This window comes from Staphylococcus sp. 510, assembly GCF_057219715.1.
Genome location: NZ_JBXVVK010000010.1, coordinates 57,672 through 109,667, shown reverse-complemented (window position 1 = coordinate 109,667; position 51,996 = coordinate 57,672). Strand labels below are relative to the sequence as shown.

Genomic DNA, 51,996 nt, shown 5'->3' with positions numbered 1-51,996 from the left:
CTTAGACGATGAATTGAAGAATGAGCGCAACGAGCTTAGTCGAGCTAAGTGAGTAAGGGAGAGATGAAAATGAAGAAGTATAAGCGCATTTCTCTCAAGTTGAAAAAGCTCCTTAGCACCGAAGGTAGCAGACTAACGTTCTAAAGCAAAACAGTGATTGAAAATCACATGTTTTACTTACTTAATAGCATGAGCTATTAAGAACAATAGCCCATGCCAGGCAAATATAATTGAGACCGCAAGGTCTCTTTTTTTATGCCCAAAAATAAAAAGAGTCAGTTTATCCATTTCTCTTTAATTATATCCCTCAAGTTAATTATGAATACAATAGACTAACGTCAATTGCATAAGTAACACTAACTTTTTCAAAAGAAAAAGAAGTGTTACTTTATAATTAACGTATTGATGAGTGCTTCTGTATGGGAAGTTAATTGGTTTTTAGGAATACCACCGAAACCTATAATGAATTTTGGAGTTGAACTTGTATTTTCTTCAAATTCATAGGGGTGTAATTTCAGTGAATGCTTTTTAGCGCGTTGTAAACATTCTTCCATATTTAATCCGTTTAAAACAGTTAGAGTAAAATGCATACCTGTAAGTGCACCGTCAACTTTCAACTGATTTTCGTATGGTGACAAAGCATTTAAAATAAATTGCAACTTTTCTTTATAAATTTTTCTCATTTTATTTAAATGACGTTCAAAACTACCACTACTCATAAATTGTGCAATCATTCTTTGGATATGAACTGGAGCTGTATTGGCTTCTTTATAATGATAATGATGATATTGTTCTAACAATTTCGGTGGTAATACAATATATGCAATTCTGCAACTTGGATAAATAGATTTAGAAAAGGTACTAAGATAAATGACTTTATCCTGTGAATCAAGACTCTGTAATGCAGGGATAGGTTTACCAAAATATCTAAATTCTGAATCATAATCATCTTCGATAATGTATCTATTATCTTGTTGTTGAGCCCAGTTGATGAGTTGGGTTCTTTTCTTTAGATTCATAACATGGCCAGTAGGAAACTGGTGTGAAGGTGTGATATAAATTATGTTATGATCCGATGATAAAATAGGATGAGTTTGTATACCATTTTTCTCGACTGGGACTTGTAAATAGTTGAATTTCTTTTTATCTAATACTTGTTTAATCGGAGGATAACTAGGTTTTTCTATAGCAAATGACGCATCTTCGAGTATATCAGTTAACATATTTAATAATTGTTCTGTTGAAGATCCTATTATGATTTGATCTGGATGAGATGTTACTCCTCTACTGCTGAATAAATAATGCGCAATTTGTTGTCTTAATTCAAATTCACCTTGATTATTTCCTCTTTGTAATAGTTCAAACTGATTATCTTCAAATACATCTTTTGCATATTTTCTAAATAAATGTGAGGGAAAATATTCTGCGTCGATTTCTGATAAGTTAAAAGAATAAGCATAATGTTCTTTATCTTCATCCAAATTTTCATTATTGTTGTATGTAGTTGTGGGCACAACATATTGTTTGGGTAGTACAGGTAATGATTCGATATCGGAGACGTAATAACCTGATCGTGGTTTAGAGTATATAAACCCTTCATCCAATAACAATTGATAGGCGTGTTCAATAGTTGTTTGGCTTAAAGATAAATGCTCACTTAATTGACGTTTTGAAGGGAATCTGTCATTTGACTGATATTGACCTTCTATAATTTGCTTTTTCAACTTTTCGTATAAATCAATATACAGTGATTGTTTCTCTTTCACTCATCTGACCTCCTTTATAATAAATAAATTGAACCTTTTTAAATATCAGTTTATCCTTTACAATTAATTTAATCAAGAAGTAAAGGGGTAGAATTTATGTCTAAAATAGTTGGATCTGAAAGAGTTAAACGAGGAATGGCTGAAATGCAAAAAGGCGGCGTTATTATGGATGTTGTCAATGCGGAACAAGCTAAAATTGCAGAAGAAGCTGGTGCTGTTGCAGTTATGGCATTAGAACGAGTACCTTCTGATATTAGAGCAGCTGGTGGTGTTGCACGTAGTGCTAACCCTAAAATTGTTGAAGAAGTTATGAATGCTGTATCTATTCCAGTTATGGCTAAAGCACGAATTGGTCATATTACAGAAGCTCGTGTATTAGAAGCAATGGGTGTGGATTATATTGATGAATCAGAAGTACTAACACCTGCTGATGAAGAATATCATTTGCGTAAAGATCAATTCACAGTACCTTTTGTATGTGGTTGTCGTAATTTAGGTGAAGCTGCTCGTCGTATCGGCGAAGGGGCTGCTATGTTAAGAACTAAAGGAGAACCGGGTACGGGTAATATTGTCGAAGCAGTAAGACATATGAGAAGAGTTAATGCTGAAGTGAGTCGATTGACTGTTATGAATGATGATGAAATTATGACATTTGCTAAAGATATCGGAGCACCATATGAAGTTTTAAAACAAATCAAAGATAATGGTAGATTACCAGTTGTTAACTTTGCTGCAGGTGGCGTTGCAACACCTCAAGATGCTGCTTTAATGATGGAACTAGGTGCAGATGGTGTATTTGTTGGATCAGGTATTTTCAAATCTGAGGATCCAGAAAAATTCGCTAAAGCGATTGTTCAAGCTACGACACACTATCAAGATTATGAGCTAATTGGTAAATTAGCTGCCGAATTAGGGACTGCTATGAAAGGCTTAGACATTAACCAAATTTCATTAGAAGAACGTATGCAAGAGCGTGGTTGGTAATATATGAAAATAGGTGTATTAGCGCTTCAAGGTGCAGTTCGTGAACATATTCGTCATATAGAATTGAGTGGTCATGAAGGTATCGCTATTAAAAAAGTAGAACAATTAGATGATATCGATGGTTTAATCTTACCTGGTGGTGAATCAACAACATTAAGAAGGTTAATGGATTTATATGGTTTTAAAGAAAAGCTTCAGCAATCAGATTTACCTATGTTTGGTACTTGTGCTGGTTTAATCGTACTAGCTAGTGATGTTGAAGGTGAGGAAGGCTATTTAAATAAATTGGATATTACAGTTCAACGTAATTCATTTGGTAGACAAGTAGATAGCTTCGAATCAGAATTAGACATTAAAGGTATTGCTACGGATATAGAAGGTGTTTTTATTAGAGCACCTCATATTGCGAAAGTAGCTGACCATGTTGAAATATTAAGTGAAATTGGCGATAAAATCGTTGCTGTTAAGCAAGATAAATATTTAGGGGTATCATTCCATCCTGAATTAACAGATGATTATCGTGTAACGGACTATTTTATTAACCATATGATTCAAAAATAAAAATAAGGCAATGTATGATTGAGTTTAAATACCCAATCATACATTGCCTTTGTTCATTAAATGAAGAATCCAGCAATTGCTGCTGAAATAAATGATACTAATGTCGCACCGAATAATAATTTTAATCCGAATCTTGCAACAACGTCACCTTTTTTATCATTTAATGATTTAATAGCACCAGAAATAATACCAATAGAGCTAAAGTTAGCAAATGATACTAAGAATACTGAAGTAACACCTTTAGCATGTTCTGAAATGCCATTTAACTTACCTAATGCCTGCATTGCAACGAATTCATTTGATAGTAATTTAGTTGCCATAACAGAACCTGATTGAACCGCATCGTTCCATGGTACACCTGCTAAGAATGCAAATGGAGCAAAAACAAATCCAATTAAAGTTTGGAAATCCCATTTGATTGCACCACCTGAAAGTAAACTGAAAGCACCGCTTACTAAACCATTAAGTAACGCGATGATTGCGATGTATCCAATTAACATCGCGCCTACGATGACTGCCACTTTAAATCCATCTAAAATATACTCCCCAAGCATTTCAAAGAAAGATTGATTTTTAGTTTCACTTTCGGCAACTAATAATTTATCATCTTCTTCATTAACTTTATAAGGATTAATAATTGAAGCGATAATGAAACCACCAAATAAGTTTAATACAACGGCTGTTACGACGTATTTCGGTTCAATTAATGTGAAATAAGCACCAATAATTGAAGCAGATACAGTAGACATTGCAGATGCAGTTAATGTATACAAACGTTGTTTAGGTATATAAGGAAGTTGTTGTTTTAAAGAAATAAATACTTCAGATTGACCTAAAATTGCTGCTGCTACTGCATTGTATGATTCCAAACGTCCCATACCATTGATTTTTGAAATCAGGAAACCTAACACATTAATTATAAATGGTAAAATTTTAGTGTATTGTAAGATACCGATTAATGCTGAAATAAATACAATTGGTAATAAAACGTTAAAGAAAAATGGTGGATTTTTAGGATCTACATATTTAAAACCACCGAAAACGAAGTTAACGCCTTCTGCTGCTTTAGATAGTAAATAACCAAAACCATTAGCAATACCACCAATGACTGTAATACCAATATTTGTTTTTAATAAAATGAAGGCGAAAATTAATTGAATTACTAATAATAATCCAACATATTGCCAACGAATATTCTTTCTATCTGAACTAAATAAGTACGCGAGTGCTAAAAAGAAAATAATTCCAATAATCCCTATGAGAATGTGCATGTTTTTTCATTCCTTTAATTTATTCTATTGTCTATCATACAATAAAAAATAAGCGCTAACATCATAAAATTTAAAAATTTAAAATCAAATTAATTGAAAATGGTCAAAGTTGGTCATATAATATAGTCAAAGAAGGTCAAAAAGAGGTGATAATCATGCATAATATGTCCGACATCATAGAACAGTACATTAAACATTTATTTGAAGAAACCAATGAAGATGTGGTGGAAATTCAAAGAGCAAATATTGCTCAACGTTTTGACTGCGTCCCTTCTCAATTAAACTATGTGATTAAAACGAGATTTACAAATGAGCATGGTTACGAAATAGAAAGTAAACGTGGTGGTGGTGGTTACATCCGAATCACGAAAATTGAAAACAAAGATGAAACAGGTTATATTAATCATTTACTTCAATTAATAGGTCCTTCAATATCCCAACAACAAGCACTTTATTTAATAGATGGCTTGTTAGATAAAGGACTTGTAAATGAAAGAGAAGCAAAAATGATTATTGCTGCTATTGATCGAGAAACGTTAAAAATGGATATTGTATCTCGAGATATTATTAGAGCAAATATTCTTAAAAGAATTTTACCTGTCATAAATTACTACTAGAAGAATTGAGGTGTTGCTTTTTGCTTTGTGAAAATTGCCATTTAAATGAAGCTGAAGTTAAATTAACAGTTAAAAGTAAAGAAGGTGTGCAAGAAAAATGGGTATGTAGTACTTGTGCGCAAGGTGATAACCCATGGACGCACCAAGAGCAATCATCCTATCATCATCAAGATGATATAGAAGAAGCATTTGTTGTAAAGCAAATATTACAACATTTAGCGACTAAACATGGTATTAATTTTCAAGAAATGGCATTTCAGGAAGAAAAAAGATGTCCAACTTGTCATATGACGTTAAAAGACATCGCACATGTAGGCAAATTTGGTTGTTCCAATTGCTATGCAACATTCAAGGATGACATCTTAGACATAGTAAGACGTGTGCAAGGCGGTCAGTATGAACATGTTGGAAAAGTGCCTCAATCTTCTTATCATAAGCTTGCGCTTAAAAAGAAAATCGAAGAGAAGAAACAATTTTTACAACAATTAATAGATGAACAAGATTTTGAACAGGCAGCCATTGTTCGAGACGAAATTAAATCGCTACGTGATGAGAGCGAGGTGCAACAGGATGAGTGACTTAGAACCTAACATTAGTGAGTGGATGAAAACGACTAAAGAAGCACCAGTGGTCATTTCTTCAAGAATTCGCTTAGCAAGAAATCTTGAAAATCATGTTCATCCACTCATGTTTCCGACAGAACAAGATGGATTTAGAGTAATAAATGAAGTACAAGATGCATTACCCAACATGACTTTGAAAAGACTAGACATGATGGACCAACAAAATAAAATGAAATTAGTAGCTAAACATTTAGTGAGTCCAGAGTTGATTAAACAACCAGCATCGGCCGTTCTATTAAATGATGATGAATCAATCAGTGTCATGATTAATGAAGAAGATCATATTAGAATTCAAGCGCTAGGTACAGATTTATCTCTAGAAAGATTGTATAAAGAAGCGTCGACGTTAGATGATGAAATCGATCAACAACTCGATATCAGTTATGATGAACATCTAGGTTATTTAACAACATGTCCTACTAATATAGGAACTGGTATGAGAGCAAGTGTGATGTTGCATTTGCCAGGTCTTTCTATCATGAAAAGAATGTCAGGTATAGCACAAACAATCAATCGATTTGGTTTTACCATTCGAGGAATATACGGTGAAGGGTCACAAGTTTATGGCCACATTTACCAGGTTTCAAACCAATTAACATTGGGGAAAACAGAAGAAGAAATCATAGAGAATTTAACAGAAGTAATCAATCAAATTATAAATGAAGAACTTCAAATTCGATCAAGATTAGATAAACATAAACATTTAGAAACGTTAGATAGAGTTTATCGTTCATTAGGAATACTGCAAAATAGCAGGCTTATCACTATGGAAGAAGCATCTTATCGATTGAGTGAAGTTAAATTAGGCATAGATTTAAATTATATCAAACTAGATAATTTTAAATTCAATGAACTGATGGTAGGAATTCAAACACCATTTTTATTTGATGAAGAGGATGAAACACCAGTCAATGAAAAGAGAGCGAATGTTTTAAGAGAACATATAAAATAGGAGGTAACAAATCATATGCTATTTGGTAGATTAACTGAACGTGCACAAAGAGTATTGGCTCATGCACAAGAAGAAGCAATTCGATTGAACCATTCAAATATTGGAACAGAACATCTTTTATTAGGTCTAATGAAAGAACCTGAAGGTATCGCAGCAAAAGTATTAGAAAGTTTTAATATTACAGAGGATAAAGTTATTGAAGAAGTTGAGAAACTAATTGGTCATGGTCAAGCACCTATGGCAACATTACACTATACACCTAGAGCTAAAAAAGTGATTGAATTATCAATGGATGAAGCACGTAAGCTACATCATAACTTTGTTGGAACAGAACATATTTTACTTGGCTTAATCCGTGAAAATGAAGGTGTAGCAGCACGTGTATTTGCTAACCTTGATTTAAATATCACAAAGGCACGTGCACAAGTGGTTAAAGCATTAGGAAGTCCAGAAATGAGTAATAAAAACGCTCAAGCAAATAAATCTAATAACACACCTACATTAGATGGTTTAGCACGTGATTTAACAATTATTGCTAAAGATGGCACATTAGATCCAGTTGTGGGTCGAGACAAAGAAATTACTCGAGTTATAGAAGTACTTAGTCGTCGTACTAAAAATAATCCTGTATTAATTGGTGAGCCAGGTGTAGGTAAAACAGCAATTGCGGAAGGATTAGCTCAAGCAATAGTGAACAATGAAGTGCCCGAAACACTAAAAAACAAACGTGTCATGTCACTAGATATGGGTACGGTTGTAGCTGGTACAAAATACCGTGGTGAATTTGAAGAACGATTGAAAAAAGTAATGGAAGAAATTCATCAGGCTGGTAATGTGATTCTATTTATTGACGAATTGCATACATTAGTAGGTGCAGGTGGCGCTGAAGGTGCTATAGATGCTTCAAATATCCTCAAACCGGCATTAGCTCGTGGCGAATTACAATGTATTGGTGCCACAACGTTAGACGAATATCGTAAAAACATTGAAAAAGATACCGCTTTAGAGCGTCGTTTCCAACCTATTCAAGTTGATGAGCCTACAGTTGAAGACACTGTATCAATCTTAAAAGGACTTCGTGATCGTTATGAAGCACATCACCGTATCAATATTTCAGATGAAGCTTTAGAAGCGGCTGCTAAATTAAGTCATCGTTATGTATCAGATCGTTTCTTACCAGACAAAGCGATTGATCTAATTGACGAAGCAAGTTCAAAAGTAAGATTGAAGAGTCATACAACACCTAATAATTTAAAAGAAATTGAACAACAAATTGAAAAAGTAAAAAATGAAAAAGATGCAGCTGTCCATGCACAAGAATTTGAAAATGCAGCTAACCTAAGAGATAAACAAACAAAATTAGAAAAACAATACGAAGAAGCTAAAAATGAATGGAAAAACTCACAAGATGGGGTGAGTACATCATTATCAGAAGAAGATATTGCTGAAGTTATTGCGGGTTGGACAGGTATCCCATTAACTAGAATTAATGAGACAGAATCAGACCGTTTACTAAATCTAGAAGATACACTACATCATAGAGTTATTGGTCAAAAAGATGCCGTTACATCCATCAGTAAAGCTGTTAGACGAGCAAGAGCAGGCTTGAAAGACCCTAAACGTCCAATTGGTAGCTTTATATTCTTAGGGCCTACAGGTGTAGGTAAAACTGAATTAGCCCGTGCTTTAGCAGAGTCAATGTTTGGTGAAGATGATGCTATGATTAGGGTTGATATGAGTGAGTTTATGGAAAAACATGCTGTCAGTCGTTTAGTCGGAGCCCCTCCAGGCTATGTTGGACATGATGATGGCGGTCAATTAACTGAAAAAGTAAGACGTAAACCATATTCAGTTATCCTATTTGATGAAATTGAAAAAGCACATCCAGATGTATTTAATATACTTTTACAAGTTTTAGATGATGGTCATTTAACTGATACTAAAGGACGTCAAGTTGATTTCCGAAATACAGTTATCATTATGACATCCAATGTTGGTGCACAAGAATTACAAGACCAACGTTTTGCTGGTTTTGGTGGTGCAGATGATGGTCAAGACTATGAATCTATACGTAAAACAATGATGAAAGAGCTTAAAAATGCTTTCCGTCCTGAGTTCTTAAACCGTGTGGATGATATTATTGTCTTCCATAAATTATCTAAAGATGAACTTAAAGAAATCGTCACTATGATGGTGAATAAATTAACATTGCGTTTATCAGAACAAAATATTAATATCAAAGTTACTGAAAAAGCCAAAGAAAAAATTGCTGAAGAAGGTTATGACCCAGAATATGGCGCAAGACCATTGATTCGTGCAATTCAAAAAACAGTTGAAGATAATCTAAGTGAATTAATCTTAGATGGAAATCAATTGGAAGGTAAAGAAGTAACAGTGGACCATGATGGTGAAGCATTTAAATATGATATTCAAGATAGAAAAGAAGATAAGGCTTCTACTGAAGCGTAAACAATTATAGACTCTATTATGCTATAAGAGGTGGGAACTGAAGTATTCCCACCTCTTTATTTATATTCCGATAACACTATTATTCTAATATTTCCAATGATTACTAAATTGAGTTGTGACATAATAGAAATCAATGCTAGTGATATATAATTGTCTTTATTGATAATAGTAGAAAAGCATTAATTAATAAAAATTAAAATTTACATATTATTACGAAAAAATGACTTTATCGAATTGAATTATGAATACTTTTAAAAAATTAATTAAAGCATTAACATTTAATTTGTCATTATGAAAGTGTCAGTTTAAAATAGATTTGTTCTTAAATATAATGGAGGTGCGAAATTGGCCAAGAAAAAGATAATATTCGAATGTATGGCATGTGGCTATCAATCTCCAAAATGGATGGGAAAGTGTCCTAATTGTGGTGCATGGAACCAGATGGAAGAAATAGTAGAAAAAGCAGCCAACCCTAAACATGGTGTTAAATCTAAAGAAGCAGCAGGAAAAGTACAAACATTAGATAGTATCAAAAATGAATCAACACCACGTATTCTTACAGAATCTAAAGAATTTAACCGTGTACTTGGTGGAGGGATTGTCAATGGATCATTAGTGTTAATAGGCGGAGATCCAGGAATTGGGAAATCCACGTTACTTCTACAAATTTGTGCCTCACTCTCACAATCTAAAAATGTTTTATATATAACAGGTGAGGAATCAATTAACCAAACCAAATTACGTGCAGATCGTTTAGAAGAAGATTCAAGTCAATTACAAGTATTAGCTGAAACAGATTTAGAAGTCATCTATCAAACAGTTAAAGACATTAATCCGGACTTACTAGTCGTCGACTCTATCCAAACGATATACCATCCAGAAATCAGTTCTGCACCAGGGTCTGTGTCACAAGTTAGAGAAAGTACGCAAAGTTTAATGAATATAGCTAAACAAATGAATATAGCTACATTTATTGTTGGACATGTTACAAAAGAAGGTCAAATTGCTGGACCAAGATTACTTGAACATATGGTGGATACTGTATTGTACTTCGAAGGTGATGAACATCATGCTTATCGAATACTAAGAGCAGTTAAAAACCGTTTTGGTTCGACAAATGAGATGGGAATATTTGAAATGAAACAGAGTGGTCTTAAGGGTGTTCTGAACCCTTCAGAGATGTTTTTAGAAGAACGTTCAACTAACGTGCCAGGTTCAACAATTGTTTCAACTATGGAAGGTACAAGACCACTACTTATTGAAGTACAGGCGCTTGTAACACCGACTACATTTAATAATCCACGTCGTATGGCTACTGGTATCGATCACAATCGTTTAAGCCTATTAATGGCAGTTTTAGAGAAAAAAGAAAATTATCTACTACAACAACAAGATGCTTATATTAAGGTTGCTGGTGGCGTAAAATTAACTGAACCTGCAGTTGATTTAAGTATCATCGTCGCTACAGCTTCAAGCTTTAAAGATAAAACTGTAGACGGCTTAGACTGCTTTATTGGTGAGGTAGGTCTAACAGGAGAAGTAAGGCGGGTTGCTAGAATAGAACAACGTGTGCAAGAAGCGGCTAAGTTAGGGTTTAAGAGAGTTATTATTCCACAAACTAATATTGGTGGTTGGACTTTCCCTGAAGGTATTAAAGTAGTAGGCGTTTCATCAGTACACGAAGCATTAAAATACGCATTTAATTCATAAATGATTTGAAAGAGAGGGGGTAAAAAATGAATCCATTAAGATTAATGGTTGTAGCTATTTATATGATTATTGGTGCGACTTTAGGAATTATTATTATTCCAGAAGTTGTGAATGATTTAGGATTTAACCAATTTCCAATTTTGACGAATCATTATATAGACGGACTCATTGGGATTATTGTATTTTTTATTATTTTTGGTTTCTTTATCAAACAAATTACATTTGCTTTTAAAGAGTTAGAACATACAATCATGAAGCGTAGTGCTGTAGAAATATTATTTGCTACAATTGGCTTAATTATTGGACTACTAATCTCTGTAATGATTTCATTTATTTTAGAATTAATAGGGAATTCAGTTTTAAATCATTTTATTCCAATTATTATTACAATGATTTTATGTTATTTTGGCTTTCAATTTGGCTTAAAAAAGAGAGACGAAATGCTTATGTTTTTGCCAGAAAACATCTCACGTTCAATGTCTCAACATTCATTTAAAGCAATCCCTAAAATCATCGACACAAGTGCCATTATTGACGGGAGAGTTATAGATATTATGAAATGTGGATTTATGGACGGAGAGGTACTTATTCCACAAGGTGTGATTAATGAACTACAAGTCATCGCTGATGCTAATGATAGTGTTAAACGAGAAAAAGGACAAAGAGGTTTAGATAAACTGAATCAAATATATGATTTAGAATATCCCACACGTGTAATACACCCAACAAAATCACATAGTGATATAGATACTTTGTTGATTAAATTAGCAAAACAGTATCATGCACATATTATTACAACAGATTTCAATCTTAATAAAGTTTGTCACGTACATGGAATAAGTGCGTTAAATGTTAATGATTTATCTGAAGCGATTAAACCCAATGTACACCAAGGAGACCATTTAAATATCTTACTTACTAAGATGGGGAAAGAGCCAGGTCAAGGAGTTGGTTATTTAGACGATGGTACTATGGTTGTTGTTGATAATGCTAAGAAATTGATAGGACAACATGTTGATTTAGAAGTTATTAGTTTATTACAAACATCATCAGGACGTATTGTCTTTGCTAAAAACTTAAATGAAATAACGGAAGAATGATTATTGTATATGGAAAATCAGTTTCATGTGAAACGAGTTAAAAACCTAGTAGTATGAATACACGAAAAATGAAGGCTAGTAACTTATCAAAGTAGCGTAGAAGTGCTACAATTGTTTCTGACACAATTTGTATTATCAATGATTCATGTTTGACAGATAGACATTATATTTATCATAAAAACTAAATCATAGATAAACATTCGTTACATATTCAATAAGGAAAGTTGAATGAATATTGTTACAATATATAAATATCGATAATTAAAAACTACAGGAGTGGATAAAATGAGTGAACGCGTAAGAGTAAGATACGCACCAAGTCCAACAGGATACTTGCATATCGGTAATGCACGTACTGCCTTATTTAACTATTTATTTGCTAAGCACTATGGTGGCGATTTTGTAGTGCGTATTGAAGATACTGATAGTAAACGTAATTTAGAGGATGGCGAATCTTCACAATTCGATAACTTAAAATGGTTAGGATTAGAATGGGACGAATCAGTTGATAAAGATAAAGGTTATGGACCATATCGTCAATCTGAACGTGCAGATATCTATAACCCACTTATTAAGCAATTATTAGATGAAGATAAAGCTTATAAATGTTATATGACTGAAGAAGAATTGGAAGCAGAACGTGAAGCGCAAATTGCACGTGGAGAAATGCCAAGATACGGTGGTCAACATGCTCACTTAACAGAAGAGCAACGTCAACAATTCGAAGCGGAAGGTCGTCAACCATCAATTAGATTCCGTGTACCTAAAGATAAAACATATACTTTTAATGATATGGTTAAAGGTGAAATTTCATTTGATTCAAATAATATGGGTGACTGGGTTATCGTGAAAAAAGATGGTGTGCCAACATATAACTTTGCCGTAGCCATTGATGATCATTACATGGAAATCAGTGATGTTATACGTGGTGATGACCATGTTTCAAATACGCCTAAACAATTAATGATTTATGAAGCATTTGGATGGAAAGCACCTAGATTTGCTCATATGTCACTTATTGTTAATGAAGAACGTAAGAAACTAAGTAAACGTGATGGACAAATTTTACAATTCATCGAGCAATATCGTGATTTAGGTTATTTACCAAAAGCGTTATTTAACTTTATTACATTATTAGGTTGGTCACCTGAAGGTGAAGAAGAAATTTATTCTAAAGAAGAATTCATTAAAATCTTTGACGAAAAACGATTATCTAAATCACCTGCATTCTTTGATAAACAAAAATTAGCATGGGTTAATAACCAATATATGAAACAAAAAGATACTGAAACAGTATTTGAATTAGCACTACCACATTTAATTAAAGCTAACTTAATCCCAGAAAACCCTTCTGAAGAAGATTTAGATTGGGGACGTAAACTTGTTGCTTTATATCAAAAAGAAATGAGTTATGCTGGTGAAATCGTTCCACTTTCAGAAATGTTCTTCAATGACATGCCTGAATTTGGTGAAGAGGAAAAAGAAGTAATCAATGGCGAACAAGTGCCAGAACTAATGACACACTTATATGGCAAATTAGAAGCACTTGAACCATTCGAAGCAGCGGAAATTAAAAAAACGATTAAAGAAGTACAAAAAGAAACTGGTATTAAAGGTAAACAATTGTTTATGCCAATTCGTGTTGCGGTTACAGGACAAATGCATGGTCCTGAATTACCAAATACAATTGAAGTGCTTGGTAAAGATAAAGTATTATCACGTTTGAAAGAATATATCTAAGCATATTGATAAAATCAAAAAAGTTGAAATTCACACTTGAAAAATTATAATTTAACACATAATATTGAATGTAATAAGTGAATTAAAACAAAGGATTAGTAATTAAATAGTACATGATGCAGAGAGTGTGCGGTGGCTGCGAGCACAACATGGAAATTAATGAATGCACCTTTGATAGTTAAATTATATATGGATTAAATGAGAGTAAATTTATGTGATATAATACATTGAATTGATGTATATACAAAGATTTACTGAACGAAGAGTGGAACCGTGCTTATGCGCCTCTAACCCAAAAGTTAGAGGTGCATTTTTTATTTTATTCAAATATACAAATTAAAGAACTAATATTAGTTGTAAAGCTAAGGGGGAGAATGTTTTGTTAAGAAGAATGAGAGACGATATAAAAATGGTGTTTGAACAGGATCCAGCGGCACGCTCAACTATTGAAGTTGTTACAACATATGCAGGATTACATGCGGTATGGAGTCATTTGATTGCGCATAAATTATATAATAATCAGCGTTATGTAGCTGCCAGAGCTATTTCACAAATATCAAGATTTTTTACAGGTATTGAAATTCATCCTGGAGCTAAAATTGGTAAACGTTTATTTATCGACCATGGTATGGGCGTAGTGATTGGTGAAACGTGCACGATTGGGGATAATGTAACGATATATCAAGGTGTAACTTTAGGTGGGACTGGTAAAGAAAAAGGTAAAAGACATCCAGATATCGGGGATAATGTCCTTATCGCAGCTGGGTCAAAGGTTTTAGGCAATATTCAAATTAGTTCTAACGTAAATATAGGTGCGAATTCAGTAGTGTTACAATCAGTACCAAGTTATTCTACAGTTGTAGGTATACCTGGCCATATTGTAAAACAAGATGGTAAACGTATTGGTAAAACATTCGATCATCGTAATTTACCTGATCCATTATTTGAACAAATTAAACACTTAGAAAGACAACTTGAAAAAACAAGAAACGGAGAGATTCAAGATGATTACATTATATAATACGTTAACACGTCAAAAAGAAACATTTGAACCAATAGAACCAGGTAAAGTTAAAATGTATGTTTGTGGTCCAACCGTGTATAACTATATTCATATTGGGAATGCTAGACCGGCGATAAATTATGACGTTGTGCGTAGATATTTTGAATATAAAGGTTATGAAGTGGTATATGTATCCAACTTTACAGATGTCGACGACAAATTAATCAAACGTTCAAAAGAATTAAATGAAAGTGTTCCTGAAATTGCAGATAAATATATTAAGGCATTTTATGAGGACGTAGGTGCACTGAATGTTAAAAAAGCAACATCAAATCCAAGAGTTATGAATCATATGGATGAGATTATTGATTTCATCAAAAAATTAGTGGATGAAGGATATGCTTATGAAAGTAATGGCGATGTCTATTTCAGAACTCGTCAATTTAAAGACTATGGTAAATTAAGTCACCAATCAATTGATAATTTAAAAGTAGGTGCACGTATTGAAGCTGGCGATCAGAAAGAAGATGCACTTGATTTCACTTTATGGAAAAAGGCTAAGCCAGGTGAAATTAGTTGGGAAAGTCCATTTGGAGAAGGTCGTCCAGGTTGGCATATAGAATGTTCAGTTATGGCATTTCATGAACTAGGCCCAACTATTGATATTCATGCAGGTGGATCAGATTTACAATTTCCTCACCATGAAAATGAAATTGCACAATCTGAAGCACATAACCATGCACCATTTGCTAACTATTGGATGCATAATGGCTTTATCAATATTGATAATGAAAAAATGAGTAAGTCATTAGGTAACTTTATTTTAGTACATGATATTATCAAAGAAATTGACCCAGATGTATTAAGATTCTTTATGATTAGTGTTCATTATCGTAGCCCAATCAACTATAATTTAGAACTTGTGAGCGCTGCTAAAAGTGGGCTTGAACGTATTAGAAATAGTTACCAACTTATCGAAGAAAGAGAAGCTATCGCGACAGATATAGATAATCAGGAAGAATATATCAATCAAATTGATCAAATTTTAGAAAACTTTGAAACAGTAATGGATGACGACTTTAACACTGCTAATGCAGTAACAGCATGGTATGATTTGGCTAAATTAGCGAATCGATATGTTTTAGAAAACGTAACATCTACAAACGTAATTGCTAAATTTAAAGAAGTATATCAAATATTCAGTGATGTCTTAGGAGTTCCGCTAAAAGGAAACCAACAAGATGATCTATTGGACGAAGAAATTGAAAAATTGATAGAAGAGCGAAATGAAGCTCGCAAAAATAAAGACTTCGCACGTGCTGATGAAATTAGAGATCATTTAAAAGAACAAAATATTATTTTAGAAGATACACCTCAAGGTGTTAGATTTAAACGTGGATAATATGAATATTAAATTACTGAACCCGTTAACATTAGCCTATATGGGAGATGCCGTTTTAGATCAACATGTTCGAGAATATATCGTACTCAAATTACGAAGTAAACCCAATCGATTACATCAAATGTCTAAGTTATATGTGTCAGCGAAAAGCCAAGCACAGACACTTGAAACACTTATTGGTGAGGCATGGTTTACTGAAGAAGAAATGGATATATTAAAAAGAGGGCGCAATGCCAAAAGTTATACTAAAGCTAAAAATACAGACGTTCAAACGTATCGTAAAAGTTCTGCATTAGAAGCGGTAATTGGCTTTTTGTATCTAGAACATAGAGAAGAACGATTGAAAGCATTACTAAATAAAATCATAGAAATAGTTAACGAGAGGTCGTGAGTACGTGGAAGATATAGTCATTGTTGGTAGACATGCAGTAAAGGAAGCCATTATTTCAGGTCATTCTATAAATAAAATTTTGATTCAAGACGGTATAAAAAAACAACAAATTAACGATATTTTAAAAAATGCAAAAGATCAAAAACTAATAGTACAAACAGTACCAAAATCCAAATTAGATTTCTTATCAACTGCACCTCATCAGGGTGTAGCAGCATTAGTAGCACCATATGAATATGCAGATTTTGATCAATTTTTAAAGCAACAAAAAGAAAAAGATGGTTTATCTACGGTTATCATACTAGATGGATTAGAAGATCCTCATAATCTCGGATCAATCTTAAGAACGGCTGACGCATCAGGTGTTGATGGCGTGATTATTCCTAAACGTCGTTCTGTTTCATTAACTCAAACGGTTGCTAAAGCATCTACAGGTGCAATTCAACATGTGCCAGTGATTAGAGTAACAAACTTAGCCAAAACCATTGATGAATTAAAAAGCAACGGTTTTTGGGTCGCTGGTACAGAAGCGAATAACGCAACAGATTATAGAGACTTAGAAGCTGATATGTCATTAGCAATTGTAATTGGTAGTGAAGGGCAAGGTATGAGTAGATTAGTAAGTGATAAATGTGATTTTTATATTAAAATTCCTATGGTCGGTCATGTGAATAGTTTAAATGCATCTGTTGCTGCTAGTTTAATGATGTATGAGGTATTCCGTAAAAGACACTCGAACGGAGATAAATAATGAAAGAACGTTATTTAATAATTGATGGGTATAACATGATTGGCCAATCACCAACGTTAAGTAAAATTGCCAAGGAAAACTTAGAAGAGGCGAGAGAACAACTCATTGATGCGATTGCAAACTATAATGCTGTTATTGCCGATGAAATTGTTTGTGTCTTTGATGCTTACGAACAATCCGGCCTAGAAAGAGAATATATGTACCATGGCGTGAAAACAGTATTTACTAAAGAAAAGGAAACGGCAGATAGTTTTATTGAACGATATGTGTATGAATTATACGATAAACATACAACGCATATTACAGTTGTGACGAGTGATATGAGCGAACAACATGCTATTTTTGGTTCAGGCGCTTATCGCGTATCTTCAAGAGAAATGTGGAGAGATTTGAGAGAAAATCAAATAACGGTGAGTAAATCCCTCGAAGATATTACAGAAACAAAGCCAAGAACTCGAATTCCGCTATCAGAAGACATACTTGCAGAATTTGAAAAAATACGAAGAGGAAACCACAAAAAAGACTGATTTTGCAACATTGTTATTTAGAAAGTGTTTCATATAAAATAGCCTTAAAATTTTGAAAGGCAACTATGGTATGACACAAAAGAATAACAACATAAAACAGCAATCAGTATTATTATCAAAGTCACAAAAAATAGATTTAGAATTAAAAGCTATCCTTCAACAATTCAATTCTTTTATTGTGGGTAGAATTAATTACATTTCTCAAAATGATTTTGAAAAAGACGACCTCTATCAAGAAGTACTCATCAAACTATATCTAGCACTTAAACGCCAACAGTTTCAATATGATGATTCGTTTATAAAATATATATCGCGCCTCATCAAATCAGTGAAATGTGATTACTATCGACGGTATTATACTCAACAAAAGCGGTTTACGAATGTAGTGAATGATGCTGTGGTTGAATATCAAACGAATTTGCTTGACCATGATCGAGTTGAAAAAGAAATCTTAACATGTGAAGCAATCAAACTATTAAATGATGCGTGTGAGAAATTAACTAAACAAGAACGAGAAGTATTTGAGTTATATAGTAAAGGTTATAAACCAAAAGAAATTGCACGTTTACTAAATATAAAAGACAAAGTAGTTTACAATGCGATACAACGTTGTAAAATGAAAATAAGACATCATTTAGAATATAGATTAAAATAATAGTGTAGTGTGACGACAATCTGTTCCCACTAATACTTACTGTGATAGTCATATATCAGTTTGACATTCGTATTTAGATTTATGTATAGTAGACTGGTATATTAATGAGTAAAGGTGAATGAAAGTGAAAAAAGTACCCTTGAATTGTGAAGAGTGTGGCAATAGAAATTATCATGTACCCAAAAAAGAAGGTTCAGCAGAACGATTGACCCTTAAGAAATACTGTTCAAGATGCAATGCTCATACAGTACATAAAGAATCAAAATAAACAATAATCAAATGTTTAATGGCTATTGTTAAAGATTTGGAGGTTTTATTAGTGGCTAAAAAAGAAAGCTTTTTTCAATTTGTAAAATCAGAAATGGAAAAGACAAGTTGGCCAACTAAAGAAGAATTGTTTAAATATACTGTTATAGTAGTATCAACAGTAATATTCTTCTTAGTCTTTTTCTATGCCTTAGATTTAGGAATTACAGCATTGAAAAATTTATTAATAGGTTAGGAGTGGCGACATGTCTGAAGAAGTAGGCGCAAAGCGTTGGTATGCAGTGCATACATACTCAGGATATGAAAATAAAGTTAAAAAGAATCTTGAAAAAAGAGTAGAATCAATGAATATGACAGAACAAATCTTTAGAGTTGTCATACCTGAAGAAGAAGAAACACAAGTTAAAGATGGTAAAGCAAAAAAACTTGTGAAGAAAACATTCCCTGGTTATGTGCTAGTTGAACTTGTAATGACAGATGAGTCATGGTACGTAGTAAGAAATACACCAGGTGTGACTGGATTTGTCGGTTCAGCTGGAGCTGGTTCAAAACCTAACCCATTACTACCAGAAGAAGTTCGCTTTATTCTTAAACAAATGGGATTAAAAGAAAAAACAATCGATGTCGAGTTAGATGTTGGAGAACAAGTACGCATTAAATCTGGACCATTCGCAAACCAAGTTGGAGAAGTTCAAGAGATTGAAGCGGAAAAATTCAAATTAACTGTTTTAGTTGACATGTTTGGACGTGAAACACCAGTAGAAGTAGAATTTGATCAAATCGAAAAATTATAGTGAGATGCTTTAACGTTTTTAAATGTAAAAGTTGAAATTTTACTATTGCTTTTTGAAATAAAAAAGTGTTAAAATAATGTGGTCGCGCTTTTAGAGCGTTCATTTCGTCACGAAATGTTAAGAGTGGGAGGGCAAAACTGAGCCCTGTGACCACATCACGATATCAAGGAGGTGCACATCGTGGCTAAAAAAGTAGAAAAAGTAGTTAAATTACAAATTCCTGCAGGTAAAGCAAACCCAGCACCGCCAGTTGGTCCAGCATTAGGTCAAGCAGGTGTGAATATTATGGGATTCTGTAAAGAGTTCAATGCACGTACTCAAGAACAAGCAGGTTTAATCATTCCGGTAGAAATTAGTGTATATGAAGACCGTTCATTTACATTCATTACAAAAACTCCACCGGCTCCAGTACTACTTAAAAAAGCAGCTGGCGTTGAAAAAGGTTCAGGCGAACCTAACAAAAACAAAGTTGCTTCAGTAACTAAAGATCAAGTACGTGAAATTGCTAACAGCAAAATGCAAGACTTAAATGCTGCTGACGAAGAAGCAGCTATGCGTATTATCGAAGGTACTGCTCGTAGTATGGGAATCACTGTAGAATAATAAGTAATCAAATTTAATTTGAAATGAACTGATTTAGACGATAAAAGCAGGTAACAGAATAGGTAAACAATCCATATTGTCTATGACATCTTATTACACTTTGGTCTCTATGGCTAATTTGATTAAGACACTATCTGTTATCTGCTCTTAACTTGTGGCTAACACAAGTAAATGTGGGAGGAAATTCCGCTAAAACCACTAAAGGAGGAACAATAAATGGCTAAAAAAGGTAAAAAGTATCAAGAAGCAGCTAATAAAGTTGACCGTACTCAATACTATAGTGTTGAAGAAGCAATCAAATTAGCTAAAGAAACAAGCATTGCTAACTTTGACGCATCAGTTGAAGTTGCATTCCGTTTAGGAATTGATACACGTAAAAATGACCAACAAATCCGTGGTGCAGTTGTACTACCAAACGGAACTGGTAAATCACAACGTGTATTAGTATTCGCAAAAGGTGACAAAATCACTGAAGCTGAAGAAGCAGGTGCAGATTACGTAGGTGAATCTGATTACGTACAAAAAATCCAACAAGGTTGGTTCGACTTTGACGTAGTAGTTGCTACTCCAGACATGATGGGCGAAGTTGGTAAACTTGGTCGTGTATTAGGACCTAAAGGTTTAATGCCAAACCCTAAAACTGGTACTGTAACTATGGATGTTAAAAAAGCTGTTGAAGAAATCAAAGCTGGTAAAGTTGAATACCGTGCTGAAAAAGCTGGTATCGTACATGCTTCTATCGGTAAAGTTTCATTTAGCGATGAAAAATTAGTTGAAAACTTCAAAGCCTTACAAGATGTATTAGCAAAAGCTAAACCATCTTCATCTAAAGGTACTTACTTCAAATCTGTTGCTGTTACAACAACAATGGGTCCTGGAGTTAAAGTTGATACTGCTTCATTCAAACTATAATTTAAATATATTTAAATTACATCAAGCCTAGGACAATGAATGTTCTAGGCTTGATTTTTGAAAGAGAAAATTGACGATTTTTATAAACGTTGTATTTTAATTGTATTTAAGTAAACAATATGTAGTCAGCATCTGAGTTATTCGATTTCAAAATGTAATTGGATCCTGATCATTTTGGTTTGACTATACTAAGGGATCAAAAATATCAGAATTACTCAGATAAACTTTAAGCATTAAAATGCATAGGAATAGGAACGCCTGAGCAAAGCTCATGCATAAGAAACTCTAAGCATTAAAATGCAAAGAGTTTCTAAAAATATATTGACATATTACAATTAAACGGTTATATTAATTATTGTGATTATTTTACCTAAGACAGCAGGAGTTATTTGATAACTTAAAAACCGATCCTGCCGAGGCTAAAATTGACTTGAACGTGACTATTAAACTTTCAAGCACTTTTTGCCGTGGGTAGAAAGTGCTTTTTTTATTAATCTTAAAAAAAGCACCGAAAAATACTAAATGGAGGTGTCTGAATGTCTGCTATCATTGAAGCTAAAAAACAATTAGTTGATACTATTGCTGATCAACTTAAAAACTCAGTTTCAACAGTGATCGTTGACTACCGTGGATTAACAGTAGCTGAAGTTACTGAATTACGTAAACAATTACGTGAAGCTGGTGTTGAGTATAAAGTATACAAAAACACAATGGTACGTCGCGCAGCTGAAAAAGCTGGAATCGAAGGCTTAGATGAATTCTTAACAGGTCCAACTGCTATTGCAACTTCAACTGAAGATGTTGTAGCTCCAGCAAAAGTTATTGCAGGATTTGCTAAAGAACATGAAGCTTTAGAAGTTAAATCAGGCGTTATGGAAGGAAATGTTATTTCAGCAGAAGAAGTTAAAACTGTTGGTTCATTACCTTCACACGACGGTCTTGTATCTATGCTTTTATCTGTATTACAAGCTCCAGTACGCAACTTCGCTTATGCGGTTAAAGCTGTTGGAGAACAAAAAGAAGAAAGCGCTGAATAATTGCGCATAAAAAATTAAAAATAACGGAGGAATTATAAAATGGCTAATCAAGAACAAATCATTGAAGCAATTAAAGAAATGTCAGTTTTAGAATTAAACGATTTAGTAAAAGCAATTGAAGAAGAATTTGGTGTAACTGCAGCAGCTCCAGTAGCAGCAGCAGGTGCAGCTGGCGGCGGAGAAGCAGCAGCTGAAAAAACTGAATTTGATGTTGAATTAACTTCAGCTGGATCTTCAAAAATCAAAGTTGTTAAAGCTGTTAAAGAAGCAACTGGCTTAGGATTAAAAGATGCTAAAGAATTAGTAGACGGAGCTCCTAAAGTAATCAAAGAAGCTATGCCTAAAGAAGACGCTGAAAAACTTAAAGAACAATTAGAAGAAGTTGGAGCTACTGTAGAATTAAAATAGTTCTAGTTTCCTAACTAAATAATATGGTTATTGATTTTGAATCGTAGCCACATTCTTTGAGAAGTTAAAAACCCCGTTATCGCGATAACGGGGTTTTTAATTCATTTATAGCTAAATTTATAATGATAGGAATGCAAAAGACTAATAGAGGTGAAAACATGAGTCATTACTACGACGAAAATCCGGATGTAAAAAGTGATGAAAAGCATATTACTTATGAATGTTATCAACATTCTATTAATTTAATAACAGATAAGGGTGTATTTTCTAGAGATAAAGTAGATTTTGGATCAGATTTACTAATCCAATCATTCTTGAAGGCAAATCCTCCTGGACCAAGTAAAACGATTGCAGATGTAGGTTGTGGATATGGGCCGATTGGGTTGATGATCGCCAAAGTATCACCGCACCACCAGATTACAATGTTAGACGTCAATCGTAGAGCATTAGAATTAGCTAAAAAGAATAAAAAGAAAAATCATATTGAAAATGCGGATATTTTTGAAAGTGATGGTATGACTCAGGTTGATGATAACCAATTTGATTTTGTATTAACAAATCCGCCAATCAGAGCGGGTAAAGCTGTTGTTCATCGTATTTTTGAAGAAGCGTATCAAAAACTGAAAAGCAATGGCGAATTATATGTTGTTATTCAAAAAAAGCAAGGTATGCCTTCGGCTAAAAAGAAAATGGATGAATTATTTAACAATGTGGAAGTTGTGAATAAAAGTAAAGGATACTATATATTGAAAAGCGTAAAGGCTTGATTTAAAAGTATTATTCTGATATAGTTATAAAATGTAAAAATTTATGTTCAATAAGTGTGTACTTTTACGCAAAAACAAATAAGTAAATCAAGATAAATATAGAATAGAAAATGGTGTCATCTGAAGTGTTGCCGTTTTCTTTTTGTCTTTAAATCTTGTGATACTCTTTGTTTTATTAGTAAAAGCAACCCACACAATTTTTGAGGGGTGAATCTGTTTGGCAGGTCAAGTTGTCCAATATGGAAGACATCGTAAACGTAGAAACTACGCGAGAATTTCAGAAGTATTAGAATTACCGAACTTAATAGAAATTCAAACAAAATCTTACGATTGGTTCCTTAAAGAAGGTTTATTAGAAATGTTTAGAGACATTTCTCCGATTGAAGATTTCACAGGAAACCTATCTTTAGAATTTGTTGATTATAGATTAGGTGAACCAAAATACGACTTAGAAGAATCAAAAAACCGTGACGCTACTTATGCTGCACCTCTTCGTGTAAAAGTACGTCTTATTATTAAAGAAACTGGCGAAGTGAAAGAGCAAGAAGTATTTATGGGTGATTTCCCATTAATGACTGATACAGGTACCTTTGTTATTAATGGTGCAGAACGTGTTATCGTATCACAATTAGTACGTTCACCATCCGTATATTTCAATGAAAAAATTGATAAAAACGGACGTGAGAACTACGATGCAACTATTATTCCTAACCGTGGTGCATGGTTAGAATATGAAACTGATGCTAAAGATGTAGTTTATGTACGTATTGATAGAACTCGTAAATTACCATTAACTGTATTATTAAGAGCATTAGGTTTTTCTAGTGACCAAGAAATCGTTGATTTACTTGGCGACAGTGAATACCTACGCAATACACTTGAAAAAGATGGTACTGAAAATACTGAACAAGCATTATTAGAAATTTATGAGCGTTTACGCCCTGGCGAACCACCAACAGTTGAAAATGCTAAAAGTTTATTATATTCACGTTTCTTCGATCCAAAACGTTATGACTTAGCAAGCGTTGGTCGTTATAAAGCAAATAAAAAACTTCACTTAAAACACCGTTTATTCAATCAAAAATTAGCAGAACCAATTGTTAATAGTGAAACAGGTGAAATAGTTGTTGAAGAAGGAACAGTCCTTGATCGTCGTAAGTTAGACGAAATCATGGATGTGTTAGAAGCAAATGCTAATAGTGAAGTGTTCGAGTTAGAAGGAACAGTTATTGATGAACCAGTTGAAATTCAATCAATTAAAGTATATGTTCCAAATGATGATGAAGGTCGTACAACTACAGTAATTGGTAATGCTTTACCAGATTCTGAAGTTAAATGTATTACACCAGCTGATATTATTGCTTCAATGAGTTATTTCTTTAACTTATTAAGTGGTATTGGTTATACAGACGATATTGATCATTTAGGTAATCGTCGTTTACGTTCAGTAGGCGAACTATTACAAAACCAATTCCGTATTGGTTTATCAAGAATGGAACGTGTGGTACGTGAAAGAATGTCTATTCAAGACACTGACTCAATCACACCACAACAATTAATCAATATCCGTCCCGTTATTGCATCAATTAAAGAATTCTTTGGTAGTTCTCAATTATCACAATTCATGGACCAAGCTAACCCATTAGCAGAGTTGACACATAAACGTCGTCTATCTGCTTTAGGACCTGGTGGTTTAACACGTGAACGTGCTCAAATGGAAGTGCGTGACGTACACTATTCACACTATGGTCGTATGTGTCCGATTGAAACACCAGAGGGTCCAAATATTGGATTAATCAACTCATTGTCTAGTTATGCACGTGTAAACGAATTTGGTTTCATTGAAACACCATACCGTAAAGTGGATTTAGACACTAATGCGATAACAGACCAAATCGATTATTTAACTGCTGACGAAGAAGATAGTTATGTTGTTGCCCAAGCGAACTCACGTTTAGATGAAAATGGACGTTTCTTAGACGATGAAGTAGTTTGTCGTTTCCGTGGTAATAACACAGTGATGGCTAAAGAAAAAATGGATTACATGGACGTTTCACCTAAACAGGTTGTTTCAGCCGCTACAGCTTGTATTCCATTCTTAGAAAACGATGACTCTAACCGTGCATTGATGGGTGCGAACATGCAACGTCAAGCAGTACCATTGATGAACCCTGAAGCGCCATTCGTTGGTACAGGTATGGAGCATGTTGCTGCGCGTGACTCAGGTGCAGCTATTACAGCTAACCACAGAGGTCGTGTAGAGCATGTTGAATCTAATGAAATCTTAGTACGTCGTTTAGTAGAACAAGATGGTCAAGAGTATGAAGGTGAATTAGATCGCTATCCATTAGCGAAATTCAAACGTTCAAACTCAGGTACTTGTTACAACCAACGCCCAATTGTTGCTACAGGTGACATTGTTGAATACAACGAAATTTTAGCCGACGGTCCTTCAATGGAATTAGGTGAAATGGCATTAGGCCGTAACGTAGTTGTAGGATTCATGACATGGGATGGTTATAACTACGAGGATGCTGTAATCATGAGTGAACGTCTAGTTAAAGATGACGTATACACTTCTATCCATATTGAAGAATATGAATCAGAAGCACGTGATACTAAACTAGGACCTGAAGAAATCACTCGTGACATTCCTAACGTTTCCGAAAGTGCACTTAAAAACCTAGACGAACGTGGTATTGTGTATGTCGGTGCTGAAGTTAAAGATGGAGACATCTTAGTAGGTAAAGTAACGCCTAAAGGTGTTACAGAGCTTACAGCCGAAGAAAGATTATTACATGCCATCTTTGGTGAAAAAGCACGTGAAGTACGTGATACATCATTACGCGTACCACATGGTGCTGGCGGTATTGTTCTAGATGTTAAAGTCTTCAATCGTGAAGAAGGAGACGACACATTATCACCAGGTGTTAACCAATTAGTACGTGTTTATATCGTTCAAAAACGTAAAATTCACGTCGGAGATAAAATGTGTGGTCGTCATGGTAACAAAGGTGTCATCTCAAAAATCGTTCCAGAAGAAGATATGCCATATTTACCAGATGGACGTCCAATTGACATCATGTTAAACCCACTAGGTGTACCATCACGTATGAACATCGGACAAGTTCTTGAATTACATTTAGGTATGGCTGCTAAAAACTTAGGTATCCATGTTGCATCTCCAGTATTCGATGGTGCTAATGATGATGACGTATGGTCAACTATCGAAGAAGCTGGTATGGCACGTGACGGTAAAACTGTATTATACGATGGTCGTACTGGTGAACCATTCGACAACCGTATTTCAGTTGGTGTTATGTACATGCTTAAACTTGCACACATGGTTGACGATAAATTACATGCGCGTTCAACTGGTCCATACTCATTAGTAACGCAACAACCACTAGGTGGTAAAGCTCAATTTGGTGGTCAACGTTTCGGTGAGATGGAGGTATGGGCACTTGAAGCATATGGTGCTGCATACACATTACAAGAAATCTTGACTTATAAATCAGATGATACAGTAGGTCGTGTTAAAACATACGAATCTATTGTTAAAGGCGAAAATATCTCTAGACCAAGTGTTCCTGAATCATTCCGAGTATTGATGAAAGAATTACAAAGTTTAGGGTTAGACGTTAAAGTGATGGATGAGCAAGATAACGAAATCGAAATGGCAGACATTGAAGATGAAGATGTAACAGAACGCAAAGTAGATTTACAACAAAAAGATGCGCCAGAATCACAAAAAGAAATTACTGATTAATATGCACTTAAGATAATTAGAATGATAGAGGTAGAGCGATTTTAAATGTCGCTCATACCTTTCTCAAATTCTATATACTATAAATGTAAATCAATCAAATAGCACAGCTAATCTAAATTGAAGGAGGTAGGCTCCTTGATTGATGTAAATAAATTCCATTATATGAAAATAGGATTAGCTTCACCTGAAAAGATTCGTTCATGGTCTTATGGTGAAGTTAAGAAGCCTGAAACAATTAACTATCGTACGTTAAAACCTGAAAAAGATGGTCTTTTCTGTGAAAGAATATTTGGACCAACTAAAGACTGGGAATGTAGTTGCGGTAAATACAAACGTGTACGCTATAAAGGCATGGTTTGTGATAGATGTGGTGTTGAAGTAACGAAGTCTAAAGTACGTCGTGAAAGAATGGGACACATCGAATTAGCAGCACCAGTATCACACATTTGGTATTTCAAAGGTATTCCAAGCCGTATGGGACTTTTATTAGATATGTCTCCAAGAGCATTGGAAGAAGTTATTTACTTTGCTTCTTATGTTGTTGTTGATCCAGGTCCAACAGGTTTAGAAAAGAAAACTTTATTATCAGAAGCAGAATTCAGAGATTATTATGATAAATATCCAGGTCAATTTGTAGCTAAAATGGGTGCTGAAGGTATCAGAGACTTATTATCTGAAATTGACTTAGATGAAGAACTAAAAATCTTACGCGATGAATTAGAATCTGCAACAGGACAAAGACTTACTCGTGCTATTAAACGTTTAGAAGTTGTTGAATCATTCCGTAACTCTGGTAATGATCCAGCATGGATGATTTTAGATGTACTTCCTATCATTCCACCTGAAATCCGTCCAATGGTTCAATTAGACGGTGGACGTTTTGCTACAAGTGACTTAAACGATTTATATAGACGTGTTATTAACCGTAATAACCGTTTGAAACGTTTATTAGATCTTGGTGCACCTGGAATCATTGTTCAAAACGAAAAACGTATGTTACAAGAAGCTGTTGATGCTTTAATCGATAATGGTCGTCGTGGCCGTCCTGTAACTGGACCAGGTAACCGTCCATTAAAATCATTGTCACATATGTTAAAAGGTAAACAAGGTCGTTTCCGTCAAAACTTACTTGGTAAACGTGTTGACTATTCAGGTCGTTCCGTTATCGCAGTAGGACCAAGTCTGAAAATGTACCAATGTGGATTACCGAAAGAAATGGCGCTTGAACTATTTAAACCTTTCGTTATGAAAGAATTAGTTCAACGTGAAATTGCAACAAATATCAAAAATGCTAAAAGTAAAATTGAACGTATGGATGACGAAGTGTGGGATGTTTTAGAAGAAGTTATCGTAGAACACCCAGTACTACTTAACCGTGCGCCTACGCTTCATAGACTAGGTATCCAAGCATTTGAACCAACTTTAGTAGAAGGTCGTGCCATCCGTTTACATCCACTTGTTACTACAGCATATAATGCTGACTTTGATGGTGACCAAATGGCGGTTCACGTTCCATTATCTAAAGAAGCTCAAGCCGAAGCACGTATGTTAATGTTAGCTGCTCAAAATATCTTAAACCCTAAAGATGGTAAACCAGTAGTTACACCATCTCAGGATATGGTATTAGGTAACTACTACTTAACACTTGAACGTACAGACGCAGTTAATACTGGTACTATCTATAATGATACAAACGAAGTATTAAAAGCTTATGCAAATGGATATGTTCACTTACACACTAGAATTGGTGTTCATGCAAGTTCATTCAATAATCCAACATTCACTGAGGAACAAAATAAGAAAATCTTAGCTACTTCAGTAGGTAAGATTATCTTTAATGAAATCATTCCTGATTCATTTGCTTATATTAATGAGCCAACTCAAACTAACCTAGAGGGTACAACACCAGATAAATACTTTGTTGACCCAACAGAATTAGGTGAAGGCGGATTAAAAGAATTCTTTGAAACTAAAGAATTAATTGAACCATTCAATAAAAAATTCTTAGGTAATATCATTGCTGAAGTATTTAATAGATTCAGTATTACTGATACATCTATGATGCTTGACCGTATGAAAGACTTAGGATTCAAATTCTCATCTAAAGCAGGTATAACTGTTGGTGTATCTGATATCGTGGTATTACCAGATAAAAAAGATATTCTAGATGAACATGAAAAATTAGTTGAACGCGTGACTAAACAATTCAATCGTGGTTTAATCACTGAAGAAGAAAGATACAACGCTGTCGTTGAAATTTGGACAGATGCTAAAGATCAAATTCAAGGTGAATTAATGCAATCACTTGAAAAAACAAACCCAATCTTCATGATGAGTGACTCTGGTGCCCGTGGTAACGCATCTAACTTTACTCAGTTAGCTGGTATGCGTGGATTAATGGCTGCTCCATCAGGAAAAATCATTGAATTACCAATCACTTCATCATTCCGTGAAGGTTTAACAGTATTAGAGTACTTCATCTCTACTCACGGTGCGCGTAAAGGTCTTGCCGATACAGCACTTAAAACAGCTGACTCAGGTTACCTTACTCGTCGTCTTGTTGACGTTGCGCAAGATGTTATTGTGCGTGAAGAAGATTGTGGTACTGACCGTGGCTTACTTGTTTCTGACATCAAAGAAGGTACAGAAATGATTGAACCATTCATTGAACGTATTGAAGGACGTTATTCAAAAGAAACAATTCGTCATCCTGAGACAGATGAAGTTATTATTCGTCCAGACGAATTAATCACTGCGGAAATCGCTAAGAAAATTACTGATGCTGGTATCGAACAAATGTATATCCGTTCAGCATTCACTTGTAATACACGTCATGGTGTATGTGAAAAATGTTATGGTAAAAACCTTGCAACAGGTGAAAAAGTTGAAGTTGGTGAAGCAGTTGGTACAATCGCTGCCCAATCAATCGGTGAACCAGGTACACAGCTTACAATGCGTACCTTCCATACAGGTGGGGTAGCCGGAAGCGATATCACTCAAGGTCTTCCACGTATCCAAGAGATCTTTGAAGCCCGTAACCCTAAAGGTCAAGCGGTAATCACTGAAATCGAAGGTGTAGTAGAAGATATTAAATTAGCGAAAGACCGTCAACAAGAAATTGTTGTTAAAGGCGAAAATGAAACTAGATCTTATCTAGCTTCAGGTACTTCTAGACTTAAAGTTGAAGTAGGACAATCAGTTGAACGTGGTGAAGTATTAACAGAAGGTTCAATCGAGCCGAAAAACTACTTATCCGTTGCTGGTTTAAATGCTACAGAAAGCTACTTATTAAAAGAAGTACAAAAAGTTTACCGTATGCAAGGTGTTGAAATTGATGATAAACACGTTGAGGTTATGGTTAGACAAATGTTACGTAAAGTACGTATCATCGAAGCAGGAGATACTAAGTTATTACCTGGTTCATTAGTTGATATTCACAACTTTACTGATGCTAACAGAGATGCATTTAAAGAACGTAAACGCCCTGCAACTGCTAAACCAGTATTGCTTGGTATTACAAAAGCTTCTCTTGAAACAGAAAGCTTCTTATCTGCAGCTTCATTCCAAGAAACAACTCGTGTTCTTACTGATGCAGCAATTAAAGGTAAACGCGATGACTTACTTGGTCTTAAAGAAAATGTTATTATTGGTAAACTTATTCCAGCTGGTACAGGTATGAGACGTTATAGTGACGTTCAATACGATAAAAATGTAGCGCCAGTTGCTAGTTCTGAAGAAGAAGTAGAAGTTACTGAATAATTGATATAATGATCAAGAGGTTAGACTTAATTCTAGCCTCTTGATTCTTATTTATTTCATAAAAACACGAATAATTATTGACTATTGTACTGTAACAATGTTAATATATTATAGGTTGATGCAAGCAGAACTTTGGAGGATATTGAACATGTCTAATGAAAAAGTTGCACGCTTTAACAAACAACAATATGTAGTTGGTCTGAAGGAAACGCTCAAAGCGTTGAATAAAGATCAAGTTACATCATTGATTATTGCTCGAGACGTAGAAGTTCATCTAATGACTCGCGTGTTAAGCCAAATCAATCAAAAAAATATACCATATACACTTTTCTCATCTAAGAAAGAATTAGGAGAATATGTAGGTATCAATGTAAATGCAACAATCGTTGCTATATTGAATGAGAATTAGTAAGTGTCTGCTTACTAAATTTTATTTAACCTTAAAATGAACCACCTGGATGTGTGGGATTAAAAAATGAAGAGAGGAGGACATATTCAATGCCAACTATTAACCAATTAGTACGTAAACCAAGACAAAGCAAATCAAAAAAATCTGATTCACCAGCTTTAAACAGAGGTTTTAACAGTAAGAAGAAACAATTCACTGAATTGAATTCTCCACAAAAACGTGGCGTATGTACTCGTGTGGGTACTATGACACCTAAAAAACCTAACTCAGCGTTACGTAAATATGCACGTGTGCGTTTATCAAACAATATTGAAATCAACGCATACATTCCTGGTATCGGCCATAACTTACAAGAACACAGTGTTGTACTTGTACGTGGTGGACGTGTAAAAGACTTACCTGGTGTGCGTTACCATATTGTACGTGGTGCACTTGATACTTCAGGTGTAGACGGACGTAGACAAGGTCGTTCATTATACGGAACTAAAAAACCTAAAAATTAATTTTTAAGATTACGTAAATTTTAAAAATAATTAATCACAATATACTATAATAGGAAGGGAGGATTTACATTATGCCTCGTAAAGGATCAGTACCTAAAAGAGACGTATTACCAGATCCAATTCATAACTCAAAATTAGTTACAAAATTAATTAACAAAATTATGTTAGATGGTAAACGCGGAACAGCTCAAAGAATTCTTTATTCAGCATTCGACCTAGTTGAAGAACGTAGTGGTCGTCAAGCTATTGAAGTATTCGAAGAAGCAATTGAAAACATTATGCCAGTATTAGAAGTTAAAGCTCGTCGTGTGGGTGGTTCAAACTACCAAGTACCTGTTGAGGTACGCCCAGAACGTCGTTCTACTTTAGGATTACGTTGGTTAGTTAACTATGCGCGTCTTCGTGGTGAAAAAACTATGGAAGAACGTTTAGCTAACGAAATCTTAGATGCAGCAAATAATACAGGTGGTGCAGTTAAGAAACGTGAGGACACTCACAAAATGGCTGAAGCTAACAAAGCATTTGCTCACTACCGTTGGTAAGATTAAAGCTTTTACCCTGAGCGTGTTCCGTATCATTGGTTTACCAATAATGGCTCATGCTTAGGGCATCGCCATATCTAAAGTACTTATTCAGTAATAACTGGAAGGAGAAAAAATACATGGCAAGAGAATTTTCTTTGAAAAATACTCGTAATATCGGTATCATGGCTCACATTGATGCTGGTAAAACTACTACGACAGAACGTATTCTTTATTACACAGGTCGTATCCACAAAATTGGTGAAACACACGAAGGTGCTTCACAAATGGACTGGATGGAACAAGAGCAAGACCGTGGTATTACTATCACATCTGCAGCAACAACTGCAGCTTGGGACGGACACCGTGTAAATATCATCGATACACCAGGACACGTAGACTTCACAGTTGAGGTTGAACGTTCATTACGTGTACTTGACGGTGCGGTTACAGTACTTGATGCTCAATCAGGTGTTGAACCACAAACTGAAACAGTTTGGCGTCAGGCTACAACATACGGCGTACCACGTATCGTTTTCATCAACAAAATGGATAAATTAGGTGCAAACTTTGAATACTCTGTAAGCACATTACATGATCGTTTACAAGCGAATGCTGCACCTATCCAATTACCTATCGGTGCTGAAGATGAATTTGAAGCTATCATTGACTTAGTTGAAATGAAATGCTTCAAATACACTAATGACTTAGGTACAGAAATTGATGAAATTGAAATTCCTGAAGATCACAAAGAAAGAGCTGAAGAAGCTCGTTCAACATTAATTGAAGCAGTAGCTGAAACTAATGATGAATTAATGGAAAAATATCTTGGTGACGAAGAAATTTCAGTAGAAGAATTAAAAAATGCAATCCGTCAAGCTACAACTGACGTAGAATTCTACCCAGTTCTTTGCGGTACTGCATTCAAAAACAAAGGTGTTCAATTAATGCTTAACGCTGTAATTGATTACCTACCATCTCCTTTAGATGTTAAACCAATCGTTGGTCACCATGCTAATGATCCTGAAGAAGAAGTAATTGCTAAACCAGACGATTCAGCTGAATTCGCTGCATTAGCATTCAAAGTTATGACTGACCCTTATGTTGGTAAATTAACTTTCTTCCGTGTTTACTCAGGTACTTTAAGCTCAGGTTCTTACGTGAAGAACTCATCTAAAGACAAACGTGAACGTGTAGGTCGTTTATTACAAATGCACGCCAACTCACGTCAAGAGATTGACACTGTTTACTCAGGCGATATCGCTGCTGCGGTAGGACTTAAAGAAACAGGTACTGGTGATACTTTATGTGGAGAGAAAAATGACATTATCTTGGAATCAATGGAATTCCCAGAGCCAGTTATCCACTTATCAGTTGAACCAAAATCTAAAGCTGATCAAGATAAAATGACTCAAGCTTTAGTTAAATTACAAGAAGAAGACCCAACTTTCCATGCACATACTGACGAAGAAACTGGACAAGTTATCATCGGTGGTATGGGTGAGTTACACTTAGACATCTTAGTTGACCGTATGAAGAAAGAATTTAACGTTGAATGTAATGTTGGTGCGCCAATGGTTTCATATCGTGAAACATTCAAGCAAGCTGCACAAGTTCAAGGTAAATTCTCTCGTCAATCTGGTGGTCGTGGTCAATACGGTGATGTTCACATTGAATTCACACCTAACGAAACAGGTGGCGGTTTCGAATTCGAAAACGCTATCGTCGGTGGTGTAGTTCCTCGTGAATACATTCCATCAGTTGAAGCTGGTCTTAAAGATGCAATGGAAAACGGTGTATTAGCTGGTTATCCATTAATTGATGTTAAAGCTAAATTATTTGATGGTTCATACCATGATGTCGATTCATCTGAAATGGCCTTCAAAATTGCTGCATCATTAGCACTTAAAGAAGCTGCTAAAAAATGTGATCCAGTTATCTTAGAACCAATGATGAAAGTAACAATCGAAATGCCTGAAGAATACATGGGTGATATCATGGGTGACGTAACTGCTCGTCGTGGACGTGTAGATGGTATGGAACCTCGTGGTAATGCACAAGTTGTAAATGCTTATGTACCACTTTCAGAAATGTTCGGTTATGCAACATCATTACGTTCAAACACTCAAGGTCGCGGTACTTACACTATGTACTTTGACCACTATGCAGAAGTTCCAAAATCAATTTCTGAAGAAATCATTAAGAAAAATAAAGGCGAATAATATAACTTGTCTTTACTAGCTATGCTAGGTTAAAATACAGGTTGAGCTTAGTTATAGGCTAATCGCTTTTATGAATTGATTTTTGTGGGTAAATGCATTATAAAGGAAATATGAATTAAGTAGTATTTCTTTTAGACACAACTTAATCAAACATCTTCTCATGATGGTGAGAAACTATCATGAGAGATAAATTTGAAAATAACTTTTATTAAGAATAGGAGAGATTTAATAATGGCAAAAGAAAAATTTGATCGCTCAAAAGAACATGCCAATATTGGTACTATCGGTCACGTTGACCATGGTAAAACAACATTAACAGCTGCTATCGCAACTGTATTAGCTAAGAACGGTGACACTGTTGCACAATCATACGACATGATTGACAACGCACCAGAAGAAAAAGAACGTGGTATTACAATCAATACTGCACACATCGAATATCAAACTGACAAACGTCACTATGCTCACGTTGACTGCCCAGGACACGCTGACTATGTTAAAAACATGATCACTGGTGCTGCGCAAATGGACGGCGGTATCTTAGTTGTATCTGCAGCTGATGGTCCAATGCCACAAACTCGTGAACACATTCTTTTATCACGTAACGTTGGTGTACCAGCTTTAGTTGTATTCTTAAACAAAGTTGATATGGTAGACGACGAAGAATTATTAGAATTAGTAGAAATGGAAGTTCGTGACTTATTATCTGAATACGACTTCCCAGGTGACGACGTACCTGTAATCGCTGGTTCAGCATTAAAAGCTTTAGAAGGCGACGAAAAATACGAAGAAAAAATCTTAGAATTAATGCAAGCAGTTGATGACTACATTCCAACTCCAGAACGTGATTCTGACAAACCATTCATGATGCCAGTTGAGGACGTATTCTCAATCACTGGTCGTGGTACTGTTGCTACAGGCCGTGTTGAACGTGGTCAAATCAAAGTTGGTGAAGAAGTTGAAATCATCGGTTTACATGACACTTCTAAAACAACTGTTACTGGTGTAGAAATGTTCCGTAAGTTATTAGACTACGCTGAAGCTGGTGACAACATCGGTGCTTTATTACGTGGTGTTGCTCGTGAAGACGTACAACGTGGTCAAGTATTAGCTGCTCCTGGTTCAATTACACCACATACAAAATTCAAAGCGGAAGTTTACGTTTTATCTAAAGACGAAGGTGGACGTCACACTCCATTCTTCAGTAACTACCGCCCGCAATTCTATTTCCGTACTACTGACGTAACTGGCGTTGTTCAATTACCAGAAGGTACTGAAATGGTTATGCCTGGTGACAACGTTGAAATGACAGTAGAATTAATCGCTCCTATCGCGATTGAAGACGGTACTCGTTTCTCAATCCGTGAAGGTGGACGTACTGTAGGATCAGGCGTTGTAACTGAAATCCACGAATAATTTTATTATTCGATATATATAAAGACCCCATTATGGGGTCTTTTTTTATTTCTATAAATACATAACTTTACCGGCGATTTATCAACAAAAAATCCACTTATTACCCTAAATAAAAGGTAATAAGTGGATTATTTATTAGTTGGACTTTGAAAATTCACAAGACCATATTTTTAAAATACATTTTCAAGTTCTAAAATTTTAAAAAATTCACTGGCAGCATATTTAAATGATGATTCATCGATATCGAAATAAGGATTATGATGAGGTGCAGTAATATTTTTATCTTGATTGCCACATCCTGTTAAGAAAAATGCGCCTGGTCTGACTTTTAAATAGTGAGAGAAGTCTTCTCCAATCATCATCAAATCAGATTCATTAAAACGTAAATGCATATCATTAGCTGCTTGTTTAACAACTTCATATGCTTGTTGGTGATTATGAAGTGGTAAATAACCTTTAATGTAATTAAAGTCATAAGTGATATCATTAGCTACCGCTAAACCTTGTAATAATTTTTCCATCTTAGTTTTGATATGGTTTTGTAAATTAGTGTCAAAGGTACGTACTGTTCCTTTGCAAAACGCACTATCAGGTATCACGCTATCTGAAGAACCTGCTTGAACCATACCAAATGTTAACACCGCTTGTTTTACTGGATCGATGGTACGAGATACAATCTTCTGAGCGCTTAAAATAAATTCAGCCATGATGACGATTGGATCAATAGTTTCTTGTGGTTTAGCACCATGACCACCTTTACCTTGTATCGTGATACTAAATTCGTCAGGTGAGGCCATAATTGGTCCTGGACGAGAATAAATAGTACCTGTTGGATAACCACTCCATAGATGTGTACCGTAGATCTTATCGACGTCTTGTAAACATCCATCATTGATCATTTCTTGTGAACCACCGGGCATAATTTCTTCGCCGTATTGGAAGATGAAAACAACATTACCTTTTAATAGATGACGATGTTCATTTATGATTTCTGCAACGCCTAATAATATGGCTGTATGTCCATCATGACCACACGCATGCATACACCCATCATTTTTAGATTTATAAGGTACATCGTTTAATTCTTGAACAGGTAGTGCGTCAAAGTCAGCCCTAAATGCAATGGTTGGGCCGTCAGCTTTTCCTTTAAAAGTAGCTTTAATTCCATTACGACCTACTGGCGTTTGAATGTCACATGACAATTGGCTAAGTTGGTTAACGATATAGTCATGTGTTTGCTTTTCTTCAAAAGAAAGTTCAGGATATTGATGTAAATAACGACGTAATTGAATCATTCTTTTTTCTTTTTTACTAGCCAATTGAAACCAATCAAACAAAACTATCACTTCTTCCGTATTATTATGATAATTAGTATATCATTATCTAATAAGACAAAATAGTTCAAAATGAATATTTATTGTTAAAAATACAATAAGTGATAAGGCTTTCATGAAAGGCGAAATTAAGGTATTATAAAGATAAATAGAGATACAAGGGGGATATGGTTGTGGTTCAATCATTACATGATTTTTTAAATGAAAATATAAACTACTTGAAAGAGAATGGATTGTATAATGAAATCGATTCAATTGAAGGTGCAAACGGTCCAGAAATTAAAATTGATGGTAAAACGTACGTTAACTTATCATCAAATAACTATTTGGGATTAGCAACAAATGAAGATTTAAAAGAAGCTGCTAAAGCTGCCATTGATTCACATGGTGTTGGTGCAGGGGCTGTACGTTCGATAAATGGTACATTAGATTTACATGACGAATTAGAAGAAACATTAGCGAAATTTAAAGGCACAGAGGCAGCAATTGCTTATCAATCTGGTTTCAATTGTAATATGGCTGCGATTTCAGCAGTAATGAATAAAAACGATGCTATTCTTTCTGATGAACTAAATCATGCTTCTATTATAGATGGTTGTCGTTTATCTAAAGCTAAAATCATTCGTGTTAATCACTCAGATATGGATGATTTAAGAGCTAAAGCTAAAGAAGCAGTGGAATCTGGTCAATATAACAAAGTGATGTATATTACTGATGGCGTATTTAGTATGGATGGCGATGTTGCTAAACTACCAGAAATTGTTAAAATCGCAGAAGAATTTGGCTTATTAACTTACGTTGATGATGCACATGGGTCTGGTGTAATGGGCAAAGGTGCTGGTACAGTTAAACACTTTGGTTTACAAGATAAAATCGATTTCCAAATTGGTACATTATCTAAAGCAATTGGTGTTGTAGGTGGTTATGTAGCGGGTACTAAAGAACTTATTGATTGGTTAAAGGCACAATCTCGTCCATTCTTGTTCTCAACTTCATTAGCACCTGGAGATACTAAAGCCATCACAGAAGCAGTTAAAAAATTAATGGCTTCTACTGAGTTACATGATCAATTATGGGAAAATGCACAATATCTTAAAGATGGCTTAGCTAAGCTAGGATTTAACACTGGCGAGTCTGAGACACCAATTACACCTGTGATTATTGGTGATGAAAAAGATACTCAAGCATTCAGTAAACGCCTTAAAGAAGAAGGTATTTATGTTAAGTCTATCGTCTTCCCTACAGTGCCAAAAGGTACAGGTAGAGTTAGAAATATGCCTACTGCAGCACATACAAAAGAAATGTTAGATAAAGCTATAGAAGCATATGAAAAAGTTGGTAAAGAACTTAACATTATTTAATAGATTTATTCAACAAATCAAGCACTCGTATATTGCGGGTGCTTTTAAATTTAGTGGAGTGGAAGCAATGGATGAAATTCGACAACTTACATATGATGATGAAACACAATTTCTAAAATATATTAATGAATGGTACGAAAATGAAGAGAAAATTGTTCCTGGTAATACAGATTTAAAAAAATATACATCTTTTAAAGAAATGGTAGATCATATTAATAAGTCAAAGCCTAGAGAAGATTGGGTGGAAACAAGTACATCGTTTTACTTTAAAGATAATGTTATTGTAGGCGCGGTTAATATTCGCTATCAGCTGAATGAATCATTAACGCGAATAGGTGGACATGTAGGGTATGGTGTGGCACAATCACAACGTGGTAAAGGCTATGCAAAAGAAATGCTAGGTCATGCTTTAGATATATTAAAAACAAAACAAATTAAATATGTATTAATGACATGTAATCCTAAGAATTTTAGCTCTCAAAAAGTAATCAAGTATTATGGCGGCTATGAAATAGAACCCTATATCAAAAAGAATGGATCACCTGTTAAACGATACCATATTCCAATTAATTAATCATATGCACAAAAAAACATTCCCCTAAATAGGAGAATGTGTGTCGTCAAAAGTTAAATTAAATAGTTTTGTTTAAATAAACAAAATCGCAGAGATGGTAAAGACACTTGTCTAACTATCTCTTTATTTATGTTTTTAAGAATAGCATGAATATGCGTACAAGACAATATAAACTTTAAATTACCGACATTTTTAATTAAAATATCGGGTAAAGATGACTATAGATGTATGAAAATACGATAATGATGAAATACGGAGGATGTAAATATGTTGTATTTAACTGAAAAAGACCAACAACAATTACTCAATATGCGTGAAGTGATAGATGAAGTAGCAGAATCACTCAAAGCCTTTTCTGAAGGCGAAACTGAAACCCCTTTACGATATTCTATTCCATTCAATGAAGATAATAGATATTTAGTCATGCCTGCGCTATCAGATGCTTTGAAAATTGTCGGTTTAAAGACAGTGACTTTTGCACCTAAAAATCCGGAAAAAGGTAAGTCGACCATTAGTGGCTCAGTTATTTTAAGTGATTATGAAACTGGCGAAACTTTGTCTGTTTTAGACGGTGGGTATTTGACTAAAATTAGAACAGGTGCCATATCTGGTGTTGCCACAAAATATTTATCTAGAGAAAATGCAAGTACTTTATGTGTGATTGGTGCCGGCGAACAAGCTGAAGGACTAATTGCGGCTGTTTTAGCAGTCAGAAATATTAATACGATTCACTTTGCTAGTAGAACGATAGAGAAAGCAGAAAGATTAGCAAAACAAACTAAAGATTTATATGATGTTAATGTTGAAGTATTTGAAGATGCAAATCAGGCTATTGAAGGGACAGATATCGTTGTCACTGCTACTAATTCATCAACTCCGGTTTTCGATAGAACATTAGATCCAGGTGTTCATTTGAATGCGGTAGGTTCTTTTAAACCTGATATGCAAGAGTTACCAACAGAATCTATGATGGTTGCGAATAAAATTGTCGTAGAATCAACAGAAGCAGCAATGGAAGAAACAGGAGATTTAAAAATTCCCGAACAAGAAGGCGTATTAACGCAAGATATGTTACACGCAGAGCTCGGGGATATTGTGGCAGGTCGTAAACAAGGTAGAACAGATGAGAAAGAAGTCACGCTATTTAAATCAGTGGGACTAGCAATTGTAGATATTGTCGTAGCTAATTACTTTTATAAAAAAGCACAGAAATAAAAGAAATCAGGCTAGGACATAAATATATTTCAAGTTATATTCATATTTAGGCAGTAGTTGACTTACACATGCGTATTGACTCATGTGTTCAAATTAAGCTTTAGAGGTATACATGAACTAAAGTTCATGCATAAAACCGTCTAAGTAATAAATTACAAAGACGGTCTAATGTACTAAGCTTTTTCATTTCAAGTCAACCTTGCCGTGAGGACGGGCCCCAAACATAGAGAGTTTCGAAAAGAAAATCTACAGACAATGCAAGTTGGGGATGGACAACGATAAAGAAATACTTTTTCTTTAGAAATTAGTATTTCTTATGCATGAGTTTCACTCATGTATTCCTATTTTAAAGTACACATTAGCTGTGGCTAATGCGTAAGAGGTTGAGACATAAAGTTTTTGTGCTTCTGGGAAACCGATTAACGGCGTCCCAAAAGCAGGATTATCGGCAGAAGGGACCCAACATAGAGAAATTGGTATTCCAATTTCTGCAAATAATGCAAGTTGGTCAAACGCTCACGATTCGACAAAATTTGGAAAACAATTCAAATGAACAAACTAAACTATTGAGTTTGTAAGAACTACTAACCTATGAATAAGGAAGTAGTTCTTTATCATCGTTCGGTTCTGCTCAAATCCTAAACGCTTTTGTCCAGACCTCTTTATTATTTCTATCCCACTCCCATTATCTTTACTTTCGATTTAATAAGGTCTACGTTTATAATTATGGATGAATGACTTTATATTAATCATTAAAAAGACAATAAATATAATTAAAGATCCACCGGCTAATGCCAGAGGTAGCCATTCGTCTTTACTTAATATCGTACGTATATCTGAAATGATAAATAACATAAATATTATACTAGTAATTATTACGGTTGTTTGCTTTGATTTGTATGTTTGCAACGGCTTTTGATTATTCATAATATCATCCTCATTCAATAAAAATATGACTAAGTAAGACTATCCGCAGTATCCTCGCAGACAAACAGCAGACTTACCATTTAAAATAGATAAATGTGAAATCGCTTACCTTCTTTATAACATCGATTAATAGTACTTTCAATATAAGGAACGCTTATTTATTGATAATCTTTAGGGTCGATTGCAATCACATTTGGAATGGTCTTCTTATACTCATGTAAGTCTTCGTGATGATCTGTGATTAAAGCAGTAATTTTATGAATAGGACATACTTGGTAAAAAGCAATTTTATTCAATTTAGAACTGTCTGTAAGCATATATACTTCTTTAGATTGATTTACCATTTGGCGTTTAGCGTCTACAAATTCTTCACTATAGTGAGTTACACCTTTGATCGCATCTATAGCAGGAGTAGCTAAAAAAGCCTTCATCGAGTTAAATGATTGTAGTGTTTGTGTCGTAATTAAACCATTTAGTACATAGTTGTTATGATATAGTGTGCCGCCAGTCACGATGACTTTATGGTTAGAAGAACGAAGTATCGAAGCGATATGTATATCATTTGTAATGATGGTTAAATGTTGCTTATGCAGTAAAGCTTTAGCAAATAATAATGTGGTTGAACCTGAGTCGATAATAAGTGTGTCTCCATCTTCAACGAACTCAGCAGCTTTGTATCCAATACCTAGCTTTTCGTAATAATATTCTGTCTGTCTTTCATCGAAATTCAGCTCACTATATACATTTTCGTTATTTAATACCACACCACCATGTGTGCGTCTAATTTGGTTATATTGCTCGAGTTTAACAAGATCGCGACGAATTGTGGCATCATGTACATTAAATTCTTTAGCTAAAGTGTGAACTGAGGCAGTTTTGTATTTAGTTAAATAGGATATAATTTTTTGTTCTCTTTCGGCAGGTAACATATTCACCGTCTCCATCTAGTAGTTTTGTTCAAATTATATAAATAATCCATGATTTATGTATGTTTATTATAGTATATCAAATACATAATAAAGGCTGTAGATGAAAGTATGACAATGAAATGACCATCTTATACTTAGCCTACAGCCTTTATATTATTGAGTTTTATTCTGTTTCACCGTATTGTTGGCTTTTCGGCATTTTAATGAAGTAAGTTAAAATTGTACTAATAAAGTATAATATACCTAAAATCCAAATTACGCCTAAGTCACCAAACGGTTCTAAGAAAATTCTTACGATCATTGGGCCTACGAACACTGGTAAACCAGCACCTAAGTTTAAAATTGAAAGGGTAGCATCTTTATCTTTTTTCACTAATGAAGGAATTAAAGCAGTTAAAGGTACATATGCTGCGATAAAGATACCCCAAGCAACACCAACAATTGTAAGTAAAATGATATTTCCGTGTGACCAAATAGGTACATAGCCCATTAATAGACATGAGATACCACTACCGATACCACCGAAAATCATAACAGTATTACGCCAACCAATTTTATCTCCGATAATACCCCAAATAAGGTTAAAGACGATATTTCCGAAGAAAATAGCTGACCAAACAGCTAACCATTTAGAAGTCGGGATGCCGTATGATTCTAAGTAAAGTGGTAAGAAGATTGGGAAAGCAAATTGTGCAGTAGTATTAATGACACGTACAATACCACCTACTAATACTTTTGGTTCTTCAACAACGATTGTGAATCCTTTTAACATTTCAGCTAATTTTGCTTTGGCATTACTTTTATCAGTAGGTAATTTATCTTTATTCAAGACGATTGCTAAGAATCCACCTAAAATTACCCAGAATAATGAGCTCCATAATGTTCCGATATGACCTAAGTATTTAATAGCAAAGATAGAGTAAAATGCACCTAGCACATTTAATCCACCAGTAAATACAAGCCAGAACCAACCTACAGCTGCGCCTAACGTACGTTGTTCAGAACGATATGAAATCCAAACTAAGAATGAATAAGCGAATAAAGGATAACCTAAACCTCTTAATGCATAAGCAGGATACATAATTGCTAAATTCTCAGAAGGTAGTGCAATACCAACAAAGAATATTGTTCCAATAATGTACAATACTAAACCGATAAACATCGTACGTTTACCGCCTAATGCTTCAGCTAAAACACCACTGAACCAACTTGCAATTGCAACCGTAATACCATAGCACCCAAATAACCAACTTACTTCATTTGAGCTAAAGCCATTATGTTGCAAATAGGGGCTTAGCCAACCAATTTCTAGGCCGTCTCCCATCATAAATATTAATATCCCAATGTAACCCCATACGATTTGTTTGGGCATACCTAAAAACGTTGTCTTATTCATCATTATGTTATCTCCCCTTAGATATCATGGTTTATGACCAGTGATATCTTAAATATGTTTTTTTCCAACCTTTATGTGCTGCAGTATCATCCATCGCCTTTTTAAGATCCTCTGTACTATGGATATCATAGTATTCATCAGGGATTAATTTTTTAAGGGCTTGTTGATACTCTTCATTTTCGAATGAAGCAATGAGTTGTTCAAATTCGTGTTTTGTACTTCTTGAACTACCTGAAAGTGTTAAACCTTTTTCTAATACGTCACGTGTATTAATACCAACTAAGTCTTCAGTAACACCCATTAAAACGATTTGTCCTTGTCTATCAATTAAATCGATTGCTTGGTTGATTGCAGATTCAGAGAATTTACCACCACAACATTCAAATACAGTATGAACGCCTTTATGACTGTTGAAATCATAATCAAATACAAGATGTGTTGTCGCAAAGTTTTCGAATGATTGAAGTTTTTCTTCAATAGCGCCGAAAACAATTAAATTTTCTTTTTCAATGCCATATATATAATGAAGTGCAGTTGCTGCTAAATAACCAACCGGGCCGTCGCCGAATACTGCAACTTGTGGAGAAGATTTAGTAGTAATCTCTTTAAGTTGATTGATTGGGAATAATGATACTGAACATAATTCAGCTAATAAAGCGACGTCTTCATCTAATGTGTCTGGAATTTTCACGATGTTATCTCCAGGTACAACCATTCTATCTTGGCAAATACCATCATAGCCGCTACCCATAAATACGGCATTTTCATCATAATTATCTAATAAATCTGTTTCTTCGAAGTCACCAGCTCTTAAGCGAGAAGGGATATTCGGAACGATAACTACTTTATCTCCTTTTTGATAATCAGGATGTTTAGAATCTTCAATAGTACCGATACCTTCATGGAATAATGCCATAGGCAATTTTTTGTCTAATGTTTCTTTACGTCTATTACCTGTGTAATATCTTAAATCAGCATGACAAACACTTGCTTTAGAAGGATTAACAATAACATCACCATCTCTAGACTCATGATTAATTGTTGTATATTCAAATTCGCCAGGTTGAATTAGGCGATAAGCTTTTGACTCGATGCTCATTTTTGTTCATCCCCCTTTAATACTTGTTCACTTTTATTTATGTAAACAATAGTAAACGCTTACAGTTGCCTGTGTCAATGATTTTTTATATAAAAATGTTCATTTTAGTTCTTTTTGAACTTTTATGATTGATTTATTGTTCATTTATGCGTATCATTTAGGAAAACGCTTACTTAAAAGAGATGTAGATAAAGTATGGGGGTATAACAATGAGTTATAGCATTGGAGTAGATTACGGAACAGGCTCAGGAAGAGCTTTTTTAGTTGATACAACAAATGGAAAAATAATAGATAAATATATAAAACCATATACACATGGCACAATTGAAAAGAATTTAAATGGTGTTAAGTTACCACATAGCTTCTCACTTCAAAATGGAAATGATTATATGGAAGTTTTAGAAGAGGGTGTGCCTTATTTAATTGAATCTTCAGGTGTAAACCCAGAAGAAATTGTAGGTATTGGTATTGATTTCACTTCTTCTACAGTTATGTTTACAGATGAACATTTAGAACCAATTCATAATTTACCAGGATTTGAAAATAATCCTCATGCATATGTAAAATTATGGAAACATCATGGTGCTCAAGCTGAAGCGGATCAACTTTTCCAAACTGCATTAGATAATAAGAGTAGATGGTTAGGCTACTATGGATTTAATGTAAGTAGTGAGTGGATGATACCTAAAATTATGGAAGTAATGAACAAGGCACCAGAAGTTTTAGAACAAACAGCTAATATCATGGAAGCTGGAGATTGGATTGTTAATAAATTAACAGGACAAAATGTTCGCTCTAATTGTGGTTTAGGCTTTAAATCATTTTGGGAAGAAAATGAAGGATTCCACTATGACTTATTTGATAAAGTAGATGATCAATTATCAGATGTTGTACGTGAAAAAGTGGATGCACCAATTGTTAAAATAGGCGAAACAGTTGGCCAAATTTCTGAAGAGATGGCTGAGAAATTGGGTCTTTCAACACATACTAAAGTAAGTCCGTTTATTATAGATGCACATTCAAGTTTATTAGGAATTGGTTCACAACAAGATAAGCAAATGACGATGGTAATAGGAACAAGTACATGTCACCTTATGTTAAATGAACAACAACATCAAGTGCCTGGTATTTCAGGTTCTGTTAAGGGTGCTATTATTCCAGAATTATATGTATATGAAGCAGGACAATCAGCAGTAGGTGATCTTTTTGAATATATTGCAAACCAATCACCGAAAGCTTATGTAGATGAAGCGAATGAAAGAGACATTTCAATTTTTGAATTATTAAATGAGAAAGTAAAGGACCAAATGCCAGGTGAGAGTGGTCTAATTGTTTTAGATTGGCACAATGGTATAAGTGATAGTAACCTAAAAGGTTGTGTGTTTGGTATGTCGCTACAAACAACACATGAAGAGCTTTACCGTGCATATTTAGAAGCTACAGCATTCGGTACTAAAATGATTATGCAACAATACCAAAGTTGGAATATGGATGTTGAAGATGTATTTGCATGTGGTGGTATTCCTAAGAAAAATCCACTAATGATGGACATTTATGCAAATGTACTAAATAAAAAAGTAACAATAATAGATAGCGAATATGCACCTGCTATTGGGGCAGCAATCCTTGGCTCAGTTTGTGGTGGCGCACATCAAACTTTAAATGAAGCAATTAAGTCTATGAAAGAACCTGTTTTATATGAAGTAACGCCAGATCCTGAAAAAGTGAAACGTTATAAGAAACTATTTAGCGCTTATAAAGAATTGCATGATATTCATGGTTATAAAAAAGCGAGAATCATGCGTAATGTTGGTAAGTTAATGGAAACATAAAAATTTATGTTGGCACTTAGTGAATTGACAGAAGTTAGATTCACTAAGTGTTTTTAGTATCAATAAGTTTATTTATGAAGTTAGAAGTATTAGGCTTAAATAAAGGAGCTGAATGAAATGAATATAATGTTAACAGGTGCTACAGGAAATTTAGGTCATCATATTACTAACCAAGCCATTGAGCATGGTATTGACCGATTTTATATAGGGGTAAGAAATTTAGATAAAGTTCCAGAACAATGGAGAAATCATGTTACTGTAAGGCAATTGAATTATTTTGATGAAAAAAGTATGGTTACAGCATTTGAAGATATTGATACAGTTATTTTTATACCAAGTATCATACATCCATCTATTAAAAGAATTCCAGAAGTAGAAAATCTAATTAGTGCAGCAAAGCAAAGTGGCGTTAGTCATATTATTTATATTGGATATTATGCAGATCAACATAATAATCCTTTCCATATGAGTCCTTACTTTGGATATGCTGAACGTCTTCTTGCTTCAAGTGGTATTGATTATACATATGTCAGAATGGCAATGTATATGGACCCATTGAAACCGTATCTTCCAGAATTAATGGACATGCATAAGTTGATATATCCAGTAGGTGAAGGTCGAATTAATTATATTACTAGACGTGATATAGCTAGAGGTATTATTGCTATCATAGAGAATCCTGATACATGGGGAGAACGTTACTTATTATCAGGATATAGTTATGATATGTATGAGCTTGCAGATATTTTATCAGATGTATCTCAAACAGAAATTAAATATGAACCTGTTTCATTAGAGACGTTTGCAAATATGTATGATGAACCAAAAGGATTTGGAGCACTTCTAGCATCTATGTATGAAGCAGGCGCAAGGGGATTACTGGATCAACATTCTAACGATTTTGAAAACTTAGTTAACGACAAGCCACAAACATTTAAAGACTTTCTAATGGAATAAAGATTGTAATAAGAAGGTCATGAGACATGCAATACTGTCTCATGACCTTCTTTATATTATGCAGATTTTTTACGTGAATATAATAAAGTGATGCCAGTTATCGCTACTAATAGTGCGATTACATCAGAATGATTGCTACCTCCTGTATTAGGAAGAATAGCTAAATTGTCATGAGTCGATTGTTGAGAACGTTCTCCATTATACATGTTTTGTATATGTTTAGTGTTAGATTTTACGATATCTAAATTTGATTGAGAATATGATGTTGCGCTTCTTAGATAAGTAGATTTTGTATTAAATATATTAGTTTTGATTTGGTCATCACTTTGATTTGATGTTTCACTGCGCTTTTTATTTAATGACTTATCATGATGATGCGTATTGTTTTGAGTCGCTATTGATATTTTATTGCTAGGGCTTGGTTGGTAGGCATCGATATGACTAACCGTTCTGTTTGAAGGTTTGCCTAAGTGGTTTCTTTGATGTGATGAGATTGTCGCTACATTATTTCCAGGGTAATAAGTCGTTTTAATGTCTTTTGTTTTTGGAGGTGGAACGACTTTGTCACTATGTTTATTATTTTGAGGCAGTTGACCATTGATGATTCTTTCAGGTTTGTTGGTATCATATTTAGATAAATCAGCATTTTTAATGTATTGAGCAACTACTTCATCTAAAGAAGCACTTTCTTCTCGTTTGCCTCCGAACATGTCATAACCATCACCTTTATTAGCTGTGAAATCATTTGTTGCTACATAATATGTTTTATTTGGGTCTAACTTTTCGAATTTACCAGTATCATGATTAATGATTTGTATATCTGTAACTCTATCGCCTGACTTTTTATCCATATCGAACCCAATGCGAATAGACTTAGATACTTGTAAGAAGCCACCATTTGCCGTCAACTGTGGTTTGCCATTTTTTGATTCTGTAGGTGCACTTAAACTATGTTCAAAAGCTTTTTTTACGTCAGAGCCTTTTACTTTAATTTGAGAGATTAAGTTTCCGAAAGGTAAAACAGTAATAATGTCATTTTGAGTTACTTTACCTTTATCGATAGACGCTCTAATGCCACCACCATTCGTAATAGCAAAATCAGGTCGATGGCTAAACTTCTTAGAAGCATAATCCTCCATTGCATCGGTAATTAAATTACCTAAATTTGTTTCTTGTGTACGGGCAACATTACGTTCACCATTAAGTTTCACTTTGTTATTAGGAATAATGACTGTTGATGTCGCTTTTAAGAAGTCATCATTCGCTTTGTTTACTTGTTTTTCAATTTTAGTGTCAGGCTGAATGTTTTTTGTATCAGCAACGTTAATTAAATCAGCTTTAAGATTTTTCGTGTGATTATCCTCTCTATTAAATCGGATGCGTCCCACATTTTCTAATGCTGTTCCCGTTTGAGCTAATACATTTTTATCGTATGACTTACCATTTTTAATGACAGTATGAGAGTGACCATCTAACACGATGATAGATTGTTTAAATGATTTATCTTTCGATAATTGTTCAGTCAAATAATCGCCACGCCATTCTTTTTTAGTATTAGGGTCTACACCTAAATGAGATAAAATGACAAAAACATCTACTTGATCTTTAATGTCATTCATAGCACGTTTCACACTTGTCAGTGGATCTTTAAATTCAACACCTTTTACAGCCGATGGTGAAGTCTTAGTTTTAATTTCTGGAGTGGTCACTCCGACGATACCATATCGAATTCCATTTTTATTGATTATTGTTGATGGTTCGAAGTCACTTTTGCCATTTTTATAAACATTTGAAGTGATCATCGGAAAGTTTAGCTGCTTTTTTAATTTAAGTAATTGGTCATATCCAAAATCAAATTCATGATTGCCTAGAGTCATGGCATCATAACCGGCACTATTCATAGACTTTGCCATTTCTTCACCTTTAGAATTATTAGACACAGGTAAGCCTTGGAAAGCATCACCAGAATCTAATAATAAATCGGGATTTTCTTTATCTTTAAGGCCTTTAACTTTAGGCATACCAATGACTTTTCCATCGTCTTCAACAAAACGACCATGGATATCGTTTGTATGTAAAATTTTATGTTCATTTTTGTTAGTACTTTTTGTTTTCGAGCTATCATTATTTTTAGCTTTTTCTTGTGTTTGTGTAGAAGTTACATATAGTTGCTTGTTCTGATCAGCCTGCTGTTGATGATTTTTATCATTGTTACTTTGATTTTTAGTTGAAGATTGCTGTTCTTTTAACTGTTGCTTTGGTGTATTTGAATTCTTTTTAATATTAACTACTGGTTCCTTGGTATTTGAATTTGGTTGCTCGTGTTGTGTATTTAAATGATAAGAAGTTGTGTTTGTAGCATTTTTATTTACTAAATCATTTCTATTGTTGCCATTACTTTGAGTATTTGTATCATCTACTTTGTTTTGATGTTTCGCTCGTTCCTCTTTATGTAAAGAAATATTTTGCGAATTATCATTGTTATTATTTGAAGACGTATGATTAGTTTTATCTTCAGGTAACGATGTCGTAGTATCGTCTTTTGAAAGTTGCTGTTCTATGTGGGCTCTTGGCGTTGAATCTTGACTACTTGTATTTATTTGTTGAGTTGTTGTGGCATTGCTCTTTTGATTGTCACTTTGATTTTCAGCTGCTTGTATAGGATGATTTATAAAACCTAAACAAATCAACATGATTAATATGAATGAAAAAAATAGACGCTTCATATTGGCCTCCTTAATAATCAAAAATATAACAAGTCAATTTTAGCATATAAATTTTAAATAAAAATATTGTATAAACATAATTTACTGTAATTTTAAGGTTTATTAATATTTGATTAACGTGTATGTCATTGTGAGTAATAAATATAGAATTTTCTCTAAATATTGATTTAATAACAAAAAATAGAAATTTTAACTTTGTACTCACTATATATACAAGAAAGCGCTTTTATATTATAATATAGATGTAAATCGAGAATTTGTTCACACGAGAAAGACAACGAATTTTCTATAAACACAAGGAGAGATTTATAATGAAAAAAATTATGATAACAGGTGCTTTAGGACAAATAGGTACAGAATTAGTAGTTAAATGTAGAGAAATTTATGGAACAGATAATGTACTAGCTACGGATATTAGAGAACCAGAAGCGGATTCACCAGTTAATGATGGGCCTTTTGAAATTTTAGATGTAACAGATCGTGACAAAATGTTTGAATTAGTTAAGGATTTTGAAGCTGATACGTTAATGCACATGGCTGCTTTATTATCAGCTACAGCAGAGAAGAACCCTATGTTTGCTTGGGATTTAAATATGGGTGGATTAATGAATGCTTTAGAAGCAGCGCGTACATACGATTTACATTTCTTCACACCAAGTTCAATTGGTGCATTTGGAGATTCAACACCTAAAGTCAATACGCCACAAGTCACAATTCAACAACCTACAACAATGTATGGTGTTAACAAGGTTGCCGGAGAATTATTATGTCAATATTACTTTACGAAATTTGGCGTAGACACACGCAGTGTAAGATTCCCAGGATTAATTTCACATATTAAAGAACCAGGCGGTGGTACTACAGATTATGCTGTAGAAATATACTTTAAAGCAGTTAGAGAAAATCATTATACAAGTTATATTGATAAAGGCACATTTATGGATATGATGTACATGGACGATGCAATTGAAGCTATTATTCAATTAATGGAAGCTGATGGTGCTAAATTAGAAACTAGAAATGGTTATAATCTAAGTGCTATGAGTATTGATCCCGAAATGGTTAAAGAAGCTATCCAAGAACATTATCCAGACTTTACATTAGACTATGATGTGGATCCTGTACGAGAAGGTATTGCTAAAAGTTGGCCAGATAGTATTGATACAAGTTGTGCACGTGGCGAATGGGGCTTCAATCCTAAATACGATTTAGAAAGTATGACTAAATTAATGTTAGATGCCATTGAAGATAAAGAAAAAGCAACAAAATAATCTACTTAATCAATTTAACGTTGTAAATGTTAGTTTTACTCCTTCTAATTATTTTTACATTAGAAGGAGTAATTTTTATCTTCCAGCAGTTACTTGACTTGTAAGATAAAACCGATAGTGTTTTACTTAGTATATAATACATATTAGTATTTAGTTTGAATTTTCGGAAAATTTATTGAATACTAAATATACGATTGCTATAATCTAGTATAACTATTTATATTGGTAGCAATATTAGGAGGCCGTTATCATGACAGAACAAGTTAAATTTGAGAAACGAGATACGCTAAAAGAAAAACCAGATAATTCGAATTTAGGGTTTGGTCAATACTTTACAGATTATATGTTGAGTTATGATTATGATGCTGATAAGGGTTGGCATGATTTAAAAATAGTGCCTTATGCACCATTTGAAATTTCACCAGCCGCTCAAGGTTTACATTATGGTCAAGCTGTATTTGAAGGT

At 34.3% G+C, this 51,996-nt stretch carries 45 protein-coding genes and 1 other annotated feature (1 of these 46 cut by a window edge); of the genes, 37 read left to right on the top strand and 8 right to left on the bottom strand.

The genetic code is table 11. The annotated features are described in order from the left end of the window. Positions 1-383 precede the first annotated feature (383 nt). Positions 384-1,766 carry a MocR-like pyridoxine biosynthesis transcription factor PdxR gene (pdxR, locus tag AC2D8K_RS09125; RefSeq protein ID WP_002451193.1) on the bottom strand — a complete coding sequence of 461 codons (1,383 nt, stop codon included), beginning with the start codon at positions 1,764-1,766 and terminating at the stop codon, positions 384-386. Positions 1,767-1,862: 96 nt separating this feature from the next. Between pdxR and pdxS the strand changes: the two genes are divergently transcribed. Continuing rightward, the gene (gene pdxS, locus AC2D8K_RS09120; protein WP_002451194.1) at positions 1,863-2,750 is read left to right on the top strand and encodes a pyridoxal 5'-phosphate synthase lyase subunit PdxS; all 888 of its coding nucleotides are present in this window, start codon (positions 1,863-1,865) and stop codon (positions 2,748-2,750) included. 3 nt (positions 2,751-2,753) lie between these two features. Beyond that, positions 2,754-3,311 carry a pyridoxal 5'-phosphate synthase glutaminase subunit PdxT gene (pdxT, locus tag AC2D8K_RS09115; protein ID WP_002451195.1) on the top strand — a complete coding sequence of 186 codons (558 nt, stop codon included), beginning with the start codon at positions 2,754-2,756 and terminating at the stop codon, positions 3,309-3,311. A gap of 56 nt (positions 3,312-3,367) precedes the next feature. On the opposite strand, the gene AC2D8K_RS09110 is transcribed toward pdxT, so the two are convergent. Next, positions 3,368-4,582, bottom strand: coding sequence for a NupC/NupG family nucleoside CNT transporter (locus AC2D8K_RS09110; protein WP_002451196.1), 1,215 nt, complete (start codon positions 4,580-4,582; stop codon positions 3,368-3,370). Between the two features lie 155 nt (positions 4,583-4,737). On the opposite strand from AC2D8K_RS09110, the gene AC2D8K_RS09105 reads away from it, so the two are divergent. From AC2D8K_RS09105 to tuf, 28 genes are all read left to right on the top strand, one after another. Further along, a complete protein-coding gene (locus AC2D8K_RS09105; protein WP_002451197.1) occupies positions 4,738-5,199 on the top strand; it encodes a CtsR family transcriptional regulator in 462 nt (153 codons plus the stop codon). Between the two features lie 20 nt (positions 5,200-5,219). After that, positions 5,220-5,777 carry a UvrB/UvrC motif-containing protein gene (locus AC2D8K_RS09100; protein ID WP_484698535.1) on the top strand — a complete coding sequence of 186 codons (558 nt, stop codon included), beginning with the start codon at positions 5,220-5,222 and terminating at the stop codon, positions 5,775-5,777. Next, entirely contained in the window at positions 5,770-6,774 is a 1,005-nt protein-coding gene (locus tag AC2D8K_RS09095; protein ID WP_002451199.1) for a protein arginine kinase, read from the top strand. The genes AC2D8K_RS09100 and AC2D8K_RS09095 overlap by 8 nt, the downstream gene beginning before the upstream one ends. Before the next feature lie 15 nt (positions 6,775-6,789). Beyond that, a complete protein-coding gene (locus AC2D8K_RS09090; RefSeq protein WP_484698534.1) occupies positions 6,790-9,243 on the top strand; it encodes an ATP-dependent Clp protease ATP-binding subunit in 2,454 nt (817 codons plus the stop codon). Between the two features lie 345 nt (positions 9,244-9,588). Continuing rightward, positions 9,589-10,953 carry a DNA repair protein RadA gene (gene radA / locus AC2D8K_RS09085; protein ID WP_484698532.1) on the top strand — a complete coding sequence of 455 codons (1,365 nt, stop codon included), beginning with the start codon at positions 9,589-9,591 and terminating at the stop codon, positions 10,951-10,953. A gap of 26 nt (positions 10,954-10,979) precedes the next feature. Beyond that, the gene (locus AC2D8K_RS09080; RefSeq protein ID WP_002451202.1) at positions 10,980-12,053 is read left to right on the top strand and encodes a PIN/TRAM domain-containing protein; all 1,074 of its coding nucleotides are present in this window, start codon (positions 10,980-10,982) and stop codon (positions 12,051-12,053) included. A 285-nt stretch (positions 12,054-12,338) separates the two neighbouring features. Then, positions 12,339-13,793 (top strand): glutamate--tRNA ligase, encoded by a 1,455-nt coding sequence (gene gltX, locus AC2D8K_RS09075; protein ID WP_484698529.1) that lies wholly within the window; start codon positions 12,339-12,341, stop codon positions 13,791-13,793. Positions 13,794-14,184: 391 nt separating this feature from the next. After that, positions 14,185-14,814: a serine O-acetyltransferase gene (gene cysE, locus AC2D8K_RS09070; protein WP_171970107.1), complete on the top strand. Its 630-nt coding sequence runs from the start codon at positions 14,185-14,187 to the stop codon at positions 14,812-14,814. Continuing rightward, the gene (cysS, locus tag AC2D8K_RS09065; protein ID WP_207024492.1) at positions 14,798-16,198 is read left to right on the top strand and encodes a cysteine--tRNA ligase; all 1,401 of its coding nucleotides are present in this window, start codon (positions 14,798-14,800) and stop codon (positions 16,196-16,198) included. Before cysE ends, cysS begins: the two co-directional genes overlap by 17 nt. Position 16,199: 1 nt before the next feature. Then, complete coding sequence (locus AC2D8K_RS09060; RefSeq protein WP_037552091.1) at positions 16,200-16,589, top strand: Mini-ribonuclease 3; 390 nt, start codon at positions 16,200-16,202, stop codon at positions 16,587-16,589. A gap of 4 nt (positions 16,590-16,593) precedes the next feature. Next, positions 16,594-17,340, top strand: coding sequence for a 23S rRNA (guanosine(2251)-2'-O)-methyltransferase RlmB (gene rlmB / locus AC2D8K_RS09055; RefSeq protein WP_049423914.1), 747 nt, complete (start codon positions 16,594-16,596; stop codon positions 17,338-17,340). Beyond that, positions 17,340-17,867, top strand: a complete 528-nt coding sequence (locus AC2D8K_RS09050) for an NYN domain-containing protein (RefSeq protein WP_207024491.1) — start codon at positions 17,340-17,342, stop codon at positions 17,865-17,867. Before rlmB ends, AC2D8K_RS09050 begins: the two co-directional genes overlap by 1 nt. 52 nt (positions 17,868-17,919) lie before the next feature. Then, entirely contained in the window at positions 17,920-18,522 is a 603-nt protein-coding gene (locus AC2D8K_RS09045; RefSeq protein ID WP_241960290.1) for a sigma-70 family RNA polymerase sigma factor, read from the top strand. Positions 18,523-18,646: 124 nt separating this feature from the next. Continuing rightward, entirely contained in the window at positions 18,647-18,790 is a 144-nt protein-coding gene (gene rpmG, locus AC2D8K_RS09040) for a 50S ribosomal protein L33 (protein WP_002451211.1), read from the top strand. 51 nt (positions 18,791-18,841) lie between these two features. Next, positions 18,842-19,024, top strand: a complete 183-nt coding sequence (gene secE, locus AC2D8K_RS09035; protein WP_484698538.1) for a preprotein translocase subunit SecE — start codon at positions 18,842-18,844, stop codon at positions 19,022-19,024. A 10-nt stretch (positions 19,025-19,034) separates the two neighbouring features. Continuing rightward, the gene (gene nusG, locus AC2D8K_RS09030; RefSeq protein WP_002451213.1) at positions 19,035-19,583 is read left to right on the top strand and encodes a transcription termination/antitermination protein NusG; all 549 of its coding nucleotides are present in this window, start codon (positions 19,035-19,037) and stop codon (positions 19,581-19,583) included. Positions 19,584-19,763: 180 nt separating this feature from the next. Beyond that, a complete protein-coding gene (rplK, locus tag AC2D8K_RS09025) occupies positions 19,764-20,186 on the top strand; it encodes a 50S ribosomal protein L11 (protein ID WP_002451214.1) in 423 nt (140 codons plus the stop codon). A 216-nt stretch (positions 20,187-20,402) separates the two neighbouring features. Then, positions 20,403-21,098, top strand: a complete 696-nt coding sequence (gene rplA / locus AC2D8K_RS09020) for a 50S ribosomal protein L1 (protein WP_002451215.1) — start codon at positions 20,403-20,405, stop codon at positions 21,096-21,098. Between the two features lie 351 nt (positions 21,099-21,449). Continuing rightward, positions 21,450-21,595: a sequence feature (ribosomal protein L10 leader region), on the top strand. Between the two features lie 39 nt (positions 21,596-21,634). Next, positions 21,635-22,135 (top strand): 50S ribosomal protein L10, encoded by a 501-nt coding sequence (gene rplJ / locus AC2D8K_RS09015; protein WP_002451216.1) that lies wholly within the window; start codon positions 21,635-21,637, stop codon positions 22,133-22,135. Between the two features lie 39 nt (positions 22,136-22,174). Then, complete coding sequence (gene rplL / locus AC2D8K_RS09010) at positions 22,175-22,543, top strand: 50S ribosomal protein L7/L12 (protein WP_002451217.1); 369 nt, start codon at positions 22,175-22,177, stop codon at positions 22,541-22,543. Between the two features lie 158 nt (positions 22,544-22,701). Next, positions 22,702-23,310 carry a class I SAM-dependent methyltransferase gene (locus AC2D8K_RS09005; RefSeq protein ID WP_484698525.1) on the top strand — a complete coding sequence of 203 codons (609 nt, stop codon included), beginning with the start codon at positions 22,702-22,704 and terminating at the stop codon, positions 23,308-23,310. A gap of 217 nt (positions 23,311-23,527) precedes the next feature. Then, positions 23,528-27,079, top strand: coding sequence for a DNA-directed RNA polymerase subunit beta (gene rpoB, locus AC2D8K_RS09000; protein WP_002451219.1), 3,552 nt, complete (start codon positions 23,528-23,530; stop codon positions 27,077-27,079). Between the two features lie 135 nt (positions 27,080-27,214). Further along, positions 27,215-30,838: a DNA-directed RNA polymerase subunit beta' gene (gene rpoC / locus AC2D8K_RS08995; protein ID WP_484698523.1), complete on the top strand. Its 3,624-nt coding sequence runs from the start codon at positions 27,215-27,217 to the stop codon at positions 30,836-30,838. Between the two features lie 148 nt (positions 30,839-30,986). Further along, positions 30,987-31,247: a ribosomal L7Ae/L30e/S12e/Gadd45 family protein gene (locus tag AC2D8K_RS08990; protein WP_002451221.1), complete on the top strand. Its 261-nt coding sequence runs from the start codon at positions 30,987-30,989 to the stop codon at positions 31,245-31,247. Positions 31,248-31,336: 89 nt separating this feature from the next. Then, on the top strand, positions 31,337-31,750 hold the full coding sequence (gene rpsL / locus AC2D8K_RS08985) for a 30S ribosomal protein S12 (RefSeq protein WP_002451222.1): 414 nt from the start codon (positions 31,337-31,339) through the stop codon (positions 31,748-31,750). Between the two features lie 71 nt (positions 31,751-31,821). Beyond that, on the top strand, positions 31,822-32,292 hold the full coding sequence (gene rpsG, locus AC2D8K_RS08980) for a 30S ribosomal protein S7 (RefSeq protein ID WP_002451223.1): 471 nt from the start codon (positions 31,822-31,824) through the stop codon (positions 32,290-32,292). Positions 32,293-32,411: 119 nt separating this feature from the next. After that, positions 32,412-34,493 (top strand): elongation factor G, encoded by a 2,082-nt coding sequence (gene fusA, locus AC2D8K_RS08975; RefSeq protein WP_002451224.1) that lies wholly within the window; start codon positions 32,412-32,414, stop codon positions 34,491-34,493. Between the two features lie 231 nt (positions 34,494-34,724). Further along, positions 34,725-35,909, top strand: a complete 1,185-nt coding sequence (tuf, locus tag AC2D8K_RS08970) for an elongation factor Tu (RefSeq protein ID WP_002451225.1) — start codon at positions 34,725-34,727, stop codon at positions 35,907-35,909. A gap of 170 nt (positions 35,910-36,079) precedes the next feature. Here the strand turns inward: tuf and AC2D8K_RS08965 are convergent, their stop codons facing one another. Continuing rightward, complete coding sequence (locus tag AC2D8K_RS08965; RefSeq protein ID WP_207024483.1) at positions 36,080-37,246, bottom strand: M20 family metallopeptidase; 1,167 nt, start codon at positions 37,244-37,246, stop codon at positions 36,080-36,082. A gap of 170 nt (positions 37,247-37,416) precedes the next feature. On the opposite strand from AC2D8K_RS08965, the gene AC2D8K_RS08960 reads away from it, so the two are divergent. The 3 genes from AC2D8K_RS08960 to AC2D8K_RS08950 all read left to right on the top strand — a co-directional run bounded on the left by AC2D8K_RS08960 (position 37,417) and on the right by AC2D8K_RS08950 (position 40,393). Continuing rightward, positions 37,417-38,604: a glycine C-acetyltransferase gene (locus AC2D8K_RS08960; RefSeq protein ID WP_002451227.1), complete on the top strand. Its 1,188-nt coding sequence runs from the start codon at positions 37,417-37,419 to the stop codon at positions 38,602-38,604. Positions 38,605-38,671: 67 nt separating this feature from the next. Further along, positions 38,672-39,178 carry a GNAT family N-acetyltransferase gene (locus AC2D8K_RS08955; RefSeq protein WP_049423933.1) on the top strand — a complete coding sequence of 169 codons (507 nt, stop codon included), beginning with the start codon at positions 38,672-38,674 and terminating at the stop codon, positions 39,176-39,178. Positions 39,179-39,445: 267 nt separating this feature from the next. Beyond that, on the top strand, positions 39,446-40,393 hold the full coding sequence (locus AC2D8K_RS08950; RefSeq protein ID WP_207024477.1) for an ornithine cyclodeaminase family protein: 948 nt from the start codon (positions 39,446-39,448) through the stop codon (positions 40,391-40,393). A 702-nt stretch (positions 40,394-41,095) separates the two neighbouring features. On the opposite strand, the gene AC2D8K_RS08945 is transcribed toward AC2D8K_RS08950, so the two are convergent. The 4 genes from AC2D8K_RS08945 to AC2D8K_RS08930 all read right to left on the bottom strand — a co-directional run bounded on the left by AC2D8K_RS08945 (position 41,096) and on the right by AC2D8K_RS08930 (position 44,744). Continuing rightward, positions 41,096-41,320 carry a hypothetical protein gene (locus tag AC2D8K_RS08945; protein WP_002452002.1) on the bottom strand — a complete coding sequence of 75 codons (225 nt, stop codon included), beginning with the start codon at positions 41,318-41,320 and terminating at the stop codon, positions 41,096-41,098. A gap of 158 nt (positions 41,321-41,478) precedes the next feature. Continuing rightward, positions 41,479-42,249, bottom strand: coding sequence for a DeoR/GlpR family DNA-binding transcription regulator (locus AC2D8K_RS08940; RefSeq protein WP_002465566.1), 771 nt, complete (start codon positions 42,247-42,249; stop codon positions 41,479-41,481). Between the two features lie 163 nt (positions 42,250-42,412). Next, positions 42,413-43,648 (bottom strand): MFS transporter, encoded by a 1,236-nt coding sequence (locus tag AC2D8K_RS08935; protein WP_484698520.1) that lies wholly within the window; start codon positions 43,646-43,648, stop codon positions 42,413-42,415. Positions 43,649-43,676: 28 nt separating this feature from the next. Continuing rightward, positions 43,677-44,744, bottom strand: coding sequence for an alcohol dehydrogenase catalytic domain-containing protein (locus tag AC2D8K_RS08930; protein WP_484698518.1), 1,068 nt, complete (start codon positions 44,742-44,744; stop codon positions 43,677-43,679). A 209-nt stretch (positions 44,745-44,953) separates the two neighbouring features. Between AC2D8K_RS08930 and AC2D8K_RS08925 the strand changes: the two genes are divergently transcribed. Both AC2D8K_RS08925 and AC2D8K_RS08920 read left to right on the top strand, forming a co-directional pair. After that, positions 44,954-46,576, top strand: coding sequence for a ribulokinase (locus AC2D8K_RS08925; protein WP_484698517.1), 1,623 nt, complete (start codon positions 44,954-44,956; stop codon positions 46,574-46,576). 117 nt (positions 46,577-46,693) lie between these two features. Continuing rightward, positions 46,694-47,533, top strand: coding sequence for an SDR family oxidoreductase (locus AC2D8K_RS08920; protein WP_207024471.1), 840 nt, complete (start codon positions 46,694-46,696; stop codon positions 47,531-47,533). Between the two features lie 56 nt (positions 47,534-47,589). Here the strand turns inward: AC2D8K_RS08920 and AC2D8K_RS08915 are convergent, their stop codons facing one another. Then, positions 47,590-50,259 carry a 5'-nucleotidase C-terminal domain-containing protein gene (locus tag AC2D8K_RS08915; RefSeq protein WP_484698515.1) on the bottom strand — a complete coding sequence of 890 codons (2,670 nt, stop codon included), beginning with the start codon at positions 50,257-50,259 and terminating at the stop codon, positions 47,590-47,592. A 311-nt stretch (positions 50,260-50,570) separates the two neighbouring features. Between AC2D8K_RS08915 and AC2D8K_RS08910 the strand changes: the two genes are divergently transcribed. Together AC2D8K_RS08910 and AC2D8K_RS08905 are read left to right on the top strand one after the other, a co-directional pair. Further along, on the top strand, positions 50,571-51,530 hold the full coding sequence (locus AC2D8K_RS08910) for an NAD-dependent epimerase/dehydratase family protein (protein ID WP_207024467.1): 960 nt from the start codon (positions 50,571-50,573) through the stop codon (positions 51,528-51,530). A 250-nt stretch (positions 51,531-51,780) separates the two neighbouring features. Then, positions 51,781-51,996 carry the beginning of a branched-chain amino acid aminotransferase gene (locus AC2D8K_RS08905; RefSeq protein WP_002451994.1) on the top strand. The gene runs 861 nt beyond the window's last position, so the window shows 216 of its 1,077 coding nt (coding positions 1-216); the start codon lies at positions 51,781-51,783; its stop codon lies off the right edge, out of view.

Coding starts and splice junctions, on each gene's coding strand:
- pdxS (WP_002451194.1), top strand. CDS start 1,863: ATGTCTAAAATAGTTGGATCTGAAAGAGTTAAACGAGGAATGGCTGAA.
- pdxT (WP_002451195.1), top strand. CDS start 2,754: ATGAAAATAGGTGTATTAGCGCTTCAAGGTGCAGTTCGTGAACATATT.
- AC2D8K_RS09110 (WP_002451196.1), bottom strand. CDS start 4,582: ATGCACATTCTCATAGGGATTATTGGAATTATTTTCTTTTTAGCACTC.
- AC2D8K_RS09105 (WP_002451197.1), top strand. CDS start 4,738: ATGCATAATATGTCCGACATCATAGAACAGTACATTAAACATTTATTT.
- AC2D8K_RS09095 (WP_002451199.1), top strand. CDS start 5,770: ATGAGTGACTTAGAACCTAACATTAGTGAGTGGATGAAAACGACTAAA.
- AC2D8K_RS09090 (WP_484698534.1), top strand. CDS start 6,790: ATGCTATTTGGTAGATTAACTGAACGTGCACAAAGAGTATTGGCTCAT.
- AC2D8K_RS09080 (WP_002451202.1), top strand. CDS start 10,980: ATGAATCCATTAAGATTAATGGTTGTAGCTATTTATATGATTATTGGT.
- gltX (WP_484698529.1), top strand. CDS start 12,339: ATGAGTGAACGCGTAAGAGTAAGATACGCACCAAGTCCAACAGGATAC.
- cysE (WP_171970107.1), top strand. CDS start 14,185: ATGAGAGACGATATAAAAATGGTGTTTGAACAGGATCCAGCGGCACGC.
- cysS (WP_207024492.1), top strand. CDS start 14,798: ATGATTACATTATATAATACGTTAACACGTCAAAAAGAAACATTTGAA.
- AC2D8K_RS09060 (WP_037552091.1), top strand. CDS start 16,200: ATGAATATTAAATTACTGAACCCGTTAACATTAGCCTATATGGGAGAT.
- AC2D8K_RS09050 (WP_207024491.1), top strand. CDS start 17,340: ATGAAAGAACGTTATTTAATAATTGATGGGTATAACATGATTGGCCAA.
- nusG (WP_002451213.1), top strand. CDS start 19,035: ATGTCTGAAGAAGTAGGCGCAAAGCGTTGGTATGCAGTGCATACATAC.
- rplA (WP_002451215.1), top strand. CDS start 20,403: ATGGCTAAAAAAGGTAAAAAGTATCAAGAAGCAGCTAATAAAGTTGAC.
- rplJ (WP_002451216.1), top strand. CDS start 21,635: ATGTCTGCTATCATTGAAGCTAAAAAACAATTAGTTGATACTATTGCT.
- rplL (WP_002451217.1), top strand. CDS start 22,175: ATGGCTAATCAAGAACAAATCATTGAAGCAATTAAAGAAATGTCAGTT.
- AC2D8K_RS09005 (WP_484698525.1), top strand. CDS start 22,702: ATGAGTCATTACTACGACGAAAATCCGGATGTAAAAAGTGATGAAAAG.
- AC2D8K_RS08990 (WP_002451221.1), top strand. CDS start 30,987: ATGTCTAATGAAAAAGTTGCACGCTTTAACAAACAACAATATGTAGTT.
- rpsL (WP_002451222.1), top strand. CDS start 31,337: ATGCCAACTATTAACCAATTAGTACGTAAACCAAGACAAAGCAAATCA.
- rpsG (WP_002451223.1), top strand. CDS start 31,822: ATGCCTCGTAAAGGATCAGTACCTAAAAGAGACGTATTACCAGATCCA.
- fusA (WP_002451224.1), top strand. CDS start 32,412: ATGGCAAGAGAATTTTCTTTGAAAAATACTCGTAATATCGGTATCATG.
- tuf (WP_002451225.1), top strand. CDS start 34,725: ATGGCAAAAGAAAAATTTGATCGCTCAAAAGAACATGCCAATATTGGT.
- AC2D8K_RS08955 (WP_049423933.1), top strand. CDS start 38,672: ATGGATGAAATTCGACAACTTACATATGATGATGAAACACAATTTCTA.
- AC2D8K_RS08950 (WP_207024477.1), top strand. CDS start 39,446: ATGTTGTATTTAACTGAAAAAGACCAACAACAATTACTCAATATGCGT.
- AC2D8K_RS08945 (WP_002452002.1), bottom strand. CDS start 41,320: ATGAATAATCAAAAGCCGTTGCAAACATACAAATCAAAGCAAACAACC.
- AC2D8K_RS08940 (WP_002465566.1), bottom strand. CDS start 42,249: ATGTTACCTGCCGAAAGAGAACAAAAAATTATATCCTATTTAACTAAA.
- AC2D8K_RS08935 (WP_484698520.1), bottom strand. CDS start 43,648: ATGATGAATAAGACAACGTTTTTAGGTATGCCCAAACAAATCGTATGG.
- AC2D8K_RS08930 (WP_484698518.1), bottom strand. CDS start 44,744: ATGAGCATCGAGTCAAAAGCTTATCGCCTAATTCAACCTGGCGAATTT.
- AC2D8K_RS08925 (WP_484698517.1), top strand. CDS start 44,954: ATGAGTTATAGCATTGGAGTAGATTACGGAACAGGCTCAGGAAGAGCT.
- AC2D8K_RS08920 (WP_207024471.1), top strand. CDS start 46,694: ATGAATATAATGTTAACAGGTGCTACAGGAAATTTAGGTCATCATATT.
- AC2D8K_RS08915 (WP_484698515.1), bottom strand. CDS start 50,259: ATGAAGCGTCTATTTTTTTCATTCATATTAATCATGTTGATTTGTTTA.
- AC2D8K_RS08910 (WP_207024467.1), top strand. CDS start 50,571: ATGAAAAAAATTATGATAACAGGTGCTTTAGGACAAATAGGTACAGAA.